The organism is Bacteroides sp. ET336, assembly GCF_024733815.1.
Lineage (GTDB): Bacteria > Bacteroidota > Bacteroidia > Bacteroidales > Bacteroidaceae > Phocaeicola > Phocaeicola cellulolyticus.
This window is the reverse complement of sequence record NZ_JANRHK010000003.1, coordinates 173,014-230,684: the sequence shown is the minus strand read 5'-3', so window position 1 is coordinate 230,684 and position 57,671 is coordinate 173,014. Positions and strand designations below refer to the sequence as shown.

Here is a 57,671-nt window from a genome sequence, read left to right as displayed (position 1 = left end):
CGCGCATATTCAGTGGCAGTAAATCCTCCCCTCTTGGCACGGAGAGCCTCACGATAGACAGCCTTCAGTCCTTCGTTGAAGCTGTTACCCTTAGGAACCATAGCCATTTGGAAAGCCTGTTTAGTCTTTGCCATAATAAACTCACCGTAAAATGCAGAAGCTACGGCAAACGGAGCATCCGCCTTCTGTCCCAGTTCGTTCAGTCGTATCTGAAGCATCATCTGGGCCATATCGAGCAGATAAGAAGTTGTAACATCAGCCATCGTACCCTTCAATGAATCAGGCAGGGCATCATACTTGAACATAATCTGAGCCACATATTTATCCTGCTCCTTATCCGAGCCGAAAGCGACAATAGGCTTTTCATTGTCTGCCACAGGGTAGTAAACCCTTTCTGCCGGATTTACAGGTTTCTCAATCTTTGAGAACAGTTCCTTAATCTTGCCTTCTATACGGTCCACATCAATGTCCCCCACCACTACTATACCCTGCAGGTCAGGACGATACCACTTTTCATAATAGTCGCGCAAAGCCTGATGAGGGAAATTGTCCACCACTTCCATGGTTCCTATAGGAAGACGGTGTCCGTATCTGCTGTCAGGATATATCACCGGAAGCAGTTTCTCCAGAATTCTCATATTTGGAGGCAGCTGACTTCTCCATTCCTCATGTATAACGGAACGTTCCTCGTCTATCTCCTTGCCTTCGAGCAGAAGGCCGTCAGCCCAGTCTGACAGAATCATCAGGCATGAATCCTGTACCCCGATACGCTCTGTAGGTACACTGGAGATACGATACACAGTTTCATCAATACTGGTATAGGCATTCAGATTATAACCGAACTTCACACCTACAGACTCCAGCCATTTTATCATCGAGTTTTCCGGGAAGTTCTTTGTTCCGTTGAAACACATATGTTCAAGGAAATGCGCCAATCCGCGCTGGTTGTCCTCTTCCAGGATACTACCCACCTTCTGGGCGATATAGAAGTCCACCTGGTTCTTAGGATATTCATTATGACGGATATAGTATGTAAGTCCGTTATCCAGTTTACCTATTCTCACTTCCTTATCCACAGGTACCGGAGGCATCTGCTGTGCCCTGACAGCTACCGGCAAGCAGGCAAATCCTGCAATGGCTACAAAAGCCAGTTTAATAATTCTTCTCATAACTTTTATATTGATTAGTTGTTCTTATGCCGCAAAGGTATGCGCAAAGAAAATTAGTTTATGTTATCGCTATGTTATCTTTATGTTAAGACATCATTCATCCCTGTATTCCAGAATATCTCCCGGCTGGCAGTCCAGTTCCTTACAGATAGCCTCCAAAGTAGAGAAACGTATAGCTTTAGCCTTTCCAGTTTTAAGTATAGAAAGGTTTGCCGGAGTAAGGTCTATACGTTCGGCCAGTTCACCTAGCGAAATCTTCCGTTTCGCCATCATTACGTCCAAGTTTACTATTATAGGCATATATGTCAGTTTTTTTAATCTATCAAATGGTCAAATCCTGTTCTTCTTTCATTCGTATTCCTATCTCGAAAATACAGGCAGTCAATACAAACATCATCCCCAAGATTATAAATAACACACAAACCTCAGTCGGCATTTCAAGAGGACTTAAACGAATTATCATATTTATAAGTATTCCGGACAAAGTAGTTGAAACACCTATGGCATTCAGGATACGCTTGTTCACACGGCTGAAGATATTTCCCCGCTTCACATTACGAACCATCACATACGACAGAACTCCTACAAACATTATGGCGTAACTCTCTATGCCCACAACTAGGGCGTACCATATAAATGTGTCGCTATCATCCTTTCCCATTTCATAACAAAGATCCAGTATATTAGGAAATCCGTACATAGCTGCGGCTATTATTGTTATCACAGAAATAACCTCGCAATATCTTACAAGTTTTTTATCAGGCTTAATCTCGCTCATAGTTCTATTCCTATTAAATGGTCAAATCATTTTCTTCCTTAATTTTTACCGCACGGCGCACTATCTTTCCTATAAATGCCATCATAATTCCAAATAACATAATAGTGAACCAATCCAATGAATATAAAAATTCATCCCCCAAATCACCTGCTCTCTTTGCAAAAGAGTTACGAATCAACATAAAAAGAACCGTAAAAGAGCCAATACTCTCCAGAATACCAGCAGTCTTATTACTAATCAGTTTTCGGCAGTCAATCCTGATTATACAAAAGCAAAACACAAGAATGACCAATAAATTACAGGTATACACTCCGCCCAGCATCCGTTCAGAAGTGCCAGCCAGCAAAAGTCTTACAATAGTAGGACCAAAATACATCATTACACTTATCATTCCAACCAGAACAGCAAACAGAAGATTACCCATATCTTTATAGCGCTGCTTGAATATTTTCCATATCGTCTTCATTGTTATTCCCTTTCATAGTTTTATGATTCAAATAGTAAGTTCCTGTTCTTCTTTCATTTTCACTCCCAGATTGAACACTTCTGAGAGTATGTTTATAAAGATTCCTATTAATAGGAAAAACATATATGTCTGACTATCGGAGTCATTGATTGAGTTTATCACTGTCAGGATTATCCCTGTCAAGGTAACAGTCCACGCAAAGAATCGCAAAGGATATATATTCTTTTTATCGAAAACAAATCCTTTATCTACGTTTTTAAGAAAACGTACTATGGATATTGCCGACAGGATTATACATGTATATATTACCAATCTTATACAGGTATTATAATTGAATACTGCATCCATAAATATTACATCAGCAATTTCAAGACCTAAACGCAGTATTCCGACAAGCAAACTTGTATATGCAACCGTAAGGCTACAGAACATTGTCAATTGTTTTTTCTGTGAAACTTTGTTTTTCATAATCTTTATCTATTTTTAAATTGTCAAATCATTTTCTTCCTTAATTTTCTCCGCTTTTGCAAATATTTCGACAAACAATACCAGCAACATAAACAATATCCAAGGATATTTCAGTCCGAAAGCGTCAATCGTATAACCTGCCGGTAAAGTTATTTCGTTCACAACCTGAGAATACTCTATATATTCCCCTAATTCTTTTATTGCTGAAAACAATACAAAAGAATAAACAAACATACGCATACGGCGTACATTCTTTTTGGTAAGCACTTTATTACGGCAAATATCCAGCAGAAGACCTACAAGAGATACAAAGCCATATAAGAAAAATAACAGAAAAGGGACTGTCAGTATTATAAAATAATCAGTATAAAAACTATCAAAAGTAACATACGTAGATATAGTATCCAGCTTATATGGCACTTTCCTGCTCTCTGCATAATTGTACAGACTATCCGGAATCAAAGTTTTATCTTGTACTACAGAAACCAATACCGGATTCATCCCAACATATGTACGAGGAATAGAATCATCTGTTTCACCAAACTTTCTGAGCACGTCAGTTGAAGCGAAAAATACGATTATCGCTATTACCACAAATCCTAAAATACGTACTGTTTTCATAATCTCAATGTTTATCTGTTACTATTATCCTTATATTCTCTTACTTGTTTTCAATAATTATTTATCGTTTTTCGATATGCAAATGTATATACTATTTTTGAAACACAAAAGAAAAACAAGAAAAATTTATCGAAAAACGATATATTTTTCATCCAATGCGATAAATATCGAATAATTTCAATTATAAAAACAGACGTAATAGAAAAAAGTCCTTTGAAGTTACCCGCCGGTAATCAACAAAGGACTTAAATATTAATATCTTTATTATCAGGAATCTGAACTGAAAAGCCACATTATACCAACAAGTCTTTTATATCCTTTTCGGTCAAACCGGTAGCCTCCTGAATTTGCTCAATAGACAGTCCGAAAGCATTCAATTTAGAAACGACAGATTTTTTACCTTCCAGAAGTCCTTCCGCATGACCTTCCGCATGACCTTCCGCATGACCTTCCGCACGACCTTCCGCACGACCTTCGATAAGTCCCTCTGCGCGCCCCGCAATAAGTCCCTCTGCTCGTCCCTCTTCAAGCCCTTTCTTCCACCCTGCCTCACGGGCATCTTCCTCCACTATCCTGCTTACTCTATAACGGTCTAAAGCTTTATCATAAGCAATACGGTCTTCCAAAGAGAGATTAGCCACAGAAGCTAATTCTTCCAAACGATTAAAGACCTGCTCTTTAAGAGCATCCGGCATTCTGTTCCAATGTTGCATATTTTTGAGTGTATAAATCAATTTATCATAAAGAGTTTCACAATCTCGGAGTTCTTTCTTGAAATATGGAAATTGCAAAAAAATCTGACGGAACTTGCCGTTTATCACTTTTCCATTTTCCATATCAGCTATAACCGCGTCTGTTCGGAATTTTTCCTCCAAATCAGGTTCACAGAAATTCATCAGGAATATACCATAAACTTTGGAAAGTTTATATCTGGCTCCATATTTATCCGGTTTTGGTTCACTTAAGACAAAGCCATCCTCACCATCGCAGACTGAGTTCTCCGAACGAAGTTCCTGTTCTTTTTTTCTTTTCTCACGTATATTCTCAACTTGTCTGCCAATGGCACGACACATATAGAATAGCGTACGGTCAAGGAAATTACTGTGCAGGCGGTTTTGCATTTCAACAATAATATACTCACCAGTAGTAGTAAGACAATAAAGATCGTATATAATCCCTGCATCGTCCATATTGTCTGAATGATTTTCCTTATCAAGGAAAGTAAGGTTCTCTATGCAGTGTTCGCCTTTCAGAAGTTCATTAAGCAGCGTGATTAGCAATTCCTTACTGGCAGGCTGTCCGAAAATAATTTTAAAGCCAATATCCGTAAAAGGATTGACAAAATGGCCACAAGTAAAATCACTGTTGTTCATATTAACTCCTTTATTACTGATTGATGCAAATATACGAATTAATACGTTGATATTTATATTTTTATATTCTAAACTTTAAATTTAATGACCGCTGCTTGCTAAATACGTCCGATACAAAAATCCCTGACATTCTGCAAACAGCCGTACAGAATATCAGGGATTACATCATTAAACTTTTAAGAGAAAAATCTGAAGGATTCTATTTGGTAAACTTTACTGACCGTTATTGTACGGATTTTTCCTTCCTCGTGTTCCGAAAAAAACGTGCGCACATTTCAGGTAAAACGTGCGCACGTTTAAGATCGAATGGGCGCACATTTAAACTCGAACGTGCGCACGCCTAAACGGCACTATAAATTCCAATAGAAATACAGTTATATAATGTATGATCAGATTCATATATTATAATTCATGGTCTATTTCATAGCCTCTACCCTATATCCCTGGTTCTGAAGCAACTTCAGCAAACCTTTTGGACCAGGCAAATGTCCGGCACCTACCACGAACAAGGTTGAGGACCGCTTCATAATGTCCGGTAACTGACGGGCCCAGTTGGCGTTACGTCCGTATATCAGTGCTTCCTGCTCTTCAGGAGTACTGTCGCAGGAATTGTTCATCTTTTCTTCAATGATAGAAAGCAGTCCATCCAAATCCTGTTTCATGTAAGCGCTGGTCATACGTAATGTCTGGTCAATACCCTGCTCAATATGCGTAGCGGCGCAGTGCAGCAGAAGTGCCTGACGTGCCAGAGTTTGCGAATTGTAAAGAACATTTACTTGTTCATCAATGGTTTCCAGACTTCCTACCTTCTTTCCTGCCTGTCGTGCCTGAGTCTGGAACCAAGTGTCAAGCTGTTCCTGCGGATTAAATCCTTTCAGCGATTTCATAGCCAAAGCCAATGCCAGTTGGGTAGTTACAGCCGCAGGTTTCAGCTTGTCGAACAAGGCAAGATCTACTCCTAAATAAGTCTTTACCACTGATGCTATGGTATCATATTGTGCCTTTGTGTAAAGACTTTTCAGTGTAGTATCAGCCGGCAGTACCATAGCCTGTTGCATCTTCATAACAGATTCAGGATTTGTAGCATCCTCCATCACAAGTTCACCATACACCTGTTCTGTCTGGTCAATAACCTGTTGCAGACTGGCTATACTGTCCTTGATACTGAGCGGTGCAAGGTGATGCGTTCCTATAACGTATGATGGTCTGTCAAGTCCGTTACCTGATATTTTCCATAACAGTTGCGCCTTAGCACCAAGCGTGATGCAGAACAGCAACGCGAATAATAGTGTCTTTTTCATTGTGTTCATTTTTTTAAGTTATACTTCATTTGTTATTTCTTATGTTGCAAATGTATGTGTAAAGAACAAAAGTTTATGTTATCAATACGTTATCTTTAGGTTAAAATGTTTTATGCAAAAGCTTAGTTATATATCTGCATAATGTTATTAACTTTGCAAATAAAAAAATGTCTAAACAGAAATACATTCATATAATAACAATTTTAGGGTTAATCTCCATCTTCTCACTGCAAAGCTTATGGCTTTGCAATACATATCTTTTTGTAAAAGAAGAAATTAAAAAAGAATGTACAGATTTATTTGACCAAGCATTATATAAAGAAGCTAATATAATATCCAAGAGTGTTCCTGAAGGAACCGTCATAGGTGGAGGAGCACCAAATGATTCTATTTCAATAACCACTTATATATATGACGGAATAAGCAAATTAGGCTATAAATATTCTTTATCAGAAATAGATTCACTTACTGATCTGCAACTAAGTAAAAAAAATATCAACTCTGAATTCATAGTCTGCGTCATTGATTCCAGCAAAACTATACAAACAAGTAAAAAGATAACAATTCCCAAGCTAGGAATCATCAAGACTGAGGTTATTCCCATAAAATTAGATAAATCCATTGGCATGCAGCTAGTTCTGATAAATCCATATTGGAATATATTCAATAAGATGTGGATTATATTCATAACAACAATCATAATGACTATTCTAACAATAGTCTGCACTGTCTATCAGATTAAATACATCTTCAAACTAAACAAAATCTCCCAAATCCGTGAGGACTTCTCATACGCCATGGTGCATGACATGAAAACACCCCTCAGCACTATTATGATGGTACAGGATATGCTGAAAAGCGGAAGACTGGAAGGCAAACCGGAGATAAAGAACAAATACATGAACATAGCGGAAAGCGAAACAGACCACTTGTTTGCACTCACCAACAAGATACTGACCATCTCAAAGCTGGAAAACCATAAACTGGAGATGAATAAAACAGAAGTCGAGCTTACACCGATAATAGAGAAACTGACTGAAAAATTCAAGGCAAAAGCACAGAAACCTGTAAACTTTACCATCAGCATGCAGGCCAAAACAGCTTATGCAGACAACGATTACCTTGGGGAAGTAATAAGCAATCTGATTGACAATGCCATCAAATACTCAAAGGAGAGTGTGGAAATAAACATCACCACTGAAGAAAGCGAGCGCTACACCATACTGAAAGTACGTGACAATGGTCTGGGCATATCAGAAGCCGACCAGAAAATCATTTTCCAGAAGTATGAACGCGCAGCGGCGGCAAAGCGCAGCCGCAAGAACGGAGCTTCAGGTTTCGGACTGGGCCTTAACTTTGTTGACCAGGTGATAAAGGCGCATGAGGGAAGAATATTCGTAAACAGCACAGAAGGAGAATTTACGGAATTTACCATCTATCTGCCGCTTGAAACTACAAGCGACAAGCATAATCTGTAAAGCACAAGACTGTTTATCATAGCGATTATATCATATACATCTAATGTATCATGTAAATACATAAAAAATCTCTGATATCCGGTATAATCCATACAGAATATCAGAGATTATAGAGTTAAACTTTTAAGAGAGAATTTGAAGGATTTTATTTGGTAAACTTCTCAGTCTCCTTCAATATATAACCGGAATTTCTTTCATCCCACTGATAAGTATTCTTATCGGTAACTTCACCATCTGCGTTATAGATAAAGTTTATCTTATACATACGTTTAAGATATTTACCTTCACTTACAGAATATGCCTCAATATTTGTAACTTTCTTATCTTCAGAGGCTACATTATAAACTACTTTAGGAGTTGACAAAGACACTGACGCTACTGCTGAAATGATTAATTCTGCTATCATAATAATTTAATTTTTAAGTTAGACTTCTTTTGTTATTTCTTATGCTGCAAAGGTATGCGCTAAGAACAAGAGTTTATGTTATCAATACGTTATCTTTAGGTTAAGAAGTTTTCTGCGAGAACTTTAGTTATATATCTGCATAATGTTATTAACTTTGCAATAAAACTGCTAAATGAAAACATATTATATCAGATTAATTACAATATTAGGTTTATCAATAATATTACTGGTTCAGTTTGTATGGTTAGCAAATTCATACAACTTTGTCAAGGATGAACTGAAAATTAAATCTACCAATATGCTGGAGCAGGCTATTATGGAAGAAACGTTCTCCAGATTACAAAATTTACCGATTGGAACTAAGGTTCAAAGTAGAACAGAGAAAGATAAAAATAGGAATGTTCCAGAGTTTGTTTATATGCAAGAATCTTTAGAACAACTAAAAAGCCCAATAATCCTTGACTCTATTAATCATATATACAAACAGTTATTATTGAAGAATAACTATCCAAGCGAATGTATGATATCTATTTCAAAAAATGATACCATCATACAACATATCGGGAATAAACCTTCCTCATTATTTTCTTTACAAACAGATAAAGTACCACTAAGAAAAGATTATTCCATAGTTATACAGGCTCAATTCGTAAACCCCAATAACCTTTTTTTCGGAAAGATGGGACTACTCCTTGTATCTACAACTATACTTCTCATTTTTGTAGTATTCTGCATAATCTACCAAGTAAGAATAATATCAAAAATCAATAAGATATCCCAAATCCGTGAGGACTTCTCATACGCCATGGTGCATGACATGAAAACACCTCTCAGCACTATTATGATGGTACAGGATATGCTGGAAAGCGGAAGGCTTGATACCAGACAGGAGATTAAGAACAAATATATGAGTATAGCAAAAAGCGAGACAGATCATCTGTTTGCTCTCACCAACAAGATACTTACCATCTCAAAGCTGGAGAACCATAAACTGGAGATGAATAAAACAGAAGTTGAGCTTACTCCAATAATAGAGAAACTGACAGAAAAATTCAAGGCCAAAGCACAGAAACCTGTAAACTTTATAATCAGCTTGCAGGCCAAAACAGCTTATGCCGACAACGATTATCTGGGTGAAGTATTAAGCAATCTGATTGACAATGCCATCAAATACTCAAAGGAGAGTGTGGAAATAAACATCACCACTGAAGAAAGCGAACGCTACACCATACTGAAAGTACGCGACAATGGTCTGGGCATATCCGAAGCCGATCAGAAAGTCATTTTCCAGAAGTATGAACGCGCAGCGGCAGCAAAGCGCAGCCGCAAGAACGGAGCTTCAGGCTTCGGTCTGGGCCTGAACTTTGTTGACCAGGTGATAAAGGCGCATGAGGGACGAATATTCGTCAACAGCACAGAAGGAGAATTTACGGAATTTACTATCTATCTCCCGCTTGAAACTCCAAAAAACATACACAATCGGTAAAACACAAGGCTGCTTATTATTATTGCAATAACATCATACACATCGAAAGCACCATGTATATCCATAAAAATCTCTGATATCCAGTACAAACCATGCAGAATATCAGAGATTATAGAGTTAAACTTTTAAGAGAGAATTGAAGGCTCTTGATATCCTCCTTCGATTATTTAACCTGAGAGAGATCTTCATTTAATATTCGCTCCAATTGTGGTGCTAATGGTGTTATTATTGTATTATCCATATTCCACTCAACCAGAGGTTTGTTTGATTTTGACTTCAATGCTTTTTTGTACTGTTTCATTTCGTCTTTTGTAATATAATTGTGTTCCAGAACATACAGTTCATCAAAGATTTCAATCATCTGTTCTTTGGAATCTTTCTTGTGGCTAAAGAATAACTTTCTATAGCTCTTTCTGTTTATTAAATCCATATAGGACTGATATTCTGAATTATAGATGTAATTCTCCGTCTGATAAAAGTTTTCGAGGCGTGTTGTGTAACCAAAAAGTGTTTTAGGCTTTTTCCCTTTTGTTGCAAGAACATCATATTCCACTCGTAATACTTTCTGTATAGTATCTATCCTTATTGCACCTCCAACTGTTTCATTTAACAGAAGTCGACTGTCTATACTATCAGTATTATATTTCCAGCCTTCTTTTTTCAGTGTTTCCATTAAAGTGAGTCCGTCCAGATTTGGAGTATAAATGTATTTATCCACAAGAGTGTTTGCCCTTTCCTTATCCTTATCAATCAATGAATCGTTCTGGAAGTTACGAATCTCTATAACAAGTTTTTCTGCATCTTTATGTTTTGTATCAATAAAGAAATCCAGGTATCCATCCCTGAAATATTTCATACAGGAATCATTCAATTGATAGCTTCTGAAGTAAGTCCTAAGATGAATATATTCTCTATTCTTCGCTGTAACTGTTACAGCATCCAGCTGATATTCGATAGGAGTTAGATAAATAGGAGTATCTTTCTTAAAAAGAGAGGATTTGACACTCTTAGGGTTGTACGCGATATGCTGAATAGTAACATTTTCATCGTTCAAGTCCTGAGGCAAGTTGCCCTCAATATCAGTCGTACCCACAACTGCTCCCTTATTGTTTAAAATCTGTGCATAAGATATACATTGACCGGTAGTTTTGTCAAGCAAGACAGCCTGCCCTGAAACATTAAGACTCACAAAGAGTAATAAAATGGTAAAGATCTTGAATTTCATACTTTCAATAGACTAAATTTATATTTTAAACGTAAATTACACTAATAAGCAAAAAATGAACCAAGAGTTGCTATAGTTCTTATGCCGCAAAGGTATGCGCAAAGAAAATTAGTTTATGTTATCGCTATGTTATCTTTAGGTTAAGAGACTAAGACTAAAAGATTTATCAAACTATGTATAAGGATGGCATAAACAATATTTCTGCTGCTTTATCGAGTATCTGCTATCAATGCCATAGGCGCATAGTACTGCAGCAGGTACGCAAACGACACTGCCTACAACATCTGCCATATGAAAATCATTGATATGGTTCTCATATACATACGGGCGATATGTGTGCGACAGTACCAGCCCGATAACGGCAATCAGAATACCTGAAATTATAAACTTCAGTTTCAAATCATTCATTTTCCTTAAGATTCTTAGATACAAGTTTTATTAATACAAAAACAGAAGGAAGTAATAATATCGTACATATAATAGAACCTTCAAATCCAAACAATCCACCATTTATTAAATTGTAAGAAGGGTATTCTAATGTTATAAGTGATTGATAAAATTCTCCACCACTGACATTGAAACCAAAAATGGAACCTTGTAGCCAATTCCATGCACAATGTGAAATTACAGCCGTCCAAAGACTTCCGGTCAATAAAAAAATACAGCCATCAAAAAAACCACCTAAAAAAAGATTAACAGCTGAACAGATACTCATATCGGGATTTGCTAAATGTAAAGCAGAAAAAATGAGAGAGGTTATACTTAAACTTATCCAGATATTCAAACCAGAGCGACATAAACGTGTCAACAAATAACCCCTTATAAGAATTTCCTCATAAAAAGCACCAAAAATGAACATTATCAGACTTAAAGATAAATCTTTCCAATGTAATTGAACTGCTGATATATTTGCTGAACCACTCAATATACAAATTATCAGTCCGAGAGTGAATACTATAACAGTCCACAATATAATAATCTTAGAAAATTTTCTTAACTTATTATAAGAACACAGGCCAAGTTCGCTTAAAGGACGTCTGTCTATGATACAATGCAAAAACAAGACAACCAAAGACACCATTGAACAGGACAGTATAGCAGACAACAAATAATATTGGTCGTTTTCATAACCAGTTGAGCCCAATAAAGACAAAGTGCATTCCTCTGCTATCAAGGCTCCAAAAAAGAAACCCAAAATTAAAAGCAGCAAATCACCCCAAAGAGGTATTCTATTTTTCTTTTCAATATAACACATAAACATAACCTTTTTATCCTCCATTATTTATTCAACCAAAGACAAGTTAGATACTTATCCTTTTCCGCATGATAACAAATATCTTCCTTTCCCATTACGCTCTATCTCCAAAGTAAGGCTCTTTGCTTGTCGGATATATGATTCTAATCTGCCGCTTGAAACGGACATTATGTCGAATTCGTTTGCTCCTTTATCAATAGCTATAACCTTATCACCTAACATTAATCCTGCTTTTTCTGCCGGCCCATTTATTTCCAATGCCGTAACACAAATAGTATTGTTGAGGACATTAAGGCGTAAACCGAGTGAAGGCAGCCCGTCTTTAATGGGCTGAAGTGCCCCATCAGTACGTTTTTTGATATATAGATCTCCATTAGCAAGTATGAAATTGATCTTTCCGGCAAAGATGTTGCCAGCAACATTTCTGTCAATTGATGGTATGTAACTTAACGTACAGTCTGGTATGGCTATCCCATTACAAAACACGGTAATATCATGAAACTCCGCAATGGTATCGGTTAGCCCCTCTCTACGATAGTTGATATACATTCTCGGTGTTTGGCGTTTTCGTAGCGTCTCATAAACGTTCTTGTCTATTATGATGTCATAATTCGAACCCAAATCAAACATCACGTTCAAAGTATCAGTCTGTTCACTATACAGCTGTAAATCATTTACGCCTTCTTTTGCAAGAGTAAACTCTTTACTCTCATGTTGCAACAACTGTTCATTGTCTGGTGCAAACATGACTATTTCATTGCTATCCAAGTCAAATTTCCAACCTATGTTTTCCATGATGGCCCGTCCTAATACCGGTCTGTAAAGCGCATTATACATACCGTTATCTTTCGGGACTGACGTGAAAATAACTCCTTCCAATTTCCCATTTCCAAGAGTGATATCATTCACTTTATATAGTTTTGAGAAATAGACTTGTTTGTAGAAGTTAAACGTTGGCATAGGCTTTCGCTTCCAGTATTCCGCTTCATATCGGTCAAGAACTTCTTGCTTGGCAAGCGAAGTAGATGCTTGTGTATCAAATAAGAGTGTATCAGTATATTGATCGTTTACTGTAGCAACGACTCCAAAACAACCGTTTGGGTCACGAATTATCGGGAAGGTCTGATAGAAATCTACACTTATATTTTCAACAGCTTTGCTTTGTTCTACATTGAAGTTTCTAATCCAAAAGATTATGTAAACAAGATATATAAGCACACAAATAAATAGGATTGACAGTATGCGGAATATATAACGAAAGTATTTTTTTATCATATAATTAGAATTTGTTTTTTGCTCAATTATTCTCTCACTTTCAGATAGAGATCTTTATTCGGCTTGCCATGTTCATTAAGGGAATGATGTAATACAAAATTGCAATGGTGCATAAATTCGGCTCCGATATAGTTGGTATTCACAATGCGGCTGTTCACAATCTCACAAGAATCAATCCGTGTTCCGGCAATCGTAACAGGGATCTTGAAAATAGAAAGTGTATCAGTTAATTCTTCTCCGTGCTTCGTGATTTCTTCTTTATAGTGGAAATGCGTTTTAAGCCGATCTGCAAGAGCGTTATTTATTTCTAATACTCCAGCATAACCCATATCGAGTGTAAAGCATACTTTATCATTTATTCCTTCAATATAAATCGGAATGGAATCTTCACGAAGACCTTGAGGATAATAAATCATACCTATAGTTTCCTTTGCCAACAGGTCTTTATTATTGGAATGAAAAAGTGTCATCATTCCAGTTTCTGTATCAAATTTCCATGTGCCGATAGCCAACATTTCAGTTCCGAAAATGCCTTCATCTATTACGTTGTATATTATATTATCCTTACTGATGCTGTTAAACATTGGTTCTTGTATGCATGCATCACCAAAAGAAATAGAAGTAAATGTATACAACTCAGGCGAATCTTTTTTCTGATAAGCATTGGTACTTTTAATAGGCAGATTTCCCCAGTATTCGCCACTATACGCATGGATGGAATCTTCTCGCATGAGACTCGTTGCTTGCGTGTCGATGCGGAGAGGTACTTTATATTTGCCGTTAATGACACAATCAATCAAAAACCACCCCTCTTCACTGTATTGAATTGGATATTGATAGCAAGCATTTTCCGGTAGAGTTGAACGGTAAGCAAGTGTATGTGAACTATAACGGACGAACGGATAAGCAAGCCAAGCAATTATTGCACTGATTAATACTATTAATATCGCCGTGATAATCAAATTACGTTTTGTCTTTTTCTTCATTGCTTTATTTTTTTATATAAATTCATTGAAAAGAATTATCTTTAAGTTGAGTAAACAGGGTAATTTGTCAATATATATTTTACAACAAATTCGCTATATTCACTATAATATGTTGCTACATAAAATCTATATTACATATAAGTTTTGCAAGATTAATGACTTATACTGCAAAGGTATGCGCTAGGAACAAGAGTCTATGTTATCTTTAGGTTAAGAGATTCATTTTTCTCTATACTCCAATATATCTCCAGGCTGGCAGTCAAGTTCCTTACAGATAGCCTCCAAAGTAGAGAAGCGAATAGTTTTGGACTTTCCAGTTTTAAGTATGGAAAGGTTTGCCGGAATAAGGTCTATACGTTCTGCCAGTTCACCAAGCGAAATCTTACATTTCGCCATCATTACATCCAAGTTTACTATTATAGGCATATATGTCAGTTTTTAATCTATCAAATGTCAATTCCTGTTCTTCTTTCATACGTATCCCTATCTCAAAAATATAGGCTATAAGCACAAACATCATACCTAATATTATAAACAGTACACATACTTCAGTAGGCATTTCAAGAGGACTTAAATGAGATATAACACTTATCAGTACTCCAGATAATGTAGTTGAAATTCCTATAGCATTCAGGATACGTTTATTTACCCTGCTGAAAATGTTTCCTTTTCTTACATTATATACCATAACGTATGAAAGAACACCAATAAACATTATGGCATATCTTTCTATACCAACTACGAGGGCGTGCCATATAAATGTGCCGCTATCATCTTTTCCCATCTCATAACAAAGTTCCAGTATATTAGGAAATCCGTACATAGCTGCGGCTATTATTGTTATCATAGAAATAACCTCGCAATATCTTACAAGTTTTTTATCAGGCTTAATCTTATTCATAATTCTATTTATATTAAATAGTCAAATTTGATTACTTCTTTTTTGTATAAACAACCAGGAAAATGGACAATGTACTAATAAGAACTCCGACGAGTATTCCAAAGGCTATTCCTATTTTAATGTTTCCAACATTTGCTCCGATTGCTGCACCGAGCATAAGGCCTAAGGCTAAAATCGGTCCACTGATCAAATAGTATTTATATTTATTGTTCATACTTTTTAGTTTTTCCAGTTATCATTATGCAACAAAGGTATGCGCATAGAACAAGAGTTTATGTTATCGCTACGTTATCTTTAGGTTAATGCTTCACTCATCAGACAAATTCATTTCAATCCATTCCCAGCATTTATCAATACCCTTCAACCTTTCAACCATAGACATAGGTATATGAAAATCAGGATATAAACAATCCAGCTCATTGCGACTCACATCCGGTCTTTCAAAGTAAGAATGACTTATATAGCCCTTTGTGCCTGTAAATGGCAGTTCAACAGGCAATACATCACCAAAACAAGTAGGCTTCTGTGAAGTCGGAGTTCCTATAATGGGGAAAAGATGATTATCCTTTATAGTTGTAAGCAAATAATTTGCACTACTGAAGGTGTTCTGGCCTTGTATGAATATTACCTTCCCTTCAAAACGGTTCTTTATTTTTGGAAGAGAATGCAAGTTCTCAAAATCTCCCATTGTAATAAGTTCTTCTGATTTACATTTGCTGCAATCATAGAAATCAGGCATACACTTGAAAAGAAAATCAGATTTTCTGACAAATGTCTTATATCTTGATATACTGTCCGTATCAACCCCAAGATATTGTAGAAGCTGGTCGCCAAGCATACTATTTCCTCCGCCATTATAACGCATATCTACTACCAGTTTCCGTATATGATGCTGCTTTATATCGGCATCGATCTTGTCTATAAATTCAAGAAATGACGGCAGGAAGTTCAGATAATTATCCTCAACTTTGGTACCCGTAATCTGACATAATTGCAAATACGACTGTAAATCATACATCGCATTAAATTGCAGATAGCATTTATCTTCAATTATCTGATAGGAAAACAAATCATCACGCTTCACGGTAACAGGATATGGAGGGAACTTCACTTGATGCCATCCGGAACGATTCTCTGTTTCCGACTCAAAAAGCAGACTATTTCCATCGTGAAAGTCAAGACAAACTCCATTTGCAGTATCTACTCCTATCTGATGCAGAAATGCTTTGCGATTCAGATAAAAACTCCATAGCCCTGCCTTTACTTCATTCTCCGAGGGCATTGCTTTACGCATAGCCGACCTGACATCTTTAACGGATATTCTATTTATGGAAACAATCTCTTTTCCCGTGAAATCAGGATATTCTGGATCTATAGCATACAGATAAAAACAGCCTTCATAATATCTTATCTCGTATGGATAAATTAATCCATCTTCAGGCATGAAATAAGTATGTGCGTCTTCAAGTATGGCTAACAGAGAATTCAAGGCAAACTGGAAGTGCTGCAAGTCTATCACACCTTTCATTTCATGGCAGATTTTCTCTGCCTGTCTTTCAAATCTGTTGAATCTTTCAGGATTAACTATACTGACAGGATGAAATAACCTGATAAAATGCAACAGATTCATTACCTCATTCTGATATTTATTGTAACTTTCATCAGAGAAGGTTACCGGTATTTTATGAAAAGTATTATTGTCCATCATGATATCATGATTTTAAGAATCTTCTTTATTTTCATCACTTGAGTTTTTATCTGAATTGGCAAAAAATAAGTAATACATCGTACCAAACATATTTCCTAATGCAATACCTACAGCTAACTTATCCATCGCAACACCCAAAACTATTCCTAATAACACACCCCACAACAAACAAGTTGCAAAACTTAGCTTTTTATTTCCTTTTTTATTCATACAATCAAATAGAATAATATTACTAAATTAGCCATATACTATCTCATATTTTCGTCTGCCTTATATCTGCACAAAGCCTGTCCACTGTAATGGCGCAGTCTCCATACAATACAGGTTTCATCAAAGAAGAACATTATTGATAAAAGGCCAAAGTAACATATAGAAATATCACCTATTATAAAGCCCAACAACAAAGGGATATATCCGCATACACAGTGTGCAAGAATATTAGCTGTACGGAAATGAATTATCCTCATATCTCCTTTATAAAAGAGACGTACGGTATAGTTATGTTTGTTATATATTACCGCAAATTTACTATATGACCGAGGATTGATTATAATATAAACGACAGCCTGAATTAACCAGTTCAATAAAATACCACAAAGCAAACTGGAAAGTATTAAATATTCGCCTTTACTGAAAAATTTCCCTGAAGTTACATCCATACTTTCAATCCCATGTACGGCATAAAACAAGAACAGAATAACAGGAAAGATAATAATAAAGATTACAATTACTTTTAAATTTATATGCTTAGGTTCTGTGATGTCTATCATCACTTCCTCTCCTTCAGGGCCTCTTCCATATGAAATCAATGTTCCTTTTCCGGATGACTGTCCGCTAAAATATTTCTTAAACGCTTTCATATCTATTGCATTTTTTCATCTTATTCTTTATCACACTGCAAATATAATGTGATACAATCAAATCATTTGTTATCCTTATGTTATCTTTAGGTTAATACTTCAATTTATGGTTTATATTAGTAATCATAATATTATATTTGCATTGAAAAACCATTAAAAAGTCATATAATATCATATATGGAGACTTCAAAACGTAAGAAAAACATATTATTCATCACCATACTGTCTGTCGTAGGACTTGTCGGGGCTATGGCTCTGCAGATGATATGGATATACAATTCGTATGAACTGATAAGAAACGATTTACTCAAAGTAAGTTCTGAAGTATTTGAGAAAGCTCTAAGAGAAGAAACGAACTTAGCCTGTAAGGAAATTCCTGAAGGTACAGAAATACTAGCCGGTCCTGAAAGTGACTCCATACCTTCAATAACATATCTGTATGAAGGCATACAAAATCTTGGCATTGAAATGTCAATCAACAGAATGGATTCTTTAGTAGAAATATTTCTGAAAGACAAGGATATAAGCAATAATCATTATATAAATATTATTGACATTAAGAATGATACTATCATAAAAAGTACCTCTGAAAATCAAGCTGATTTAGACGACAGATTGAATTCTAAAATCATTCCTATAAAAACAGATTTGTCACAAGGAGTACAGTTGGTATTATTAAATCCTTATATTTATATTTTCAAGCGTATGGGCCTGATGCTTGCCGGTACATTCATCATAATGCTGCTCGTAATCGTCTGCATCAGCTATCAGGTAAGATTCATTTCACGCTTCGAGAAGATTTTCCAGATTCGCGAGGACTTCTCATACGCCATGATACACGACATGAAAACACCGCTCACGTCCATCATCATGGCGCTGAATTTCCTCAGAAGCGGAAAGCTTGACAACAGGCAGGAAATGAAGGACAAATATTTCGACATTGCCGAAAACGAGGCAGACCACCTGCTTACCCTTACAAATAAAGTGCTGACAATCTCCAAACTGGAAAACCATAAACTGGAGATGAACAGAACAGAAGTTGAGCTTACTCCTATAATAGACAAACTGACCGAGAAGTTCAAGGCAAAATCGCAAAAGACGGTGAATTTCATAACAGAAATAAAAGCCGAAACAGCTTATGCCGACGCTGAATATCTGGAAGAGGTACTCAGCAACCTGATAGACAATTCCATAAAATATTCGGATGAAAGCGTGGAGATAAAAATAAGCACTGCTCAGGACGACAGATACACTATGATGAAGATACGCGACAACGGATTCGGTATCTCAGAAAAAGACATTCATCTGATATTCCAGAAGTTTGAACGCGCGTCCGCAATAAAGCGTAGCCGCAAAAACGGCGCATCGGGTTTCGGACTCGGACTGAGCTTTGTCGATCAGGTGGTAAAGGCACATCACGGGAAGATATTTGTTACCAGCATTGAAGGTGAGTTTACTGAATTTATAATATATTTGCCTCTGACAGACAGTGAGGAATAAACCAAAATCAATAATAATATGACAAACAGACAATTGAACTTTGATAACATAGACAAGGTGGAGAACCTCATTTATACTCCGCTGGAAAAGAAATACCTGAAAGTACAGATAGTAAAAACAGTATTGGTTTATATCATCTTTATGGGACTCACACTTCTGCTCCTTCTGGCAGAGGAGTTCACCTGTCGTGTGGCAACGACAATCGGCATAGAATGTGTTTTCCTGACAGCTATGATTGTAAATCTTTTTCTACTTCCCAAGGCCTATGCCTACAAAGGATTCGCCATCCGCGAGCATGACATCACATTCCGTTCGGGGATCATATTCCCTTCTGTAATTACGATTCCTTTCTGTAAGATACAGCAGGTCAGCGTACGCCAGAACCCGATAACACGCATTTTCGGGCTTTATGCCATCGACATCGTAAACGGTGCGCAGATGCTTGAAGCTACCAGTATTCCGGGACTGACTGAAGATAAAGCAAACGATATTAAGGCACTTATAACAGAAAGCATAAGAAATGAAAATAAATGATTTCTCAATACCGCGCAGGATGAGCAAAAGCGCTTTCGTGATTTTCTTCGTGAAGGCTCTGAGAAGCTATGCAAGTCTTATCCTGATACTTTTCACTGTCAGGATATTCGATTCGTCCGATGAAACTTCTGTCATGGAATATATAATAATGCTTCTGTCCTATCTGGCAGGATTCATTGCCTTATCGCTGATAACCGCATTCCTAAGCTTCTACTTCAAAAAATATTATGTTGAGGACGGTAATCTGATTTTTATCCATGGTGTAATACAGCATGAAAGGACAAGCATCCCTCTGAATAAGATTCAGTCTTTACGTACCAAGAGCGGTCTCATCTATCGTATGCTTGATATGAAAGGCATCTCGTTCGACACGCTTGCATCGCGGACTGAAGAGATAGAACTCATCCTTGACGATGACGACTGGGATGCTCTGTTAAGCCGTGTGGAGACTCAGGAAAATACACAGGAGGAAGTACAAGAGACTGAAGCTACGGAACAGGAGGCTACAGCAAACACCAAGACCGTGAAACTGGAGGTAAGCAACCTGAATCTGATTAAAGGTGCTCTCTGCCAGAATCACCTGAAAGGCATGGCTGTGCTGTTCGGTGTGCTTGCCACGCTGTACAATCAGATAACTTCCGTCAACGACAAAGCCGCAAATTATTTCATTGACTATGTAGAGACACATGCCGATTCTTCAGCATTCTCTGTTACAGCTGTTTTAACGGTCATCGTGATATTGTACTTAGTAATACTGATCTTGTGGATGGGAAAGGTTTTCCTGCAATACTTCAATATGGATATACGTATGGGCGAAAAACAGCTTTTCTTCGAAAGCGGACTGATTACGCGCAACAGCAGCCGGTTCTCGTTCGACAAGGTATGTACGCTTTACGTAAAAAGGAATATCATTGAAAACTGGTTGGGCTGCTGCACTATAATGGTAAGGCAGGCACTGAATGCCACAGACGAAAAGAAAGGTGCCGACGTAAAGATTTACGGTTCATCGCATGACGGAAACTTCCTGAGCTGGTGGCTGGGGAAAGACTATACCTCCTCGCCCACTGTCATTTCTGCCCGTTCAGGTTATGGTCTGCTTGGCTACACCATAAGATTCGACATTCTGATTTCGCTGGCAGTAGCCATAGTCTTGTGCCATTACGGACAATACATCTGGCTTTTTGCTCCCATAGCTTATATGCTGGTTTCGCTTGCCAAGGGACTTCTTGCGGTACGCAGAAGCCATATTACCCTCAAAGAGGACTATATGGAAATAAGCAACGGAAAGTTTGCCGAGATTTATAATTATGTGAAGTATGACAATATAGAGGTAGTACGTATGGTTTCCACTCCTTTCACACCATATTATCACAGGGTGAAACTGGTGATTTCCACAAATGGAACATCATTCGCCATAAGAAGTCTGAAAGAGCACGAGGCAAAGGAGATATACGAACTGTTGTTACTTAACTGCCACAATAATTAAATCATATTTTCAGCTCTATTCAATTTTTATTTTACAAAGACACAGAGAATACGATATTTTGAATACCTTTGTGTAGAAAAATCAGAAGAACAATGATAAAACTGTTATTAGTAGAAGACGACAAGAATCTTTCATACATAGTCCAAAGCGGACTACAGGATATAATTGGCGGATATGAGGTAATCACCGCATTCAATGGCAAGGAGGGTTTGCAGGCATGGGAGGAACATCATCCTGACATCATCATATCGGATATAGACATGCCGGTGATGGACGGTTTCGAGATGGTACGCCATATCAGGGAAACGGACGGTGACACCCCTATCCTTTTCGCCTCTGCACTTACATCGCCAAAGGACGTCAGAAAAGGTTATGACATAGGTGTGAACAACTACGTTAAGAAGCCATTCATCCCTGATGAACTGGATGCCCATCTGCACGCCATTCTGAAAATGAAGGAAGGCTCGAAGACACGCGATGAAAGCGGAATGTGCAAGTTCGGGAAATATACTCTTGATGCAGGACACGCTACGCTGCACAACAATGAATCGGGCAATAACACTACACTGACTGCAAGAGAGGCACAGGTTCTGCAACTGCTTGCCGAAAACAAAGACGAAGTGGTAAGAAGAGAGGTTATCCTGAACCGTTGCTGGGACAAGAATGATGATTATTTCGCTTCGAGAAGTCTTGATGTGTTCATCACAAAATTGCGAAAGCTGTTCGAAAACGACCCTCAGATAGAGATCAAGACAGTAAGAGGTGTTGGACTTATGCTTACTGTAGGGCAGTAAGTATTATTTACAGAAAGCTATGAAAAAAATTATTCTAATAACCGGAGGACAACGCTCCGGCAAGAGTACATACGCTGAAAAGCTTGCACATCAGCTAACGGACAGGCCTGTCTATCTTGCCACAGCAAAGATATGGGACGAGGAGTTCCGCCAGCGCGTATTGCGCCATCAGCAAAACCGCGGTCCGGAGTGGACTAATATAGAGGAAGAAATGGAATTAAGCAAGCACAATCTGGAAGGAAGGGTTATCGTGATAGACTGTATCACACTTTGGTGCACTAATTTCTTCTTCAAGCATCATGATGTCCAGAAAACACTGGACTCAATAAAAGCAGAGTTCGACAAATTTACCGTTCAGGACGCGACATTCATTTTCGTGACAAACGAGATAGGTCTTGGAGGAGTATCAGAGAATGAGATACAGCGCAAATTCACAGATGTCCAAGGATTTGCAAACCAGTATGTAGCTTCGAAAGCCGATGAAGTGATTTTCATGGTTTGTGGTATTCCAATGAAGATAAAATAAAAAATAATCAGAAAATGAAAGAGTTTAATATCAAACCAATACACGATCCGCAGTTTGAACTGGAAGTAATCGACAAAATAGACAATCTTACAAAACCAAAAGGTTCTTTGGGCCGACTAGAAGAGCTTGCCAAACAGATTTGCATGATCCAGCATACACTTTCTCCACGTTTAAGCAATCCATACAACATTCTGTTTGCCAGCGACCACGGTATAGTGGAAGAAGGAGTTAGCGTCTCTCCAAAAGAAATAACATGGCAGCAACTATATAATTTCCTGGATGGTGGTGCTGGAATAAACTTCCTGTGCCGACAGCATGGATTTGAACTGATGCTGGTAGATGCCGGAGTAGATTATGACCTGCCTTATGACCGTGGAATAATCAACATGAAGGTAAGAAAGAGTACCCGCAATTATCTTCGTGAGGCGGCAATGACCAAAGAAGAAATGGAACTGTGCATAGAGAGAGGAGCTGAATGCGTGGAAATGGCCCATAATAAAGGATGCAACATAGTAAGCTTCGGCGAGATGGGTATAGCAAACACATCAGCCTCATCACTTTGGATGTCATCTTTCGCGAATATACCATTGAGGCAATGTATCGGTGCCGGAGCAGGACTGCATGCCAAAGGCATTGAGCACAAATATCAGGTCCTGAAACAGGCACAGGACAATTTCAAGGGAGAGCACACTGCCGAAGAAATCATTTGCCGTTTTGGAGGATACGAAATGGTAATGGCTATAGGAGGAATGCTTAAAGCCGCCGAACTCAGGATGATTATCCTTGTTGACGGATTCATTATGAGCAACTGCATACTTGCTGCTTCGCAACTTTATCCTGAAGTTTTGCAATACGCAATTTTCGGTCATCAGGGTGACGAAGCCGGTCACCGTATTCTGCTGGAACATCTCAAAGCATCGCCGCTGCTTCATCTCAATCTTCGTTTGGGCGAAGGAAGCGGAGCTGTCTGTGCCTACCCTATAGTAGATTCTGCAGTCAGAATGCTAAATGAGATGGACTCATTCAAAAAAGCGTCTATAACAAAATACTTTTAAACTCTAAAGACTAAAAAAGACTATCGGAATGAATCAGATTCTTGCAGCTTTTATATTCTTTACCCGTCTGCCGTTCTGGAAAATCAAAAGCGTACCGGACGAATGTTTCAAACATGTAGTCAGCTATTGGAGTTTCAGCGGATGGCTCACGGGCGGTATCATGGCGATATGTTTCTGGGGTATAAGCCAGATACTTCCGGTCCCAATAGCGGTAATAGCGGCGCTTACTGTCCGTCTTCTCATAACCGGAGCATTGCATGAAGACGGACTTGCCGATTTTTTCGACGGCTTTGGAGGCGGAAGAGACAGGGAGAGCACTCTCAGAATTATGAAAGACTCCCATATCGGTACATACGGTGTACTGGGATTAATCATATACTATCTTCTGGGGTACCAGCTCCTGAGTTCCATAAATCCGTCATACACTCCGTTTATACTGCTATGCTGCGATTCTTTCTGTAAATTCGTATGCAGTCACATATTATGGCTACTGCCTTACGCCCGTAAAGAAGAAGAAAGCAAAGCCAAGGTTATATACTCAAGACAAAACTATAAGGAAGAAACAGCATCAGCCATCGGAGGACTGCTTCCGCTTGTATTCATGTCTCACAGTTTCTTCATAACACTGCCGGTTCCGATACTGGTATTTATCTATATACAACACCTGTTGCGAAAACGATTGGGTGGATATACAGGCGACTGTTGCGGAGCGTCATTTCTGATATGTGAACTGTCAATGTGGTTCTCCATTGCAATAGTTTCAGGATTGATCCGATAAAAACCTAAATACGATGAGTACAGGAAAAAAGAAGAAAATAGTATGGGTGAGACATACCACCCCAGATGTAATCCCGGGAACATGTTACGGCCAGACTGATGTACCGTTAAAAGCTTCATTTGAAGAAGAGGCATTAAGATGCGCCGGACAGCTAAAGAAATACTCATTCCAGAAAGCATATACCAGTCCACTCTCACGCTGCACACGGCTTGCCGGGTTCTGCGGCTTCAAGGAAGCTGTCCATGACCCGCGGCTTATGGAGATGAATTTCGGCAACTGGGAGATGAAGCGTTATGACGAGATAGACGATCCATATCTGTCCCGGTGGTTAGACGACTACCTCCATCTTCCCGCACCTAACGGCGAATCTCTGGAGATGCAATATTCCAGGATATCATCCTTTATTGATGACATTCTTAAAAAGGAAGAAAACGAAATCGTGGTTTTCTCCCACGGCGGAAGCATAGTATGTGCTATGATTTATGCCGGTATGGCAACATTCGAGAACGGATTCAGCAAACAGCCCTCTTATGGTGAAATTGTAGAGATGGAGTTCTGATACCCGACTACGAGACAGGAAGAACACCTGACGACATATAAACCACGGCAGCCACAATGACGATCATAAAGACTTCGGAAACTCTGTTTATACGGATGGCCACATCGACATCCTCGCGTACAAACTTACGATTGTTACTGCCGATAAATGGTTTATACACCAGTTCCCCGAAATAATTGTGAGGTCCTCCGAAACGGCAATTCAAGATACCGGCAAGCGCAGCCTCCGGATAACCGGAATTAGGACTTGCGTGTTCATGCCCGTAACGAAGCACAAATCTCAACAGCGACGGACGTCCGGAAGCCATTACCATCAGAAAAGCAGTGATACGTGCCGGTATAAAATTGGCGGCATCGTCAATCTTTGCCGCACAATATCCAAACAGTCTATAGCGTTCATTCTTGTACCCTATCATCGAATCAAGGGTATTTATCATCTTGTAAGTCAGCATGCCCGGTACACCCAGCAGCATGAACCAGAATAACGGAGCAATCACCCCATCACTCAGATTTTCAGCAAGAGTTTCCAATGCAGCGGCACGTACTTCCTGACCGTCAAGCTCGTTTGTATCCCTGCCTACAATACGTGCAACCTGCTTCCTGCCTTTTTCAAGCGACACTTCCATAGCGTCGAATACCATCCTGACCTCGTCTATCAATGTTTTTCCTGCCAGACAATAGAACACCGCGACTGACGAAAGAAGCACACCAGCCCAGTTACTACATGAAGAAACATATTTCAAGAGGAAATAGGAGGCTATAAAAACAACCGCTATAAGCAGCAAGGCCGTGAACGCTCCCTTTATGCGACGGAAACGTCCACTATTCAGTCTATGTTCGAAAAAGCGAATCATATTTCCGAAACCTATCACAGGATGAGGCAGCCAAAGAGGGTCGCCCAACAACTTGTCCAACACTACTCCCGCCAGTAACGGTAACAATACATTCAACGTATGCAAATCCATTCTTTAATACAATTAATCAGTTCATCATTTTCTTCAGGCATCTGTACGGCAATCCTGAAGAAACGTTCATCAAGTCCATCGAAATTCGAAGCGTCACGAATCAATATTCCTTTTTCCACTGCCAGGAAAGTTTTCAGTTCCGAAGCCTTACCTTTTTTCAGGCGCACAAGCATATAGTGAGTATCCGATTTCATGACATCCATCTCCCCTGTCATTTCCAGAGCAGAAGCCACACGGTCTTTCTCACGGAGCAACGCAGGCAAATCGATTTCAAACTCATCATGATGAGTCAGCAGATAATGGCCTGCCGATATGGCAAGAGCATTGACAGACCACGGCATCTTGCACTTCTTCAAGCGGTTTATCAGTTCCGGATTTCCGGTAACTCCACCCAACCTTAGCCCCGGAATGGCAAAATGCTTTGTCATGGAATGGAGCAACAGCACATTCGGCAACATAACAGTTTCCTTGGCCGACAATAATGGGACTGCAGTAAAAGCCTCGTACGACTGGTCTATTACAAACAGACATCCCGGATTATTGACTATCATCTTACGGAGCTCATCCACATCCACGGCTTTCCCCGTAGGATTGTTAGGATTACATATCCAGCATATGTCGCAACCGAAAATATCCATCCGCTCAAAAGAATATGACTTTATGATTTCATGCGAATGTAACCTGCACGCATCGGCATATTCGCTGAATGTAGGCATCAGAATTACCGAACGGCTTTCCCTGAAAGCCTGGGCTATAAGATAAATAGCTTCGGTAGCTCCGTTTGTGACACAAATCGAAGCATCCACAATATCCAGTTGCTCCGCCCACAATCTTTCCAGGGAATATGGCTCCGGTTCAGGATAAGAACGTATGCATGATATCACACTGCACAAATAGGCATTAAGCCCGTCATGAGAAACATTTCCATAAACATTCGAGCTGAAATTCATACGGATTCCATTCCTGTACTGAAAAATATCATCACCGTGTCCTTTAATCATTATCTGAAAGTATTTTATACAACAATGGCATATTTATGTGCGAACGAACATGAGCAGCCAGTCTGTCATACTGTTCTTCCTTAAATGATAGATAATCGGATATATTCCCTTTTTCAATGTCTGTATAAGGCGCCAACAGATAATTGACAACAGCTTCATTATCCAATATTCCATGCATATACGTACCAAAACATTTCTCTCCCACTCTCCATCCTTCGGCTGTTCCATCCTGCAGATAATTCAAAGGAACTGCATCACTGTCAGCCGATAAAATGCTTTGTCCCATATGAATCTCATATCCTTTGCAGGTATCTCCGTCCTTATCCAGAAATCTGAATTCAGTCTGGCGTGTAACCTTTTCCGACAGCATGACAGTAGAAACAGGCAACAGTCCAAGTCCCGGCAAACGGCTTATTCCTCCTTCCACACCGTCCGGATCTTCTACAGACAGTCCCATCATCTGATAACCTCCACAGATACCGAAAACGGTTGCCCCGTTTCGTGCCGCCCTGACTACAGCCTCGACCACTCCGTTCCGGCGCAGTTCCAGCAAATCATCCAGAGTACTTTTTGTTCCAGGCAATATCACTATGTCAGCCTTGCTTATCTCCTCGGTATTATTGGTATAATACAGATTTACACGCTCGTCCCGCTCCAAACGGTTGAAATCAGTAAAGTTTGACAAATGACGCAACAGGACGACCGCAATGTTAACCTTTCCGCTTACTGCCGCACGCTGTTTCTGCTGCAATTCCAGAGAATCCTCCTCTTCTATATAGATTTCCTTATAATAAGGAATCACGCCAAGCACCGGCACACCGCAAGTCTCCTCCATCATTTTCATGCCCGATTCAAACAGGCGCAAATCGCCACGGAACTTATTTACTATTATTCCCTTTATGCGCTTGCGGTCTTCCGGCAACTGCAATGCAATAGAGCCGTAAGCACTGGCAAACACACCGCCACGGTCGATATCAGCCACCAGAATTACATCCGCACCGGCATACCTTGCCATCGGCATATTGACAAGATCTGTATCCCTAAGATTAATTTCGGAGATACTTCCCGCACCTTCCATCACTATAGGATTATAACGCTCCGCCAGTCTGTCGAAAGCAGCACATACCTCACGGCGCAACTCGTCCCTTCCCTCTTTGCGGAAATATTCGTATGCACTGCGGTTACCTATAGGCTTTCCGTTCAATACCACTTGCGATGTATGATCCGAGCTCGGTTTCAGCAGCAGAGGATTCATATCCGTATGACACGGCACACCTGCAGCCTCCGCCTGTACAGCCTGCGCCCTGCCTATCTCCAGACCTTCAGGAGTGGCATACGAATTGAGAGCCATATTCTGTGCCTTGAAAGGAGCCGGACGATAACCGTCCTGCAGGAAAATCCTGCACAATGCCGTTGCCAGAACACTCTTACCAACATCACTGCCTGTGCCCGCCAGCATCAAAGGGTGTAATCGTTTGATATGTATAGTCATTGATTTCTAAATTTGATTATTATTGATCAGAATCTTTTTTCTTTCTTTTGTAAGAAAATTTCAACCATTTTTCTTCCTGCCATTGTTGCCTTTGCATCTCGAACCTGGCCATGACAATAAAATTGAAAGCGGCATCCTTCGCCAAAGCTATTTTCGGCCGGTCATAACCGTCGAACAGGCCCATCACACCTTCAACCACACACCGACGCGTCTTTAGCGTAATGATAATAAACCTCACCCACGTGACATTCAGAAGCCATCCAAGTATCCAGATTTACAGTTTCCCTACCGGCGGCTATTGTATGAAATTTTCCGTCAATGTAATCTGGACCGCATTTAAACGGTTGTACACACATTCCCTTTCTTTTGAGAACGCGCAACAGTCCCATCGTAAACGTAGTTTTTCCGCTTCCTGACGCAGCAGCACCAATCAAAACTGAGGTTTAACTGACAACATATAGTCTCCTATCCTTTTATAAAACGGACACAAAAGTACGAATAAAACAACAGATAACCAACTAAATTGTCAGGACGCCAATAAAACCATTCTTAATAATACGCTTATCTTATCTCACTTTTCAATAACTGCCGATACAACCTCTCTCAGCGGCAAATTGTCCGATTTTGGTATAAGTTATATATTTACAAGCCTAACCATTTTCCCCAAAAAAGCACGAAGCCCCATACTTACGGTATAAAAGTCATAAAGAAGTTATCAGTTCACCTGAAGGTGGACTTCAGAAGGATTATTTCCTTTCCATTCCATCAGCAATTCATCGGCAAGATATTCATCGCTAAGGCAATGCATATCAGCAACTCCATTGCTTATAAGTTTATAAGTTTCAGAATCATAAAAGAAGGCAAGCGCATCTTCGTATTTTATCTGTAACTTATCTGCAAATAAGCGGACAATACGCGCATATTTCATCTGCAATACTATTTTATCAGCCAACATATTCACCTCCTTCTGCTTTTATTTCTTCCGCCCCAATAAAATGTAAATGGTGTAAAAGTACATCTTGATTTAATATACACAGCTGATGATTGGGATGTTCATATGCCAATCTGCCAAGCGCATCTTCTTTACTCATAGCTCCTGAGAAAAACAAATCTATTGTATTAAATACTTTATCATTGGCTATACCTCCTTCCACAATATCGTACATCATTTCATTAAGTCCCTTACGGCATTTACCAACGTAATCCAACCACTCTTCATCATAACTTTCAAATACTTTCACAACATAGCCTGACAACTCCTCATCCAACAGATATTCATTGACAAAAGCACGCTTGCCACGCAATAAAAAACGCTGTGCATACTTTTCTGCCTGAATGCGTATAGATGTCAAATAAATGCCCTTGCCAAAATCCAGATGTTCACGTGAATGATATACATCGGGAGTTTCTATCACCCTGTCCGAAGCATGATACAGTCTCATTCCAAAACTCCTTTCTCCTTCATATATGAAATCAAGTCGTCCACAATATATTCTTTACTGAATGTATGTAGCACCTCATATCCCGGTAATAGATATTCAGTAAGAATACCAGATGAGCGCAACATACCATATACTTTACCTGCACTCATTTTCAAAGCATCAGCCAGACTGCCGACACAAAACGTTGTAAAACACAGCTGTTCAAAATTCATAAAATTACAAATTGAAATGTGAGGTATATGCAAATATAAAACTTATTAATTAGATATAACCCTGCCAGCATATATTTTTTCGTTTTCTTAGGCCTTTATGATTTTCACTCTTTTCCTTCCTTACATTCCTAAAGCACGAAGCCCCCGGCAAAGTAAATCTGCCGAAGGCTCCTGTTTTTTATTCTCTTATCTCGCTTTTCAATAACCTCCAACACAACCTTTCTCACAATCGGCATGTGCCTGACGGAAGCCGGAAGACAAATGGCTGGGCATTGCAGACGGCTTTAAGGCTATATGGATAGAAGAAGACCGCGAACAACTGAAAGGAAAGGGAAAGGATAAGGATATACTGCGAAACCTGCAATTCACCCGGCGGTATATTAAAGGCAAGAATGTTGTCCTGCTGGATGATGTACTCACTACCGGAGAAAGTTTCAGGCAGCTGAAACGAAAAATGGAACAACTGGGAGCATTGTCCGTTGTCGGGGTGTTCCTGGGAAAGACAGTGTAATATTTTGATTCTTTTGTTTATTTCTTATCTTTTTAGTCTAGTGATTGCCTTTTCTTATTCTTCCACTTCACCAGCAACTAACAGAAATCTCATACTTACAGCATATTGGCTTTTTTCAATATGGCACGGGCTATTATCAATCCAAAAGACCTGTTCCACCTTCTCCTTTTATCAGGAGAAGCGGGACAAGAAACTTTCTATGTAACGTGAGCTACAGCATGGCGGCATACTTGCGTACCTGCTTCAGACGCTCCATAAAAGAGGGGTCTGCAGCCGCCTGCTGCATATTGCAATCAAGCTGCATCCGCATCAGTAGCGAAGCACTGATACCCAAAGCTGCCTCGAAAAGCATCGCTGTCTGCGTAGTAATCGGCCCGCGGCAGTTGAGAATGTCATTCAATACCTTGTAGGAGATGCCCATCTGCTCGGCCAATCTGCGCTGCGAGAGCTTGCGTTCTTCGGTCTCTTCCTTCAGCAGTTCGCCCGGATGTATAGGGCGTTGACAGATGTATTTTCCCATAATTATTCTATTTATAATGGTTTGATAATTCAAGTACATACGTTCCGCCTCCGGCACCGTTTTTCGAGAGGATGCCAACCGCTCCGGTCAGTTCCACCCACCTTGAAGGACTCATGGTGAATGCATTGCTGCCCGCTTCTGCCAGAAGGGGGTCGAATTCGACCCCTTTAAACGCGGGGTTGTTTAGTTGCTCCCACAGTCCGAGGTATTCCAGCGTGTTCTTCAGTCGCATCCAGTTCTTCACCACGTCTTTAGGCTCGGCAGGATTTTTCTGGCGAGCGATGTCCGTGATGCAGATATAGTCAATGCCATTATGCTGCAAGGTCCTGATGGTGGTACCTTTCACCTGGAGGGTCGATTTCTTTGCCATAGTATTCTTTTTCTTTTGATTACGCTAACAAAAATAACCCTTTTCCGGCAATAATCATTCTATTTCCTATACAATCTTTTAAAGAACGCTTGTTTTGTGCTGCCGCCTGCGAAAGCGGCCGTCGCACCATTCTGTCTATGGGCAGCTCCGGCTTGACGCTTGCGCCGGGGCAGCTGTATGTGGAATGAAGGTCTTCGTTTCGGTGTCGTCAAAATAAATGGTCGTACCGTCAGTTACGAACTTACCGTTCTCTCTCTTGTAGGGCACGTTGGTAAAGCCGGCGAATGTCCAGTCCTACCGTACCGCTTTCCGTAAACTTGATGGCATTGCACAGCAGATTGTTGCCGATCTGTACCAGCCGGTTGCGGTCACCCATCAGAATGATGTCGCTGCATCCGGTAATGCGCAGGGTCAGGTCTTTGGCTTCAGCCCGTGGTTCAAATTCTGTCTGAATTAGATTTCATTGCTTATTTAATTCTAAATATTCCACTTCAAAACATATCAGTCGGCAAAATTAGTCAAATATTTGACTAATTGAATAAAAAGAATTACTTTTGTAGCGCGAATACAAAAACTTAATTCGATGAATCAAAACGAAAAAGTTATTTCAAGGGCATGTATCCTGCAACTTATCCGTACACGTATGGCATCACGACAGGCGATGCAGAAACTGCTGAAAGAGTCAAATGCAGGAATAACATTCGAAATGCTGCAGATTATGAGCTGCCTGTGGAGCGAACAAGGCATAAGCCAGCAGATACTGGCGGAAAGAACGGCTAAAGACAAGGCATGCCTGACAAATCTGATGACCAATCTGGAAAAAAAAGGTTATGTATGCCGACAGGAAAATCCTAACGACAGGCGTAACAAACTAGTCTTTCTTACGGAAGAAGGTGAAAAATTCCATCAATGGATAGCACCGAAACTGGACGATTACTACAAAAGGCTTGAAGATATAATTGGAAAAGAAAAAATACGTCAGACAGAAATACTGCTAAAAGAACTCCAACATGCCATTGAAACTTACTAGACATATCTTACCGTTATTGATGACCACAGCGTATGCAATAACAGGACATGCACAAACCGACTCTATGCATATATCGCTGCAACAACTATTCGATTTGGGAACGGAAAACAGCCTGCAACTCTCTGCCGACAGGCTGAAAGAACAAATGGCATACGAACGTACACAGACTGCACATATGGCAAAACTACCCGACATCGGGATAGGATTAAAGGGAGGTTTCCTGGGACAACCCATTGTGTGGCAAAACGGACTGAGCAATCCAAGCCGTCCGCAGACACCGGACTGGCAACAGAATTATGCCATCGACTTCACACAACCTTTATATCAGGGAGGACGAATAAAATACAATGTCCGCAAGGCAAACATTGAACATGAAGTGGCAATACTGCAAACAGCCACAAACTGTGCCGACATTAAATTATCACTTCTGGAACAATATCTCAGCCTGTTCAGTCTGTACAAACAATGCATGGTGCTGAACAGAAACATAGACGAATCAAAAAGAAGACTGAAAGACATCCGACGCATGGAGGAAGAAGGTCTGATAACGAATAACGATGTGCTGAGAAGCGAAATGCAACTGACAGAAAACAGGCTGTCGCTTACGGAAACAGAAAACAACATACGTCTGGTTTCACAGCAGCTGGACATCCTGCTAGGTCTGGACGAGACATTGCTGCTGATACCTGATACAGCTTTACTGGGACAGGATTTCGTGACAGAATCATATACGGACTACGTAAACAAGGCTTTCTTTTCCGACCCGTACATACAAGTGCTGCAAAAGCAGACTGAACTGGCACAGAACAACGTCAGAATAGTACAGGCTGAAAAAATGCCTCAACTTTCACTCACGGCTTCAAACACTCTGGCAAGACCGGTTTCAAGAACCTTGGCAGATATGTATAACAACAACTGGAACATAGGATTGTCGGTCAGTTATTCATTGTCGTCGCTGTACAAATACAAACATCGCATGAACGAAGCGCGCCGTGGAGTAATGCTGAGCCGGAATGCCGAGGAACAGCAAAAACAGCATATCCGCACTAACATAAATGCCGCATTGCTGAAACACCACGAGGCGATAAACCAAGTGGAAGTATTGAGGCTGTCAGTGAAACAGGCTGAAGAGAATTACAGGATTATGAACAACAGGTATCTTAACCAGCTTGCAATCCTCACAGACCTGCTGGATGCCGACAATCTACGTCTTAATGCCGAACTGGAACTCACTACGGCACGCACAAGAGTGATTTATACTTATTATGAACTACAACGAGCAATAGGAAATATATAAAGCCATGTCTGTCTATAACAAATACAAACGTTTGAGAAAACAAAAACTGCGTAACATCGTACTCAATACGGTATGTCTGATAATAGCTGTCTCCGGACTTATATGGACAGTAAACTATTTCAGGAGATATTTCAGTTATGAAATAACAAATGACGCATTTGTAGATCAATACATCGCACCGGTAAATATACGCGTGTCGGGATACATAAGCGAGATACGTTTCAAAGAACACCAATACGTAAACGAAGGTGACACACTGGTAGTGCTCGACAACAACGAATATCTGATACGCCAGAAAGAGGCACGTGCGGCACTTCTTGACGCCCAAGGCTCGAAGGATGTACTTACATCGGGCATACAGACATCGCACACCCGCATAGCGGAACAGGAAGCCAACATAGCGGAAGCAAAAGCTAAGTTATGGCAGTCCGAACAGGATTTCAGAAGATACGAACGGCTTTTGAAGGAAGAGTCCGTGCCACGACAGCAATACGACGTGGCTAAAGCCAATTACGAAGCTGCGCAGGCCAGATACACAGCACTGTTAAGCCAAAAAAAAGCGGCAAGATCACAATATGACGAGGCAAACAAAAAACAGGTAAATGCTGAGGCAAGTATCCTTCGTGCGGAAGCTGCCCTTGATCTGGCAAACCTGAACCTTTCATATACTGTAGTCACTGCTCCATACTCCGGTTACATGGGACGGCGCACACTTGAGCCCGGACAATACGTAAGTGCAGGACAAGTTCTGTCATACATTGTCAGACAGTCAGGCAAATGGATTACTGCCAATTATCGTGAGACTCAGATAGAAAACATATACATAGGGCAGCCGGTAAGAATAAAGGTTGACGGACTGCCGGGGAAAATACTTCACGGACATGTTACGGCAATATCCGAAGCCACAGGTTCAAAATATTCACTTGTACCTACCGACAATTCCGCCGGAAATTTCGTTAAGGTACAGCAGAGAATACCTGTCAGGATTGATCTTGACGACGTAAGCGACGAATGCATGAGTCAGTTACGCGCCGGTATGATGGTTGAAACCGAAGCATTGAAGAAACGATGAAGACTGCACGCGAATTAGACATTCCGATACGCCGCTGGGTGCCCGACTATATAGGAGTAATAACAGTATTCCTGATTATACTGCCTGTAGCAATGCTTAACGGGACTTACACGGGAAGCATAGTAGAAGTATCGAACACCCTGGGCGTATATACCGAGGATATAACCATAGGATATTATGCCGCTTCGGCAGGAATGGCCATATCCTACCCCATCGTACCAAAAATTCTGAACGCCTTCTCATCGAAATCCCTGCTTCTGGCAGACCTGACTTTACAATTCTTTTTGAGCTGGTTTTGCGCGCGACAGAACAACATCGAACTGCTTATAGCCTCAAGTTTCGTCATAGGCTTCCTGAAAGGGTTCATCATGCTGTGGGTCATACGCAGAATAAAATTCATATTCAGCCCCAATGATGTGCGCAGCGAATTCTATGCGTACTTCTATCCTCTGGTTTTCGGAGCTGGACAATTGTCAATGGTAGTAACAGCACTCCTGGCATATCATTACGACTGGAAATACATGTATTATTTCATGATGATACTGTTGCTGGTGGCCATTGTTGCCATCATAGTATTTCTACGCCACGACCGTCCTTCGAAACCTGTAGCGCTGAGCGAACTGCATCTTCGCGAAATGCTTATAATATCCACCAGCATACTGATGCTGATATATGTAATAACATACGGCAAGACACTCGACTGGATGGCATCGTCGAGGATTTGCCTGTATATAGCCATCGGGCCGTTCCTGCTTGCCCTGTTCATATGGGAACAGTTCCATTCGCCCAAGCCATACGTAAGCCTGAAACCGTTATTGCAGTGGAAAGCCATACTGGGATATTTCTATATGATACTGATAATGTTTTTCAGTACTTCGACTAATCTGATGACAAGCTATCTCACCACCATACTGAAAGTTGACAATACGCACAGCTATACACTCTATATATGGCTGTTGCCCGGATATATAGTAGGTGCCATAATATGTTTCTGGTGGTTCCGCTGGCAAAGATGGCGCTTCAGGTTTCTAATAGCCGGAGGCATGGCATGCTTTGCGTTTTTCTTCGGGTCACTGTATTTCACCATCTCACCCGACAGTACATACGAGATGCTGTTTTTCCCTCTCTTCATGCGTGGTCTGGGAATGCTCACTCTTATAATAGCATTTGCGCTTTTTGCGGTAGAGGATCTTCCACCCAAATACCTGCTGTCGAACGCGTTTTTCCTCATCACTTTCCGGTCGGTACTTACACCTGTCATGGCATCGGCTTTCTACAGCAATACATTATACCGGCTACAGCAAAAATACATGGTGCAGCTGGCCGAGAATATCACACTGACCGACCCTCTTGCCGCATCACGCTATTCATCGGCACTGACAGGCAATCTGCAACAAGGATATGGAATAAACGAGGCCACACAACTGGCGACAAATACGATGAACAATATTCTGCAGCAACAATCTACACTATTGGCTCTGAAACACATTCTGGAATGGTTGTTTGCGGTTACTCTTGTTATCGCCGTCATATCCCGTTTCATTCCTTTTCATAAGACTGTACGCGTGCCTGTAATACATACGGGTGAAGATATGGTGTGATGTGAAAAAAATTATTATTTCATCAAACTTTTTTCCGGGATATATGGTTATTATATTTGCAGGATATAATTAAACACCAAATAAAGATGATAACCAACAACGACATGCTGTTGGCCTTCGGGCTTACACTGATAGCCGGACTGTCAACCGGCATAGGCAGCCTTATAGCATTGCTGTCGAAAAAGACAGACACACGGTTTCTGTCGGCGTCATTGGGACTGTCGGCAGGAGTAATGATTTATGTATCATTCATGGAGCTTATGCCGGAATCCGTGCATCTGCTCAGCGGAATATACAGTGAACGCGAAGCTTCGGTATATATGCTTCTGGCCTTTTTCATAGGTATAGGGCTTATAGCACTTATAGACTTTCTGGTTCCTGAAGATGAGAATCCGCATGAGATACATTCGTCGCAAGGCAATGACAAGAAACTGAAGCGGACGGGAGTAATGATGGCACTTGCCATAGGAATACATAATTTCCCGGAAGGACTTGCAACATTTACATCGGCACTTACCGACCTTGAAATAGCCATACCTATTGTGTTTGCAATAGCCATACATAATATACCTGAAGGCGTGGCTGTGTCTGTTCCTATCTATCACTCCACAGGAAGCCGCAGGAAGGCATTCTGGTATTCATTCTTGTCGGGAATGGCCGAACCTATCGGTGCACTGATAGGAATACTTTTCCTCATCCCCTTCTGGACTCCTTCAATCAACGCGCTGCTCCTTGCCCTGGTTTCAGGAATCATGGTATATATATCATTCGATGAGCTGCTGCCAAGCACAGAAAAGTACGGACATCACCATTGGGGAATTACCGGTGTAATCTCCGGTATGGCAATAATGGCGGTAAGTCTGTTGCTGATATAATATAAAGAAAGCAAATACCTGATTTTGTGTTAAAACAGGCTTTTAATTTCTATTTTCAAAGAAAAATATGTACATTTATAGACATAAACCTATAAAACCTTATGTTTATGAGAAAGTACATTGCAGAACTATTAGGCACTATGGTCCTTGTATTGCTTGGATGCGGTAGTGCAGTATTTGCCGGCGGTACAGCCGACATCGTAGGTGCAGGAACAGGAACTATCGGAGTTGCGTTAGCTTTCGGCTTATCAGTAGTAGCTATGGCATATTGTATTGGAAACATTTCCGGATGCCACATAAACCCTGCCATCACTTTCGGAGCATGGATAAGTGGCAGGATTGATACCAAAGACGCCTTTATGTACATAGTGTTCCAGATTATCGGAGCCATCATAGGAGCAATGATACTGTCGATACTGGTTGGAACCGGCGGACACGCAGGACCTACAATGACAGGAGCCAACACTTTCGACAACGGAGAAACAGCACAGGCATTCATCGCCGAAGCGGTATTCACTTTTATATTCGTCCTAGTGGTATTGGGCACCACTGACGAGAAAAAAGGCGCCGGAAACATGGCAGGCCTGGCAATCGGACTCACCCTGGCATTGATACACATTGTATGTATTCCTATTACGGGAACATCTGTCAATCCGGCAAGAAGTATAGGTCCGGCTATCATGGAAGGCGGACAGGCACTTAGCCAGCTCTGGCTGTTCATCGTAGCACCGTTGGTTGGTGCGGCATTCAGCTCACTGGTATGGAAATTCATAGGCGGAGGCAAACGTTAAAAAGTCCCGTCATTTAATATCAAATCCACCCCTGTATTGCAACAAAAATATTGTTACAATACAGGGGTTTTTGCTTTATCAAATACATTTACAATAAAATAAAAGGGCAGAAATAAAGAAAAACGGGTCTTTTTTTGGGATTTATTATATAATAAAGTAATTTTGCTCTATATAGAAACGAGCATAAAATATGACACATTTAGAAAAACTAGATTATATACCTCAAAACATAGACCTGATGGCAGGAATGGATATTACGGGAAATATCAAACATCTGTTCAAGACTCCATCAAAGGTTCCGGGATATATGTTTCTGTTATGTTTCCAGGGAACATGTTCAATAACAGTACATCTCACACAATACACAATGAAAAAAGGGACATTGCTTATTTTGCTGCCGGACCTTTATTTTCAGATATTGGAGCAAAGCGATGACTGTAAATTCATTTTTACCGGATTTGCTACCGAACTTGTAAGGAGTTCGTCATTATTCTCAAAATCGATAGAATACACTCCTTTTATATTCGAAAAGCCTGTTTTGCAACTTGACAAAAAGGCGTTTGACCTTATGTATAGCTACTTAAGGATAATTATCAAGGCAAAAAACATTTCGAACAACATTGTCACACAGGAGCAGGCAGCACTGACTTTCACACAGCTGATTTTGGGACTTGGAAATCTTATAAAGAACGGAAAGAGTGTAAACCAGCAATATAACAGAAACCAGGAAATAGTGAAAGAACTTGTCAGAACTGTGGTAATGAACTATCATACGGAAAGAAACGTAAGTTTTTATGCTGACAAGATGCATCTGTCGCCTCAGCACCTCAGTACTACAATAAAGAAGATTACGGGAAAGACCCTGACAGACATCATATCTTCATTCATTATAAATGATGCGAAAGCAAAACTGAAATCAACGGAAATGACGATTCAGGAAATAGCCTACTCACTGAACTTCCCTGACATCTCTTTCTTCGGAAAATATTTCAAAAGATATACAGGCATGTCGCCTAAGCAATACAGAAACACTGAATTATAAAAAAAAGGAAATGCTATGTCTCATCAACATTGCATTTCCTTTTTTTCATTTATCCTTAATCTCTTCTATCGGAGTTATATCGACTATGTTTTCCTCTTCTTTCATTACTTTTTTCTTGAAGCGGATCAGCCTTATCAGGTCAGTCAATGAATAGACTATGGCGGAAACACCAAGTATCGTAAAAGGAAGTGTCGCTGCCTGGAACGGATTTGCCAAGACCACTATACCTGCCAATAACACCAACACAGGAATAACATACATCAGGAACGGCACTCTGGTGATACTGCGCACCGAGATGAAATTAAACAACTGCGAAAGTCCTGCCAACACCAACAACACTCCAAGTACATACATCAGTGTGGTAATGAAAAAGTCAGGCATAATCATAAGCCAGAATCCCAGCAAAGCACTACCCACTGCAGCAACAGGAAATACAGATTTTATTCCTGCCTCTTCCCTACGCTTTGCAGTTGCAAAATATCCAAACACACCTATAAGTCCTGGTAGCAGGAACAGAACTCCAATTGTTATCACAAGATAGCGTACAGCTTCGCCTGGCCATACCACCAACAGAATGCCTATTATAAGAGCACATATACTGCTCAATGCATAGTAATTAAAGTTTCTCATAACAAAATTTTTGTTTTTATTATCAATACGAATTTAAGTATTTATTGCATAAATAACAAAAATATCTCCAATTTGATTGCCTCATATACCTACTTATAGGTATTTTTAAGTATAATTTTACCAATTTATAGGTATTGACGCCACTTTAAAAAGCGGATACCTTTGCCATGACTTAAAAACTATAAAACAGACATAAAATCATGGCAACTGGAAAAATCTTATTTACGGCCGTGTTCTCGGCCCTTACACTCAATGCCGCATTTGCCGACAACAGTGCTGAAAACAAGAAAGAAGAAAAGAAAGAAAGCAGACTTACCTTCGGAGGATATGGCGAGGCTGCCTACAGCAGAAACTTCTTCAGTGACAACTATCTCAGATACACCGATGCGAAAAACTATACCGGAGAAAGTCACGGCAGATTTGACCTTCCACATGTTGTTTTCTATGTGGGATATGACTTTGGCAAAGGATGGTCGTTGGGTAGTGAAATCGAGTTCGAGCACGGAGGAACTGAAAGCGCCGTAGAAATAGAAGAGGAAGAAGCCGGCGAATACGAGAGCGAAATAGAACGCGGAGGCGAGGTGGCACTCGAACAGTTCTGGATTCAGAAATCTTTCTGCAAGGAGTTCAATATCAAGATGGGACATATCATAGTACCTGTGGGAGGGACAAACCAGCATCATATGCCAACAGAATTCTTCGGGGTCTATCGTCCGAAGGGTGAAAACACCATCATGCCTTGTACATGGCACGAAACAGGAATCAGTCTTTGGGGACAGGCAGGAAAATGGAGATACGAGGCCATGTTACTGCCCGGACTTGATTCCGACCGTTTCAACCGTATGAACTGGATTCAGGGTGGAGCCGGAAGTCCATACGAATTCAAGATTGCAAATGCAATGGCAGGAGCTTTCAGAGTGGATAATTACTCGATAAAAGGACTGCGACTTTCAGTGAGCGGATATATAGGCAACTCGTTCAGCAACACTCTGAGCAGAAGCAAAAAGGAGAAGTTCAAGAACGTGAAAGGTACAGTGGCTATAGGGGCATTCGATTTCGGATATAATGACCACAACTGGATAGTCAGAGGCAACTTCGACTATGGTCATCTGTCCGACGCTCAGCTGATAAGCGAATACAATATGGGAATGAGCAGCAACTCCCCTTCTCCCAAACAGGCAGTAGCATCTGATGCCATTGCTGCAGGTATAGAAGCCGGATACGACCTGTTCTCTCAGTTCGAAAAGACAAGGGCAAAGGACCAGAAATTCTACATCTTCGGAAGATACGATTACTATGACTCAATGCACAAAACCAGCGGACTGAAATACGAATACTGCGGAAGAAACCGCATAGCAGCAGGTATCAACTATTTCCCTATGAAACAGATTGTCATCAAGGGGGAATATTCCATAGGACTTCTGAAAGATATTTACAATAACGAACCTGCCATATCGCTCGGTATAGCCTACGCAGGATTCTTCACAAGATAATCAATAACAAATATGTATAACTTTAATTCAACAACTAAAATGAAAAGTATTCTAAAAACTTCTGCCTTTATAGCAATGAGTGCTATCATGGCAACATCAATGACATCGTGCGATGAAAACAATGGTGAAAACCCAGGCGAATTGTCTGCAAAGGAGCAGACACTGAAAGATGCTGTTACTCCCTACGTGAACAACACCGTAATCACCACCTACAAGAGTATGGCTGATGCGGCCATCAAACTGATGAATGCCTGCAATGAAGCGAAAGACAAATTCGACGGCGACAAGAGCGGTGCCCAGGAAAAGATTACAGAAGCCGGTAACTACTGGAAGGAATCAAGAAAATACTGGGAGCTGAGCGAAGCATTCCTTTTCGGTGCAGCAGCCGATTATAACATCGACCCGCATATCGACTCATGGCCTCTTGACAAGGTGGCACTAGAACAGCTGCTTAACAACCAGGGCATGATGAATGCCATCGGTGAAGGCGGTGGAGCATACGTGAGTGCAAACCTGGGATACGGTCTGCTTGGTTTCCATGCCATTGAGTATATGCTCTTCCAGCTCAACGCATCAGGCGACAAGTCATCGGCAAGAGACGTAAATTCACTAAACAAAAACCAGATGATTTACATGGCAGCTGTGGCTGAAGACCTGTGCTTCCAGTGTGTACGCCTCGAAGCTTCATGGGCAGGCATGGACAATGTATCATCCGAAAAACAGACAATACTTACCGACAACGAACTTGAACCGACATTCAATTACGGAGAAAGCATGCTAAATGCAGGTCAAGGCGGTAGCAAATACGTCAATTACACTGATGCCGCTCAGGAAATCCTTCAAGGCTGCATCGACATTGCCGACGAAGTGGCTGAACAGAAAATGGGACGTCCTGCCAACGGAAGTAGCGAAGAGGATAAGAACTATATCGAATCGCCATACAGTCTCAACTCTATTGTTGACTTTGCGGATAATATCCGAAGCATCAAAAATGCATACGAAGGCAGCAACGACGGAGACAAGTCCGTGAGCGACTTCATCGCATCGGTAAATGCCGAAAAAGATAAAGCTGTAAAAGACGCTATAGCAGCCGCAATAACATCTATAGAGAAAATTCCTGAACCATTCGCAAAGAATGCTACAAGCCAGACTACCAAAGATGCCATAGCAGCAGTGGCTAAAGTATCAAATACACTTAGTGAAGCAGCAAACGTATTGAATGAAAATTAATAATAAATATTTACAGTTACAGTGTAAAGTGTGTAACCATAGTGTTATACACCTTTCACTGTTTAACAAAACATAGACATGTATTAAACATCCTTTAAATGTAAAATAACTAACTTATGAAGAAATTTTATTTACTTGCAAGTACAGCGTTATTTGCCGGACTGACTGCATGCCAGGACAATACCGGCGACACACCGGATAACGGCAACCAGCCAGGTGAGCTTCCTGAATGGTACTACACAGGCGGTGAATTAGGCACAGCTTTTCTAGCCACCTCGAATGCCCTAGAACAGCCTACTCCTGCCGTAGAACTGAATGGCATGGACAGCCAGTTCAAGAACGGAGAGGCACTGTTTGAAAAACCTTTCATGAGTAATCACAACGGAGTGAGAAGCGGACTAGGCCCTGTGTATATACGTACATCGTGCATACACTGTCATCCCGGTTACGGACACGGAAAGAGACTTTCTGCCGGAACATTCGAAACAAACAGCATAGGAAACGGATGTCTGCTTGTAGTTTATAATCCTCAGACAGACGCTTACGTAAGCTGGCTTGCCGGTATGCCGCAGACACATGCCGTGGAACCGTTCAAGGCTCCACTGGACGAAAGCAAGATAAAAGTGGAATGGAAAAACCACACGGACGAATGGAACAATACATTTCCGGACGGCGAGAAATACGAACTGCAATATCCTGAAGTTACTATCCCTAAAGAAGCTATATATGTCTACAATCAGGGATATACTTTGCCGGAAGACTATGCCGTAAGATTGGAATCAACTATCGGTATCTACGGTACAGGACTTCTTGATGCCATTTCGGACGAAGATCTGAAAGCCGAATATGCCAAACAGGAAGCCGATGGAATATTGCCCAACGGTATAAATCCGGCATTCTTCAAAAACGGCGAATGGGTGAAACAGTACAGCAACTCAAAGCCAACAGATGTTATACCCGGAACAGTAAAAGAAGAGCATCCGTTCAAGTTCACATATGCACTTAGCCGCGGACCTCTGCAGGACGCAGCAGGAACAAACGCCCTGTGGAATATCACAAACGTGACAAGAACAAACAGAAGATACCACTACCTTGACGCAGCAGGAACATACGCCAAATATTCTGCAAAAGACCCTGAAGTACAGGCCGGATACAAGGATTATATCGAGCAGGCTGACCCTGAAAAGAATCACCCTACATGGCATCCGGCAAGCGAAAATCCGGAAGATATAGAAGCAGCCATACTTGCTTATCTCACCTCGAAAGAACTTGACGTGGAAATGAGCGATGATGACTATGTGGACTTCATGGTATGGCACAGAGGTCTTGCAGTGCCGGCAGCAAGAAATGTTGACGACCCGGATGTACTGAAGGGTAAAGAACTCTTCGAACAGATAGGCTGCACATACTGCCACAAACCGTCATGGACTACTGGCGACGACAATTTCTACGACCCTAACGGCGTTTTCAGCAAAGGCGACAACCGCCTTCCTAAATATCCTAACCAGAAGATATGGCCTTACTCGGACATGATTCAGCACAAGCTATACATGGTGAACGACATACGCACAGGATGGTGCAGGACAACTCCGCTTTGGGGAAGAGGATTGCACCAGAGATGTACAGGCTCGCCTACGGCCGACAGACTTCATGACAACCGTGCACGAAACGTAATAGAAGCCATCATGTGGCATGGAAACGAGAAGAGTGACGCATACTATACCGTACAGAAATTCAGGGAATTGTCAAAAGAAGACAGAGATGCAATAGTAAAGTTTATCGATTCGATATAAGATATAAATATACAAGACTGTCCTCCCATCTGCACATCGGAGGACAGTCTTTCAAACAGACATTCGCTATATATGACCAACAAGTTGCTGAAAATATCCAAACAGACTACTATCATAACTATTTCGCTGCTGATAATAATCATGGTGTCAGCCACAATAGCAGAAAAAACATACGGCACACCATTTGTCAGCCAACATTTCTATTCTAACCCTATTTTCATTGCATTATGGTTTGTAGCCGCCATTTCCGGCATAGTCTATATTATAAAACGGAAACTGTATAAACGGATAATCACTTTCTGTATGCATGCCTCCTTCATCGTTATACTGGCAGGTGCATTCATAACCCATACCTCAGGACTGCAAGGTAGCATACATCTCAGAATGGACGAAAATCCCAAGCAGAGTTTCAAGACGACAGACGAAACGGAACACAAACTTCCCTTCAGCATTTCGCTAAAGGAATTCCGGACAGAATATTACTCCGGCACAAACACACCCATGGATTATGTAAGCACAATATCAATACACGACGGTTCGGATACGGAAGGAACAGTCTCGATGAACCGTATATTCAAACACAGAGGTTACCGTTTCTACCAGTCGGGATATGATGCCGACGGAAAGGGAAGCACACTATACGTAAGCCACGACCCGATTGGCATTGCCGTCACTTACACTGGATATATACTACTCTTTCTTTCAATGATACTGTTCTTCTTTGAAAAGAAATCCGCTTTTAAGAAGAGGATATCTGCAGCATGCATATTACTGTCAATACCATTTGCGTCATCGTTTGCCGAAAACAAACTGCCACCTACTCTCCCTGCAGGTACAGCTGAAGTCTTCGGAAACATACGCGTAAACCATAACGGACGAATTGCTCCACTGCAAACCCTTGCCATTGATTTCACAAAAAAGATATACGGAGGAAAAAGTTATAAAGGACTGTCGGCTGAACAGGTACTGACAGGATGTTTCTCCTATTACGACTACTGGAAAGAAGAGCCGTTTATCCGCATAAAAAGCAAATATGTTCAGAAAGTACTGGGCATAGAAGGAAGGTATGCCAGACTGACCGACTTTATAGGAAGAAACGGATTTAAGATAGACAATCAGCTGAAAACAGAAAAAGACATAAAGCGCATCCGCGAACTGGAAGAGGCAGCGGAGAAATTCAGTCTGATAAGCTCTTTATGTACGGGAAATCTTCTGAAGATATACCCGGTATTCGACAATGAGAAAGGTACATATACATGGTACTCCATTCCTGACAATCTGCCATCGGACATTGAACGCGACAAATGGCTGTTCATAAGATACAGCATGAACTATATTGCAGAGAAAGTGGCAATGAAAGATTTTGGCGGAGCAGAAAAACTGACAGACAAAATCATAGGATTTCAGAAAAAGGAAGCCGGGAACTCACTGCCATCGGATACTGAATTCAAGGCAGAGAGGATATACAATTCATTTGCCAATCTGAAACTGCTCGCCATGTTCTGCCTTACAATAGGCATATTCGGCTACATATTCCAGATTTATAATGTAGTAAAGGGAAAGAGAAAGAACGGAACGAACCTCTGTCTGTTTATACTGCTGTTCCCTACCCTGGGCTACGTGTCTGGGATTATTGCGCTGAGATGGATTATAAGCGGCCACATACCTGTTTCGAACGGTTTTGAGACTATGCTGATTATGTCTGTCGTATCAATACTGTTCAGCATTATTTTCTACAGGCATATGAATAATTCCGTATCGGTAGGATATATAATTTCCGGACTCGCTCTGCTGGTGGCAATGATGGGCGACAGCAATCCTGCCATAACACCGCTTATGCCGGTTCTGTCATCTCCGCTTCTGAGCATACATGTTATGTCCATCATGATTTCTTACTCCCTGTTTGCCATCATGATGCTGAACGGAATATCTGCCGAAATTCTTCACAGGAGCGGGAAAAGAGACAATGAGATTTGCAGTCTGGAAAATAGCAGCCGTATAATCCTTTATCCAGCCGTATTCCTGCTGGTGTTCGGAATATTTATCGGAGCGATATGGGCAAACGTGTCGTGGGGAAGATATTGGGGATGGGACCCGAAAGAGGTATGGGCACTCATCACCATGCTGATTTACTCGGCAGCACTGCATACCGAGTCTATCCGTTCTTTCAGAAGTCCGATGTTCTTCCACCGTTTCTGCATACTGGCTTTTATCTCGGTGCTGATCACTTATTTCGGGGTAAACTTTATACTTGGAGGTATGCACAGTTATGCGTGAGTGAACGGGTGATGAACGATAACTGAAAATTACTTTTTGTCAAAATGATATTTCAACCTCTCTTAAATCAGGAAATTCAGTGGAATGTCTATTCTGTTTCCTAAAATCGAATTTTCAGGGGTACAAGCAAATACATAATGATAGATATATTCATATTAATAAAGAATTTATAATCTAATTTATAGGATAAAAACATCAAATTATCAGCATATTCGCATCCAAAATATCATAATCACAAAAAATTTTTGTTTAAATAAAGATAGAATATAGAACGAAAAAACAGTGAATTTCAGCTTAAATTCCGCCCAAATTCCACTTCAAAAAAAAATGTACTGATGTCTTGGATAGGATGTGCCACCATTTTAGTGAAAACACACGCCCATTTTTGATGAAATAACAGTCCGTTTTATGGCATTTGACTCATAACGTATCGCCATATTTAACTATCATACAGTTTTTACTTATTATATTTTCAAGTAAACACCATAATTAATTTAACATTTCATTTTATTTAAGCCAAACAGGGAAATACACAAGACAGGAAAAGTACAAATTAATTATCATTTTGATAAATAATATAGGAATATAATATCTTTATGTACATAGAAATTATCCAACCAAGAACCAGACAAATTATATACCTATTAAATATGATTATACTAACCAATCATATTGACCATACCTTAGGACTTATATCAAGACTTTAATAAAAAACAGAAACGCCCGCCGTACACCGAGTTCATCCAGTGTTCAGCGGGCGTTTATCTAACATTCATTCTGCGTTAAGCGCGCATTAATTTCCGATTATTTTCAGTTTAGACGTATCAATATACTTCTACCTTTGCTGCAAGCGACTTACATTTGTCACGCAGTGCATCAAGGTCACCTCCTACCTTGTCATAGCAAACTACTACGCCCATACGACGGTTAAGTTTTGTATATGGCTTGCCGAATATACGCAAGTATGTGTCAGGCTGGGAACATACATTCTCTATACCCTTATAGCGAGGAGCGTCCTTGCTTGCTATCGGTGAAAGAATTACCGCACTTGCACCTATGTGTTCCTGAGTAATTCCCGGTATAGGCAATCCAAGAATAGCATACAGATGAAGTTCGAATTCGTTGAGGTTCTGTGTATTTGCCAATGTCACCATACCTGTGTCATGAGGACGTGGTGAAAGTTCTGAGAAATAAACACCATTGTCATGGCTCAAGAAGAATTCCACTCCCCAAAGTCCGTAACCGGTAAGGGCTTCAGTTACTTTTGCAGCCATATGCTGTGCCTCAGCCAAATGTTCTGGAGCGATACGTGCAGGCTGGAAGCTTTCGCGATAGTCGCCTCCCTTCTGTACATGGCCTATAGGAGGGCAGAACAATGTAGGACCGTTCTTCTGAGTAACTGTAAGAAGTGTAATCTCGCTGTCGAACTTGATGAACTCTTCTACAATGAGTTCCTTGATGTCGCCACGGCTTCCGCTGCATCCATAATCCCATGAATACTGAAGATCCTCAGGACCTTTGGCTACAGACTGTCCTTTTCCTGAAGAAGACATCAATGGTTTGATAACACAAGGATAACCTATCTTCTCGGCAGCCTCTTTAAGTTCTTCGTATGATTTGGCATAGAAATATTTGGCAGTCTTAAGTCCAAGTTCTTTTGCAGCAAGGTCACGTATCTCCTTACGATTCATAGTAAAGTTCACGGCTCTTGCACTTGGAACAACCTGAATACCTTCTTTCTCCAGATGGAAAAGACGTTCTGTACGAATAGCCTCAATTTCAGGTACAATAATGTCAGGGCGATATTTTGCTACAACCTTGTCAAGCGCATCGCCATCAAGCATACTGAACACCTCACACGCGTCGGCAACCTGCATTGCGGGTGCACCGGCATAAGAATCACATGCAATCACATACTGTCCCAATCTCTTGGCGGCAATTACAAACTCCTTTCCCAATTCTCCGGAGCCAAGCAAAAGTATTTTTTTAGTCATAATTATAAGAGTTTTTGTCTATATATCTACAAAGATAACATTATGTCTGCAAAGATAACATTTTTCCGAAAATATTATACTTATGAATTACAATATTCTGTGGAACAGAAAATGAGTCGGGTGAATTATGAACGGCGCCTGTGAAACCAACACTATACTTACAGAAGCTGCAACTATCCACAACAAGATCATAACGACTTTCATGGAAGTGGACATAGGCTCTTTCTTACCTGTAATGTGAAGTATAAGATGGATAAGACCAACTACCGGTATTCCTATCAGCAACAATCCGCAAACAACCATAGTGACAGCCACACCGGCAGATGTTCCAACCATATCCCAGTTGATGTAAGGTAATGCCTCATAGAAAAATGCCGGAACACTGACCAACACTCCGGTAGCAGCCATAAGCAATGCAAAAAGCACTATTAAGACTACTATCACTACAGGAGCACAGCATATAGCCAATATGACAAATACCAACTTTACGATGAAGCCTAATACCGAGAAAAATATATTTCCCAATTTTTCAATAAATGTACGTGGCTTCTCGGAATGGACATAATCATTCATCTTTTCAAAACCGTCTGTCACTGTTTTCCCTATATTCTCCATATTCACCGGCTCGCCTTTCATCTGTAGTTTCTCTGTAGCGGTATGTGCCACTGGTATTATAATCCATGCTATGATATATGCCAATATAAACCCATGCAGGAATATGCCGCAAACCAGTACAGCGATACGTGTCCATGCCACATCCCATCCGAAATATGCGGCAAGCCCAGATACCACACCGCCAAGAATCTTGTCGTCAGGATTTCTGAACAGACGACGTTTAGGCGACTCGCCGTTATCCGATGCTCTGTACGAATCATCGACATTAGTGCTTGAGTCGCTTTCAGAATTGATTTCCTCAGGCTTACCCATGCGCGCTATTACTTCTTCCACATTTTCTATAGTGATGACCTGCTGGCCATGAGAGATATATTCCGAAAACAGTTCCGCTATACGGTTCTCCATATCCCTGACTATTTCATCGGCATCGGGCTCAGTGCGGAAATGATATTTCAGATTGTTCAGATAGTTATCCAACAATACGTATGCATCTTCATCTATGTGATAAACAGTGCCGCCTAAATTAACAGTCAATGTCTTTTTCATTTTGATTCAATTGTTAAAAGTTCGTTCCTTAAATGATTTACCGTATTGGAGAGCTCGTCCCACGCTGTTTCCAGTTCGGACAATACCCCTTCTCCATCAGAGGTCAGTTTGTAGTATTTACGTGGTGGTCCTTGAGTTGACTCAACCCACTCATACGAAAGGAGACCATCATTCTTCAGTCTGGTAAGTAAGGGATAAAGCGTACCCTCAACTACTATAAGCTTTGCATCTTTCAGTTTTTGGATTATATCCGATGCATAAGACGGTTCTCTGTGCAACAACAGGAGAATGCAGTACTCAAGCATACCCTTTCGCATCTGGGATTTTACATTATCTACATTCATGATTTTATTATTACTTTGTTTGTATGGCACAAATATATGTATAATTAGATTACCTTGCATTACAAAGTACTTGATATTTTACTATTTTTAATACAATTAACTAAAGTCCGGTTACAATCAGCCCGATAAAAACGTATTTTTGCGAGAGTACAACTAAAAACAAGAATATATGACTGACATTAGAAAAGCTACTACAGAGGATATCAAGCTGATAAACGAGTTGGCATGGATAGCATTTCCCGCAACTTACAAGGATATCCTGACAAAAGAACAGATTGACTACATGATGGACTGGATGTATTCGCCTGAAAATCTTTTAAAACAGATGACGGAAGAAGGACATATCTACTATCTGGCATACTCGGACAACAGGCCTGCCGGATATGTGTCAATACAGAAGGAAGGCGAAGACCTGTTTCATCTGCAGAAAATCTATGTCTTGCCTGAATTTCAAAAAGAGCATATAGGAAAACAACTGTTCTGCAAAGCCAAGGAAGCAGTAAAAGAAATAAACAGAAAACCATGCAGAATGGAACTGAACGTGAACCGCCACAATCCGGCTCTGGGATTTTATCTTCATATGGGAATGAAAAAAGTTTCGGAGGGTGATTTCGACATTGGAGGAGGTTACTATATGAATGATTATATAATGGCGATTGATGTGGAATAAAAAATATGCATGCAGACAGTGGGAAAAGCCACTCTGCATGCATATTTTATTTATTATAATTCCTCAAAATTACTGGTGCTGTTCTCTCAGCAAGTCATTTACAGTCTTAACCGGATTGAATGTGCTCAAAGGAACTTCAACGAAGATAGTGTTCCAGTCACTCATTGAGCCATTCCACAATCCCGGAAGTTCAAGTGCCTTAAGTTCCTTGCCGCCTTTTGATTTATATGAAATAAATCCTGTAGCCTTGTCAACATAATTCACAAGATTGAACTTGTTGCCCTTATAGTCGCGAACGGCACAAACTAGGTCAACCGGATTGAAGTGTGTACCCTTTTCGAACATTGCTTTCTTTTCAGGATCGTTCATGTCAATCTGTGAACTTTCCAAAATCTGCAATGAAACTGTTCCGTCAGGATTATAAGCAAGGAACGGACCACCACCAGGTTCGCCCACATTCTTAACCATACCGCAAACACGCATAGGACGGTTAAGTTTCTTACGCAGGTAAATTACCAGGTCGGCATCTTCCATATCCTTTATATCATCCTTGCGGCAATGGAGCTGCTGCTGAACGAAACGGATGATATTTTCCAATTCATCATGACGATAATGACCGCTGTCAAGTAGCTGAAGATATTCGAAAGCCTGTTTCTGAAGTGTTACAAGAACTCCGGCAAGCAACTTCTTATAAGTTACTGTATCACCCTTCAGTCTGTCAGGAACAACATTATCTATATTCTTGATAAATACTATATCTGCATCAAGGTCATTCAGGTTTTCTATCAATGCGCCGTGACCGCCCGGACGGAACAAAAGTTTGCCGTTGTCGCGGAATGGCTTGTTCTCCATATCTACAGCAACTGTATCTGTGCTTGGTTTCTGTTCAGAGAAACTGATGTTGTATTTTACACCATATTTAGCAGCGTACTGAGCGACCTTTTCATCTACAAGTTTTGCAAACAGTTCGCGATGTTCTGTAGATACAGTGAAATGTACATTCACTTCACCACTCTTTCCGGCAGCATACAAAGCTCCTTCTACAAGATGCTCTTCAAGCGGAGTACGAACGCCGTCTTCATATTTATGGAATTTAAGCAGACCTTTTGGCAATGCTCCGTAGTTCAAGCCGGCAGATTCCAGAAGATTTGCAACAACAGCTTTATAGTTGCCTTCTGAAATCAAAGCCTCAATACCTTTACCGTTGTTCTTTACGCAAGCAGCATCAAGGTCGGCATAAAAAGCAAAATTCTTGATATTGTTAAAGAATTTCTTTTCGAAATCGGTTGTAGGAACATCATAGTCTGCGCCAAGGAATTCGAACATATTCTTGAACATACGGCTGGCAGCACCAGACGCAGGTACAAACTTGACTATTTTCTTATCGCCTTCCTTATATGCATCCCAGGCTGCAAGATATGTTTTCTGTGCTTCTTCACCCGCAAGCATTATACCGCGGTTCTCTACTGATGCAGCTGCAAATAATTTTAGAAAAGGGAAACCTTTTTCGAAACAAGCTAACTGTTCGGCAATCTGTTGTTCGGAAATGCCTTTCTTAGCCAATAAATCTTTGTCTTCTTGTGTTAACATATTGTATAAATTAAGTAATGAATTCGTTCAATAGTATAGAAATCTGCTCAAAATTATAAAAAAGGACGAAATATAACTAATATAATGAAGAAAAAAACTACCTTTACACACAAGAAAAAGGATAAAGTCATGGAAGAAACAGCTTTTTTTAACAGTAATGAAAAGGAATTACTCTTTACATTATATAAAAAACTACTAAGGCTATCAAAAGATACTCTACAAAAGGATGATTGCAGAAAGATAAAATCGCATCTTATCAAGGTGATGAAGAACGGAGGTATTCCAAGAAATGCATTTGGAATGAATCCGATAATAAAAGACATGCAGACAGCCGTCATCGTAGCTGAAGAGATAGGTATGCGCCGTGCCTCCATACTGGGTATAATGCTTCACGAATCTGTGAAATACAATCTTTGCACTCTTGATGAAATAAAAAACGAATATGGGGAAGATGTAGCCGGAATAATCAAAGGTCTTGTAAAAATCAATGAACTTTATGCAAAAAGTCCGACTATAGAATCGGAAAACTTCAGAAATCTTCTGCTCTCATTCGCAGAAGACATGAGGGTTATTCTTATAATCATTGCAGACAGGGTAAACCTGATGCGACAGATTAAGGACTCAGAAAACGATGAAGCCAGAATCATGGTTTCGAATGAAGCGGCATATCTGTATGCTCCTTTAGCACACAAGCTAGGATTGTACAAGTTAAAATCCGAGTTGGAGGACTTGTCACTGAAATATACGCAGCATGACATTTATTATCATATAAAAGAAAAGCTGAACGCCACAAAACAAGCGCGCGACAGATATATTGACGCCTTTATCGAGCCTATCAAGAAGAAGCTGGAGGATGCAGGACTGAAATTCCACATGAAAGGAAGAACAAAGTCAATACACTCGATATATCAGAAGATGAAAAAACAGGGTTGCCCTTTCGAAGGTGTTTACGACCTGTTTGCAATAAGAATAATCCTGGACTCTGAACTGGAAAAAGAAAAACAGGAATGCTGGCAGGCATATTCGATTGTTACCGACATGTATCTGCCTAACCCGAAACGTCTGCGCGACTGGCTGTCGGTGCCTAAAAGCAACGGATACGAATCGCTTCACATCACAGTGATGGGCCCTGAAGGCAAATGGGTGGAAGTACAGATACGTACTGAAAGGATGGATGAAATAGCCGAGAAAGGTCTGGCTGCACACTGGAGATACAAAGGCATCAAAGGTGAGACAGGGCTTGACGAATGGCTTAACTCCATACGCGAGACACTGGAAAATGCCGACAGCGATATCGAGGCCATGGATCAGTTCAAGCTCGACCTTTATAAGGATGAAGTGTTTGTTTTTACACCAAAAGGTGACCTCTACAAACTTCCTCAAGGAGCAACGGTCCTGGACTTTGCCTTTACCATTCACACGAACCTGGGAAGCAAGTGTATAGGTGCAAGGGTGAACGGAAAGAATGTCCAGCTGAAACAGATTCTGAATAGTGGAGATCAGGTGGAAATCATGACCTCCAACACTCAGGTGCCGAAGCAAGACTGGCTGAACTTTGTAACTACATCGAAAGCCAGGACAAAAATACGACAGGCACTAAAAGAAATAGCGGCACGACAAACACAGTTTGCCAAGGAAACGCTTGAACGCAAATTCAAAAACAAGAAAATTGAATACGACGAGTCCATACTGATGCGACTTATCAAAAAAATGGGCTTCAAGAGCGTAACCGATTTCTACAAGAGCATATCCGACGAGAGCAGCGATATAAATACGATTATCGACAAATACGTGGAGATGCAAAAGCGTGAGACGGAACAACGCGAAGAAGTGATATACAGAAGTGCCGAGGCATATAATCTGCAACAGAACGCAGAAGCCAAAGACTACTTCAAAGACGACGTGCTGGTGATAGACCAGAACCTGAAAGGTATTGATTTTAATCTGGCTAAATGCTGTAATCCTATCTATGGAGACGATGTGTTCGGATTTGTCACTATCTCAGGAGGTATAAAGATACACCGCTGCGACTGTCCTAATGCTCCAGAGATGAAGGCCAGATTTCCGTACCGTATAGTACGCGCCAGATGGGCAGGCAAGAGTCAGGGCAAACAATATCCTATTACGCTGCGTATAGTAGGACATGACGACATAGGTATTGTTACAAACATCACGTCTATCATCAATAAGGAGAATGATATACTTTTAAGATCAATCAGTGTAGATTCGCACGACGGATTGTTCTCGGGAATGCTTACGGTAATGGTGGACGATACATCAAAACTGGAAGCACTGATAAAAAAACTAAGGACAGTAAAAGGTGTAAAACAGGTGAACCGAGGTTAAAATCAACCTGTTACAGCAATATTCTGTTAATTTTGGTGATTAAAAGCATTTATAAATTAGATTATAAACTAAATTCGCAACAAGAATTATAAAAGTAGAACAAGTATGAAGAAGTTTATTCTTACCACAGTTATGTTCTTCATGGGCATAATCATGGTAATGGCTGCCGGTACAGCAGAAATAAAGTTTGAGACAACGACACACGATTTTGGCAGTTTCTCGGAAAACAGTCCTAAAGTGACATGTACTTTCAAATTCACTAATGTAGGCGACGGTCCTCTGGTCATTCATCAGGCTATAGCGACATGCGGATGCACGGTGCCACAGTATCCAAAGGAACCTATCAAACCGGGTGAAAGCGGTGAAATCACAGTGACTTACAACGGTGCGGGAAAATTTCCCGGCAGATTTCAGAAAACCATTACACTACGCACAAACGGAAAATCTGAAATCACACGTCTGATTATAAAAGGTGATATGATGCCTGCAGCAGCTGACACAAAATAGCATAAAAAAACGAAGAGACTGACAACAGCCTCTTCGTTTTTTTATATAAGAATGAATTATTTCAAAAGTTCACCGAGTTTTGCAGCAATGTCTTCGCCACGTAAATCTCTTGCTATGATGTTTCCTTCCTGATCAACAAGAACTGTTGCCGGGATAGCACGTACACCATATAATGCAGCACCTTCACACTGCCAAGCCTTAAGGTCTGACATCTGTGGCCATGTGATATTCAGATCCTTGATAGCCTGTTTCCATTTGTCGGCATCCTTATCAAGAGATACACCTACGATACCGAAACCTTTAGACTTGAACTCTTTATAAGCAGCAACAACGTTAGGCATTTCCTGACGGCAAGGTCCGCACCAGCTAGCCCAGAAGTCTATAAGTGTATATTTGTTCTTGCTCACAAAGTCAGAAAGTTTTACAGTCTCTCCTTCAGGAGTATTCATAGAGAAATCAATGTATTTCTTTCCGACAACAGTATTCATTGCTACATCAATATATTCTTTTAAACGAGACATAGAAGAAGATGACATGAATTTCTGAGGCAGTTTATCCAACAAAGCTTTTGTCTTTTCCACTTCGAAAGAGAAACCGTTAGACTGCAACATATAAGCACCTACAACATTATTGATATTTGCTTCTGTCTGTGCATAAACACAATCCATATATTCTTCGGATATTTTATCGTATGCCTTAATCAACGAATCAATCTGTGCTTCTGCTAGAGTAGTATCTTTACGAAGAGTAGTAGCGATTGCATTCATCTGATTTTCATAACCAGAATACTTTTCTATCAAGCTAGCAAAAACATCATTTGATGAAGTTCCTGAAACTTTTGAATTACCTTTAGCCATATCAACCTTGATATTACCCTCCTCAATAAATACTGTTGCATTGATGTCCTGAGTTTCATCACCATATATTATAAACTTAGGTGCAAATACTGAATCAGGCATTCCCTTGAATTCAAACTTACCGTTCTTGACTATGGCAGAATCCAAAGTGAAGGCTTCTCTTCCATCATAATAACGCATGTAAACATAGTCACCATCCTTTGCACCGTCTATGGTACCATTGATAGTATAACCACCTTTCTCCTGGCAAGCAGCCAATGCCATTACACCAACTGCAGCAAATAGTAATCCTTTTTTCATTTTTATTTTTAATATAAAATTATTGCCTGCAAATTTATATCATTATAATTTAATATAGAGAATTATCGTGACGTTTTAATTATATTTAATTCAACTTTTATAATAAAACTCCCAAAACAAGGGTATAAGACAACATATCCAATATGTAATATCAACCCAACATTCTGTCATACCAAAACATACAGGAAAGCCGCTGTATTCGAAAGCCACCATAAACTGTATGACAAAAAACAGTGAGACCAAATATGACGGGAAACGCGAAAACATATACGACATACCTTTCACTACATCTGTATCGCTACGGTAATGATCGGCAGAATAGCCATATACCATAGATGTTACTCCTATACCTATAGCCAATATACACAGAGCGCCATCGTGTAACGGCGAATCAACATACCTTCCGGTGACGCCACGTACAATATTCCATGGTCCCCATGCCAACAAGGCATAAACCATGAAATAGGCAACCGCTATCATAACAGCAGCAACCAGAGACTTTTTCTCTTTACCGGACATTTTACGTTCACGACGTACCATACGCCATATCAAGCCGCCCAATCCCGAATGCAGGAACAATCCCACAGACATGAAAAAAAGGAATACTATATATAGCGCAGGCGATGACATCAGTTTTTCTTCTGTGTATCTGAGGAACCATCTCAACGCTTCAGTACTTATGATATTCCTTATGCCATCCCAGGCATAGACACTGCCTATCCATGAAAGTACGGCAACAAACCACCAAAGCAGAAAAAATACTGTAGCCGGATGTATTATGTTTTTATTCTTCATCTGGTTCAAGATTGTCAATATCAAGAATTCTCAGTTCGAATGCACGGGTTACCAGCCTGCATGCATTCACACCTACACGTTCGTCCGAACGGAATAGCCTGTTTATCAGGTCATTCTGTCGTTTTTCTATAGACTTGACTCCAAATGGCATAGCTTTCAGGTTTGTTATCATTTCTTTTGTATAGCCAAGGGCAAGGTGACGGAGCAGTCTTTCATCGTATTCATCAATATCATAATCGATTATTGCTTCCTGACGTTTCTGCTCAACAGCAACACTTTGTTTGAACCGTGAAACTATTTTCTCAAGAATAGGATAGTTGAACACAAGCTTCTTGCCTTCCATAACCGCCTGCACATCTACAGCTGTCAACAATTCTCCTGTCTTTAATATTATGCCATCGGCTCCTGCATTAAGCGCATCCACCCAAAGCTTTTCATTCAGTACCTCACCTGTAAATATCAACACTTTTATTTTA

The 57,671-nt window shown here is 40.5% G+C and carries 60 protein-coding genes and 1 pseudogene (2 of these 61 only partly in view); 24 read left to right on the top strand and 37 right to left on the bottom strand.

Going from position 1 to position 57,671, the window contains the following annotated elements:
- From NW213_RS05265 to NW213_RS05230, 8 genes are all read right to left on the bottom strand, one after another.
- On the bottom strand, positions 1 to 1,169 hold the beginning of the coding sequence (locus NW213_RS05265; protein WP_258322060.1) for a pitrilysin family protein. The gene continues 1,651 nt to the left of window position 1, outside the view; the window shows 1,169 of its 2,820 coding nt (coding positions 1-1,169); the start codon lies at positions 1,167 to 1,169; its stop codon lies off the left edge, out of view.
- 93 nt (positions 1,170 to 1,262) lie between these two features.
- Positions 1,263 to 1,469: a helix-turn-helix transcriptional regulator gene (locus NW213_RS05260; protein ID WP_204390448.1), complete on the bottom strand. Its 207-nt coding sequence runs from the start codon at positions 1,467 to 1,469 to the stop codon at positions 1,263 to 1,265.
- Between the two features lie 22 nt (positions 1,470 to 1,491).
- A complete protein-coding gene (locus tag NW213_RS05255) occupies positions 1,492 to 1,947 on the bottom strand; it encodes a DUF2975 domain-containing protein (RefSeq protein WP_258322059.1) in 456 nt (151 codons plus the stop codon).
- Between the two features lie 13 nt (positions 1,948 to 1,960).
- Positions 1,961 to 2,413, bottom strand: coding sequence for a DUF2975 domain-containing protein (locus tag NW213_RS05250; RefSeq protein WP_258322058.1), 453 nt, complete (start codon positions 2,411 to 2,413; stop codon positions 1,961 to 1,963).
- 27 nt (positions 2,414 to 2,440) lie between these two features.
- Complete coding sequence (locus tag NW213_RS05245; RefSeq protein ID WP_204402773.1) at positions 2,441 to 2,881, bottom strand: DUF2975 domain-containing protein; 441 nt, start codon at positions 2,879 to 2,881, stop codon at positions 2,441 to 2,443.
- Positions 2,882 to 2,896: 15 nt separating this feature from the next.
- On the bottom strand, positions 2,897 to 3,502 hold the full coding sequence (locus NW213_RS05240; RefSeq protein ID WP_258322057.1) for a DUF2975 domain-containing protein: 606 nt from the start codon (positions 3,500 to 3,502) through the stop codon (positions 2,897 to 2,899).
- Positions 3,503 to 3,795: 293 nt separating this feature from the next.
- On the bottom strand, positions 3,796 to 4,875 hold the full coding sequence (locus NW213_RS05235; protein WP_258322056.1) for a PD-(D/E)XK nuclease family transposase: 1,080 nt from the start codon (positions 4,873 to 4,875) through the stop codon (positions 3,796 to 3,798).
- A gap of 416 nt (positions 4,876 to 5,291) precedes the next feature.
- Positions 5,292 to 6,176, bottom strand: a complete 885-nt coding sequence (locus NW213_RS05230) for a TraB/GumN family protein (RefSeq protein ID WP_258322055.1) — start codon at positions 6,174 to 6,176, stop codon at positions 5,292 to 5,294.
- Positions 6,177 to 6,343: 167 nt separating this feature from the next.
- Between NW213_RS05230 and NW213_RS05225 the strand changes: the two genes are divergently transcribed.
- Positions 6,344 to 7,654 carry a sensor histidine kinase KdpD gene (locus NW213_RS05225; protein ID WP_258322054.1) on the top strand — a complete coding sequence of 437 codons (1,311 nt, stop codon included), beginning with the start codon at positions 6,344 to 6,346 and terminating at the stop codon, positions 7,652 to 7,654.
- Positions 7,655 to 7,799: 145 nt separating this feature from the next.
- Here NW213_RS05225 and NW213_RS05220 read toward each other — a convergent pair whose 3' ends face one another.
- Entirely contained in the window at positions 7,800 to 8,060 is a 261-nt protein-coding gene (locus NW213_RS05220; protein WP_258322053.1) for a DUF3836 domain-containing protein, read from the bottom strand.
- 172 nt (positions 8,061 to 8,232) lie between these two features.
- On the opposite strand from NW213_RS05220, the gene NW213_RS05215 reads away from it, so the two are divergent.
- On the top strand, positions 8,233 to 9,546 hold the full coding sequence (locus tag NW213_RS05215; protein WP_258322052.1) for a sensor histidine kinase KdpD: 1,314 nt from the start codon (positions 8,233 to 8,235) through the stop codon (positions 9,544 to 9,546).
- Positions 9,547 to 9,709: 163 nt separating this feature from the next.
- Here NW213_RS05215 and NW213_RS05210 read toward each other — a convergent pair whose 3' ends face one another.
- The 11 genes from NW213_RS05210 to NW213_RS05160 form a co-directional block, all read right to left on the bottom strand.
- On the bottom strand, positions 9,710 to 10,771 hold the full coding sequence (locus NW213_RS05210) for a hypothetical protein (RefSeq protein WP_258322051.1): 1,062 nt from the start codon (positions 10,769 to 10,771) through the stop codon (positions 9,710 to 9,712).
- A gap of 171 nt (positions 10,772 to 10,942) precedes the next feature.
- On the bottom strand, positions 10,943 to 11,179 hold the full coding sequence (locus NW213_RS05205) for a hypothetical protein (protein WP_258322050.1): 237 nt from the start codon (positions 11,177 to 11,179) through the stop codon (positions 10,943 to 10,945).
- Positions 11,172 to 12,050 carry a CPBP family intramembrane glutamic endopeptidase gene (locus NW213_RS05200; protein WP_258322049.1) on the bottom strand — a complete coding sequence of 293 codons (879 nt, stop codon included), beginning with the start codon at positions 12,048 to 12,050 and terminating at the stop codon, positions 11,172 to 11,174. The genes NW213_RS05205 and NW213_RS05200 overlap by 8 nt, the downstream gene beginning before the upstream one ends.
- Positions 12,051 to 12,080: 30 nt before the next feature.
- Complete coding sequence (locus tag NW213_RS05195) at positions 12,081 to 13,301, bottom strand: hypothetical protein (RefSeq protein ID WP_258322048.1); 1,221 nt, start codon at positions 13,299 to 13,301, stop codon at positions 12,081 to 12,083.
- A gap of 26 nt (positions 13,302 to 13,327) precedes the next feature.
- On the bottom strand, positions 13,328 to 14,287 hold the full coding sequence (locus NW213_RS05190) for a hypothetical protein (RefSeq protein WP_258322047.1): 960 nt from the start codon (positions 14,285 to 14,287) through the stop codon (positions 13,328 to 13,330).
- A gap of 219 nt (positions 14,288 to 14,506) precedes the next feature.
- Positions 14,507 to 14,713 (bottom strand): helix-turn-helix transcriptional regulator, encoded by a 207-nt coding sequence (locus NW213_RS05185; RefSeq protein ID WP_235303562.1) that lies wholly within the window; start codon positions 14,711 to 14,713, stop codon positions 14,507 to 14,509.
- A complete protein-coding gene (locus NW213_RS05180; RefSeq protein ID WP_258322046.1) occupies positions 14,670 to 15,188 on the bottom strand; it encodes a DUF2975 domain-containing protein in 519 nt (172 codons plus the stop codon). Before NW213_RS05180 ends, NW213_RS05185 begins: the two co-directional genes overlap by 44 nt.
- Before the next feature lie 31 nt (positions 15,189 to 15,219).
- Positions 15,220 to 15,402 (bottom strand): hypothetical protein, encoded by a 183-nt coding sequence (locus tag NW213_RS05175; protein WP_204392061.1) that lies wholly within the window; start codon positions 15,400 to 15,402, stop codon positions 15,220 to 15,222.
- 93 nt (positions 15,403 to 15,495) lie between these two features.
- Positions 15,496 to 16,896, bottom strand: coding sequence for a S41 family peptidase (locus NW213_RS05170; RefSeq protein WP_258322045.1), 1,401 nt, complete (start codon positions 16,894 to 16,896; stop codon positions 15,496 to 15,498).
- A 12-nt stretch (positions 16,897 to 16,908) separates the two neighbouring features.
- A complete protein-coding gene (locus NW213_RS05165) occupies positions 16,909 to 17,106 on the bottom strand; it encodes a hypothetical protein (protein ID WP_204392057.1) in 198 nt (65 codons plus the stop codon).
- Between the two features lie 38 nt (positions 17,107 to 17,144).
- Positions 17,145 to 17,756, bottom strand: a complete 612-nt coding sequence (locus tag NW213_RS05160) for a hypothetical protein (RefSeq protein ID WP_258322044.1) — start codon at positions 17,754 to 17,756, stop codon at positions 17,145 to 17,147.
- Positions 17,757 to 17,933: 177 nt separating this feature from the next.
- Between NW213_RS05160 and NW213_RS05155 the strand changes: the two genes are divergently transcribed.
- The 8 genes from NW213_RS05155 (at position 17,934) to cobC (ending at position 24,988) form a co-directional block, all read left to right on the top strand.
- On the top strand, positions 17,934 to 19,256 hold the full coding sequence (locus NW213_RS05155) for a sensor histidine kinase KdpD (RefSeq protein ID WP_258322043.1): 1,323 nt from the start codon (positions 17,934 to 17,936) through the stop codon (positions 19,254 to 19,256).
- 18 nt (positions 19,257 to 19,274) lie between these two features.
- Positions 19,275 to 19,790 carry a PH domain-containing protein gene (locus tag NW213_RS05150; protein ID WP_258322042.1) on the top strand — a complete coding sequence of 172 codons (516 nt, stop codon included), beginning with the start codon at positions 19,275 to 19,277 and terminating at the stop codon, positions 19,788 to 19,790.
- Positions 19,777 to 21,276 (top strand): PH domain-containing protein, encoded by a 1,500-nt coding sequence (locus NW213_RS05145; RefSeq protein ID WP_258322041.1) that lies wholly within the window; start codon positions 19,777 to 19,779, stop codon positions 21,274 to 21,276. The genes NW213_RS05150 and NW213_RS05145 overlap by 14 nt, the downstream gene beginning before the upstream one ends.
- A gap of 92 nt (positions 21,277 to 21,368) precedes the next feature.
- Positions 21,369 to 22,070, top strand: a complete 702-nt coding sequence (locus NW213_RS05140; protein WP_154042902.1) for a response regulator transcription factor — start codon at positions 21,369 to 21,371, stop codon at positions 22,068 to 22,070.
- Between the two features lie 19 nt (positions 22,071 to 22,089).
- Complete coding sequence (gene cobU / locus NW213_RS05135) at positions 22,090 to 22,596, top strand: bifunctional adenosylcobinamide kinase/adenosylcobinamide-phosphate guanylyltransferase (protein ID WP_204392033.1); 507 nt, start codon at positions 22,090 to 22,092, stop codon at positions 22,594 to 22,596.
- A 14-nt stretch (positions 22,597 to 22,610) separates the two neighbouring features.
- Positions 22,611 to 23,651, top strand: coding sequence for a nicotinate-nucleotide--dimethylbenzimidazole phosphoribosyltransferase (gene cobT, locus NW213_RS05130; protein WP_258322040.1), 1,041 nt, complete (start codon positions 22,611 to 22,613; stop codon positions 23,649 to 23,651).
- Positions 23,652 to 23,679: 28 nt separating this feature from the next.
- Positions 23,680 to 24,429, top strand: a complete 750-nt coding sequence (locus NW213_RS05125; RefSeq protein WP_258322039.1) for an adenosylcobinamide-GDP ribazoletransferase — start codon at positions 23,680 to 23,682, stop codon at positions 24,427 to 24,429.
- Between the two features lie 13 nt (positions 24,430 to 24,442).
- Positions 24,443 to 24,988: an alpha-ribazole phosphatase gene (cobC, locus tag NW213_RS05120; RefSeq protein WP_258322038.1), complete on the top strand. Its 546-nt coding sequence runs from the start codon at positions 24,443 to 24,445 to the stop codon at positions 24,986 to 24,988.
- A gap of 7 nt (positions 24,989 to 24,995) precedes the next feature.
- Here the strand turns inward: cobC and cbiB are convergent, their stop codons facing one another.
- From cbiB to NW213_RS05070, 9 genes and pseudogenes are all read right to left on the bottom strand, one after another.
- Positions 24,996 to 25,952 (bottom strand): adenosylcobinamide-phosphate synthase CbiB, encoded by a 957-nt coding sequence (gene cbiB / locus NW213_RS05115; protein ID WP_258322037.1) that lies wholly within the window; start codon positions 25,950 to 25,952, stop codon positions 24,996 to 24,998.
- A complete protein-coding gene (locus tag NW213_RS05110) occupies positions 25,934 to 26,953 on the bottom strand; it encodes a threonine-phosphate decarboxylase (protein ID WP_258322036.1) in 1,020 nt (339 codons plus the stop codon). Before NW213_RS05110 ends, cbiB begins: the two co-directional genes overlap by 19 nt.
- A complete protein-coding gene (locus NW213_RS05105) occupies positions 26,946 to 28,445 on the bottom strand; it encodes a cobyric acid synthase (RefSeq protein WP_258322035.1) in 1,500 nt (499 codons plus the stop codon). The genes NW213_RS05110 and NW213_RS05105 overlap by 8 nt, the downstream gene beginning before the upstream one ends.
- A gap of 157 nt (positions 28,446 to 28,602) precedes the next feature.
- Positions 28,603 to 28,834: pseudogene (locus NW213_RS05095) on the bottom strand (cobyrinate a,c-diamide synthase); the annotation flags it as partial.
- A gap of 326 nt (positions 28,835 to 29,160) precedes the next feature.
- Positions 29,161 to 29,400 carry a DUF3791 domain-containing protein gene (locus NW213_RS05090; RefSeq protein WP_154043076.1) on the bottom strand — a complete coding sequence of 80 codons (240 nt, stop codon included), beginning with the start codon at positions 29,398 to 29,400 and terminating at the stop codon, positions 29,161 to 29,163.
- Entirely contained in the window at positions 29,390 to 29,887 is a 498-nt protein-coding gene (locus tag NW213_RS05085) for a DUF3990 domain-containing protein (RefSeq protein WP_258322034.1), read from the bottom strand. The genes NW213_RS05090 and NW213_RS05085 overlap by 11 nt, the downstream gene beginning before the upstream one ends.
- A complete protein-coding gene (locus NW213_RS05080) occupies positions 29,884 to 30,099 on the bottom strand; it encodes a DUF3791 domain-containing protein (RefSeq protein ID WP_118525515.1) in 216 nt (71 codons plus the stop codon). Before NW213_RS05080 ends, NW213_RS05085 begins: the two co-directional genes overlap by 4 nt.
- Positions 30,100 to 30,821: 722 nt before the next feature.
- Positions 30,822 to 31,130, bottom strand: a complete 309-nt coding sequence (locus NW213_RS05075; protein ID WP_258322033.1) for a HigA family addiction module antitoxin — start codon at positions 31,128 to 31,130, stop codon at positions 30,822 to 30,824.
- A gap of 7 nt (positions 31,131 to 31,137) precedes the next feature.
- Complete coding sequence (locus NW213_RS05070) at positions 31,138 to 31,500, bottom strand: KilA-N domain-containing protein (protein WP_154042910.1); 363 nt, start codon at positions 31,498 to 31,500, stop codon at positions 31,138 to 31,140.
- A 583-nt stretch (positions 31,501 to 32,083) separates the two neighbouring features.
- Here NW213_RS05070 and NW213_RS05065 point away from each other — a divergent pair.
- The 7 genes from NW213_RS05065 to NW213_RS05035 all read left to right on the top strand — a co-directional run bounded on the left by NW213_RS05065 (position 32,084) and on the right by NW213_RS05035 (position 39,208).
- Positions 32,084 to 32,530 carry a MarR family winged helix-turn-helix transcriptional regulator gene (locus NW213_RS05065; RefSeq protein WP_154042911.1) on the top strand — a complete coding sequence of 149 codons (447 nt, stop codon included), beginning with the start codon at positions 32,084 to 32,086 and terminating at the stop codon, positions 32,528 to 32,530.
- Between the two features lie 19 nt (positions 32,531 to 32,549).
- Positions 32,550 to 33,827: a TolC family protein gene (locus tag NW213_RS05060; RefSeq protein ID WP_375338113.1), complete on the top strand. Its 1,278-nt coding sequence runs from the start codon at positions 32,550 to 32,552 to the stop codon at positions 33,825 to 33,827.
- A gap of 4 nt (positions 33,828 to 33,831) precedes the next feature.
- Positions 33,832 to 34,899, top strand: a complete 1,068-nt coding sequence (locus NW213_RS05055) for an HlyD family secretion protein (protein WP_258322032.1) — start codon at positions 33,832 to 33,834, stop codon at positions 34,897 to 34,899.
- Complete coding sequence (locus NW213_RS05050) at positions 34,896 to 36,500, top strand: MFS transporter (protein WP_258322031.1); 1,605 nt, start codon at positions 34,896 to 34,898, stop codon at positions 36,498 to 36,500. Before NW213_RS05055 ends, NW213_RS05050 begins: the two co-directional genes overlap by 4 nt.
- An 86-nt stretch (positions 36,501 to 36,586) precedes the next feature.
- Positions 36,587 to 37,375 carry a zinc transporter ZupT gene (gene zupT, locus NW213_RS05045; RefSeq protein WP_154042915.1) on the top strand — a complete coding sequence of 263 codons (789 nt, stop codon included), beginning with the start codon at positions 36,587 to 36,589 and terminating at the stop codon, positions 37,373 to 37,375.
- Positions 37,376 to 37,482: 107 nt separating this feature from the next.
- Entirely contained in the window at positions 37,483 to 38,166 is a 684-nt protein-coding gene (locus tag NW213_RS05040; RefSeq protein ID WP_204391998.1) for an MIP family channel protein, read from the top strand.
- Between the two features lie 190 nt (positions 38,167 to 38,356).
- Positions 38,357 to 39,208, top strand: a complete 852-nt coding sequence (locus tag NW213_RS05035; protein ID WP_235340057.1) for an AraC family transcriptional regulator — start codon at positions 38,357 to 38,359, stop codon at positions 39,206 to 39,208.
- A 45-nt stretch (positions 39,209 to 39,253) separates the two neighbouring features.
- Here the strand turns inward: NW213_RS05035 and NW213_RS05030 are convergent, their stop codons facing one another.
- Positions 39,254 to 39,838, bottom strand: coding sequence for an HdeD family acid-resistance protein (locus NW213_RS05030; RefSeq protein WP_204391996.1), 585 nt, complete (start codon positions 39,836 to 39,838; stop codon positions 39,254 to 39,256).
- A gap of 200 nt (positions 39,839 to 40,038) precedes the next feature.
- Here NW213_RS05030 and NW213_RS05025 point away from each other — a divergent pair, with 200 nt between their 5' ends.
- The 4 genes from NW213_RS05025 to ccsA all read left to right on the top strand — a co-directional run bounded on the left by NW213_RS05025 (position 40,039) and on the right by ccsA (position 46,631).
- On the top strand, positions 40,039 to 41,331 hold the full coding sequence (locus NW213_RS05025) for a hypothetical protein (protein ID WP_258322030.1): 1,293 nt from the start codon (positions 40,039 to 40,041) through the stop codon (positions 41,329 to 41,331).
- Positions 41,332 to 41,370: 39 nt separating this feature from the next.
- Positions 41,371 to 42,561: an imelysin family protein gene (locus NW213_RS05020; protein ID WP_204507866.1), complete on the top strand. Its 1,191-nt coding sequence runs from the start codon at positions 41,371 to 41,373 to the stop codon at positions 42,559 to 42,561.
- A gap of 116 nt (positions 42,562 to 42,677) precedes the next feature.
- On the top strand, positions 42,678 to 44,354 hold the full coding sequence (locus NW213_RS05015; protein WP_258322029.1) for a di-heme oxidoredictase family protein: 1,677 nt from the start codon (positions 42,678 to 42,680) through the stop codon (positions 44,352 to 44,354).
- Positions 44,355 to 44,426: 72 nt separating this feature from the next.
- Positions 44,427 to 46,631, top strand: a complete 2,205-nt coding sequence (gene ccsA, locus NW213_RS05010) for a cytochrome c biogenesis protein CcsA (RefSeq protein ID WP_258322028.1) — start codon at positions 44,427 to 44,429, stop codon at positions 46,629 to 46,631.
- Positions 46,632 to 47,455: 824 nt separating this feature from the next.
- Here ccsA and purT read toward each other — a convergent pair.
- The 3 genes from purT to NW213_RS04995 form a co-directional block, all read right to left on the bottom strand.
- Complete coding sequence (gene purT, locus NW213_RS05005) at positions 47,456 to 48,625, bottom strand: formate-dependent phosphoribosylglycinamide formyltransferase (protein WP_258322027.1); 1,170 nt, start codon at positions 48,623 to 48,625, stop codon at positions 47,456 to 47,458.
- An 87-nt stretch (positions 48,626 to 48,712) separates the two neighbouring features.
- The gene (locus NW213_RS05000; RefSeq protein WP_258322026.1) at positions 48,713 to 49,786 is read right to left on the bottom strand and encodes a PspC domain-containing protein; all 1,074 of its coding nucleotides are present in this window, start codon (positions 49,784 to 49,786) and stop codon (positions 48,713 to 48,715) included.
- Positions 49,783 to 50,130, bottom strand: a complete 348-nt coding sequence (locus tag NW213_RS04995; RefSeq protein ID WP_204392081.1) for a PadR family transcriptional regulator — start codon at positions 50,128 to 50,130, stop codon at positions 49,783 to 49,785. Before NW213_RS04995 ends, NW213_RS05000 begins: the two co-directional genes overlap by 4 nt.
- A 169-nt stretch (positions 50,131 to 50,299) precedes the next feature.
- Here NW213_RS04995 and NW213_RS04990 point away from each other — a divergent pair, with 169 nt between their 5' ends.
- Entirely contained in the window at positions 50,300 to 50,800 is a 501-nt protein-coding gene (locus NW213_RS04990) for a GNAT family N-acetyltransferase (RefSeq protein WP_154042925.1), read from the top strand.
- Positions 50,801 to 50,869: 69 nt separating this feature from the next.
- Here NW213_RS04990 and NW213_RS04985 read toward each other — a convergent pair whose 3' ends face one another.
- Complete coding sequence (locus NW213_RS04985; protein ID WP_204391976.1) at positions 50,870 to 52,390, bottom strand: DUF4301 family protein; 1,521 nt, start codon at positions 52,388 to 52,390, stop codon at positions 50,870 to 50,872.
- A 129-nt stretch (positions 52,391 to 52,519) separates the two neighbouring features.
- On the opposite strand from NW213_RS04985, the gene NW213_RS04980 reads away from it, so the two are divergent.
- A complete protein-coding gene (locus NW213_RS04980) occupies positions 52,520 to 54,736 on the top strand; it encodes a bifunctional (p)ppGpp synthetase/guanosine-3',5'-bis(diphosphate) 3'-pyrophosphohydrolase (protein ID WP_258322118.1) in 2,217 nt (738 codons plus the stop codon).
- A gap of 105 nt (positions 54,737 to 54,841) precedes the next feature.
- Positions 54,842 to 55,243, top strand: coding sequence for a DUF1573 domain-containing protein (locus NW213_RS04975; RefSeq protein ID WP_154042927.1), 402 nt, complete (start codon positions 54,842 to 54,844; stop codon positions 55,241 to 55,243).
- Positions 55,244 to 55,299: 56 nt separating this feature from the next.
- Here NW213_RS04975 and NW213_RS04970 read toward each other — a convergent pair whose 3' ends face one another.
- The 3 genes from NW213_RS04970 to NW213_RS04960 form a co-directional block, all read right to left on the bottom strand.
- Entirely contained in the window at positions 55,300 to 56,400 is a 1,101-nt protein-coding gene (locus NW213_RS04970; protein ID WP_235339986.1) for a TlpA disulfide reductase family protein, read from the bottom strand.
- Positions 56,401 to 56,490: 90 nt separating this feature from the next.
- On the bottom strand, positions 56,491 to 57,195 hold the full coding sequence (locus NW213_RS04965; RefSeq protein WP_258322025.1) for an AbgT family transporter: 705 nt from the start codon (positions 57,193 to 57,195) through the stop codon (positions 56,491 to 56,493).
- Positions 57,185 to 57,671, bottom strand: partial view of a DUF5932 domain-containing protein gene (locus tag NW213_RS04960; protein ID WP_235340002.1) — the 3' portion only. Its footprint extends 242 nt past the window's final position; only the last 487 of its 729 coding nucleotides appear in the window; its start codon lies off the right edge, out of view; its stop codon occupies positions 57,185 to 57,187. The genes NW213_RS04965 and NW213_RS04960 overlap by 11 nt, the downstream gene beginning before the upstream one ends.

Excerpts from the sequence above, each read along its gene's own strand:
- NW213_RS05260 (WP_204390448.1), bottom strand. The coding sequence starts at position 1,469 with ATGCCTATAATAGTAAACTTGGACGTAATGATGGCGAAACGGAAGATT.
- NW213_RS05255 (WP_258322059.1), bottom strand. The coding sequence starts at position 1,947 with ATGAGCGAGATTAAGCCTGATAAAAAACTTGTAAGATATTGCGAGGTT.
- NW213_RS05250 (WP_258322058.1), bottom strand. The coding sequence starts at position 2,413 with ATGAAGACGATATGGAAAATATTCAAGCAGCGCTATAAAGATATGGGT.
- NW213_RS05245 (WP_204402773.1), bottom strand. The coding sequence starts at position 2,881 with ATGAAAAACAAAGTTTCACAGAAAAAACAATTGACAATGTTCTGTAGC.
- NW213_RS05240 (WP_258322057.1), bottom strand. The coding sequence starts at position 3,502 with ATGAAAACAGTACGTATTTTAGGATTTGTGGTAATAGCGATAATCGTA.
- NW213_RS05235 (WP_258322056.1), bottom strand. The coding sequence starts at position 4,875 with ATGAACAACAGTGATTTTACTTGTGGCCATTTTGTCAATCCTTTTACG.
- NW213_RS05230 (WP_258322055.1), bottom strand. The coding sequence starts at position 6,176 with ATGAAAAAGACACTATTATTCGCGTTGCTGTTCTGCATCACGCTTGGT.
- NW213_RS05225 (WP_258322054.1), top strand. The coding sequence starts at position 6,344 with ATGTCTAAACAGAAATACATTCATATAATAACAATTTTAGGGTTAATC.
- NW213_RS05220 (WP_258322053.1), bottom strand. The coding sequence starts at position 8,060 with ATGATAGCAGAATTAATCATTTCAGCAGTAGCGTCAGTGTCTTTGTCA.
- NW213_RS05215 (WP_258322052.1), top strand. The coding sequence starts at position 8,233 with ATGAAAACATATTATATCAGATTAATTACAATATTAGGTTTATCAATA.
- NW213_RS05210 (WP_258322051.1), bottom strand. The coding sequence starts at position 10,771 with ATGAAATTCAAGATCTTTACCATTTTATTACTCTTTGTGAGTCTTAAT.
- NW213_RS05205 (WP_258322050.1), bottom strand. The coding sequence starts at position 11,179 with ATGAATGATTTGAAACTGAAGTTTATAATTTCAGGTATTCTGATTGCC.
- NW213_RS05200 (WP_258322049.1), bottom strand. The coding sequence starts at position 12,050 with ATGGAGGATAAAAAGGTTATGTTTATGTGTTATATTGAAAAGAAAAAT.
- NW213_RS05195 (WP_258322048.1), bottom strand. The coding sequence starts at position 13,301 with ATGATAAAAAAATACTTTCGTTATATATTCCGCATACTGTCAATCCTA.
- NW213_RS05190 (WP_258322047.1), bottom strand. The coding sequence starts at position 14,287 with ATGAAGAAAAAGACAAAACGTAATTTGATTATCACGGCGATATTAATA.
- NW213_RS05185 (WP_235303562.1), bottom strand. The coding sequence starts at position 14,713 with ATGCCTATAATAGTAAACTTGGATGTAATGATGGCGAAATGTAAGATT.
- NW213_RS05180 (WP_258322046.1), bottom strand. The coding sequence starts at position 15,188 with ATGAATAAGATTAAGCCTGATAAAAAACTTGTAAGATATTGCGAGGTT.
- NW213_RS05175 (WP_204392061.1), bottom strand. The coding sequence starts at position 15,402 with ATGAACAATAAATATAAATACTATTTGATCAGTGGACCGATTTTAGCC.
- NW213_RS05170 (WP_258322045.1), bottom strand. The coding sequence starts at position 16,896 with ATGATGGACAATAATACTTTTCATAAAATACCGGTAACCTTCTCTGAT.
- NW213_RS05165 (WP_204392057.1), bottom strand. The coding sequence starts at position 17,106 with ATGAATAAAAAAGGAAATAAAAAGCTAAGTTTTGCAACTTGTTTGTTG.
- NW213_RS05160 (WP_258322044.1), bottom strand. The coding sequence starts at position 17,756 with ATGAAAGCGTTTAAGAAATATTTTAGCGGACAGTCATCCGGAAAAGGA.
- NW213_RS05155 (WP_258322043.1), top strand. The coding sequence starts at position 17,934 with ATGGAGACTTCAAAACGTAAGAAAAACATATTATTCATCACCATACTG.
- NW213_RS05150 (WP_258322042.1), top strand. The coding sequence starts at position 19,275 with ATGACAAACAGACAATTGAACTTTGATAACATAGACAAGGTGGAGAAC.
- NW213_RS05145 (WP_258322041.1), top strand. The coding sequence starts at position 19,777 with ATGAAAATAAATGATTTCTCAATACCGCGCAGGATGAGCAAAAGCGCT.
- NW213_RS05140 (WP_154042902.1), top strand. The coding sequence starts at position 21,369 with ATGATAAAACTGTTATTAGTAGAAGACGACAAGAATCTTTCATACATA.
- cobU (WP_204392033.1), top strand. The coding sequence starts at position 22,090 with ATGAAAAAAATTATTCTAATAACCGGAGGACAACGCTCCGGCAAGAGT.
- cobT (WP_258322040.1), top strand. The coding sequence starts at position 22,611 with ATGAAAGAGTTTAATATCAAACCAATACACGATCCGCAGTTTGAACTG.
- NW213_RS05125 (WP_258322039.1), top strand. The coding sequence starts at position 23,680 with ATGAATCAGATTCTTGCAGCTTTTATATTCTTTACCCGTCTGCCGTTC.
- cobC (WP_258322038.1), top strand. The coding sequence starts at position 24,443 with ATGAGTACAGGAAAAAAGAAGAAAATAGTATGGGTGAGACATACCACC.
- cbiB (WP_258322037.1), bottom strand. The coding sequence starts at position 25,952 with ATGGATTTGCATACGTTGAATGTATTGTTACCGTTACTGGCGGGAGTA.
- NW213_RS05110 (WP_258322036.1), bottom strand. The coding sequence starts at position 26,953 with ATGATTAAAGGACACGGTGATGATATTTTTCAGTACAGGAATGGAATC.
- NW213_RS05105 (WP_258322035.1), bottom strand. The coding sequence starts at position 28,445 with ATGACTATACATATCAAACGATTACACCCTTTGATGCTGGCGGGCACA.
- NW213_RS05090 (WP_154043076.1), bottom strand. The coding sequence starts at position 29,400 with ATGTTGGCTGATAAAATAGTATTGCAGATGAAATATGCGCGTATTGTC.
- NW213_RS05085 (WP_258322034.1), bottom strand. The coding sequence starts at position 29,887 with ATGAGACTGTATCATGCTTCGGACAGGGTGATAGAAACTCCCGATGTA.
- NW213_RS05080 (WP_118525515.1), bottom strand. The coding sequence starts at position 30,099 with ATGAATTTTGAACAGCTGTGTTTTACAACGTTTTGTGTCGGCAGTCTG.
- NW213_RS05075 (WP_258322033.1), bottom strand. The coding sequence starts at position 31,130 with ATGGGAAAATACATCTGTCAACGCCCTATACATCCGGGCGAACTGCTG.
- NW213_RS05070 (WP_154042910.1), bottom strand. The coding sequence starts at position 31,500 with ATGGCAAAGAAATCGACCCTCCAGGTGAAAGGTACCACCATCAGGACC.
- NW213_RS05065 (WP_154042911.1), top strand. The coding sequence starts at position 32,084 with ATGAATCAAAACGAAAAAGTTATTTCAAGGGCATGTATCCTGCAACTT.
- NW213_RS05060 (WP_375338113.1), top strand. The coding sequence starts at position 32,550 with ATGACCACAGCGTATGCAATAACAGGACATGCACAAACCGACTCTATG.
- NW213_RS05055 (WP_258322032.1), top strand. The coding sequence starts at position 33,832 with ATGTCTGTCTATAACAAATACAAACGTTTGAGAAAACAAAAACTGCGT.
- NW213_RS05050 (WP_258322031.1), top strand. The coding sequence starts at position 34,896 with ATGAAGACTGCACGCGAATTAGACATTCCGATACGCCGCTGGGTGCCC.
- zupT (WP_154042915.1), top strand. The coding sequence starts at position 36,587 with ATGATAACCAACAACGACATGCTGTTGGCCTTCGGGCTTACACTGATA.
- NW213_RS05040 (WP_204391998.1), top strand. The coding sequence starts at position 37,483 with ATGAGAAAGTACATTGCAGAACTATTAGGCACTATGGTCCTTGTATTG.
- NW213_RS05035 (WP_235340057.1), top strand. The coding sequence starts at position 38,357 with ATGACACATTTAGAAAAACTAGATTATATACCTCAAAACATAGACCTG.
- NW213_RS05030 (WP_204391996.1), bottom strand. The coding sequence starts at position 39,838 with ATGAGAAACTTTAATTACTATGCATTGAGCAGTATATGTGCTCTTATA.
- NW213_RS05025 (WP_258322030.1), top strand. The coding sequence starts at position 40,039 with ATGGCAACTGGAAAAATCTTATTTACGGCCGTGTTCTCGGCCCTTACA.
- NW213_RS05020 (WP_204507866.1), top strand. The coding sequence starts at position 41,371 with ATGAAAAGTATTCTAAAAACTTCTGCCTTTATAGCAATGAGTGCTATC.
- NW213_RS05015 (WP_258322029.1), top strand. The coding sequence starts at position 42,678 with ATGAAGAAATTTTATTTACTTGCAAGTACAGCGTTATTTGCCGGACTG.
- ccsA (WP_258322028.1), top strand. The coding sequence starts at position 44,427 with ATGACCAACAAGTTGCTGAAAATATCCAAACAGACTACTATCATAACT.
- purT (WP_258322027.1), bottom strand. The coding sequence starts at position 48,625 with ATGACTAAAAAAATACTTTTGCTTGGCTCCGGAGAATTGGGAAAGGAG.
- NW213_RS05000 (WP_258322026.1), bottom strand. The coding sequence starts at position 49,786 with ATGAAAAAGACATTGACTGTTAATTTAGGCGGCACTGTTTATCACATA.
- NW213_RS04995 (WP_204392081.1), bottom strand. The coding sequence starts at position 50,130 with ATGAATGTAGATAATGTAAAATCCCAGATGCGAAAGGGTATGCTTGAG.
- NW213_RS04990 (WP_154042925.1), top strand. The coding sequence starts at position 50,300 with ATGACTGACATTAGAAAAGCTACTACAGAGGATATCAAGCTGATAAAC.
- NW213_RS04985 (WP_204391976.1), bottom strand. The coding sequence starts at position 52,390 with ATGTTAACACAAGAAGACAAAGATTTATTGGCTAAGAAAGGCATTTCC.
- NW213_RS04980 (WP_258322118.1), top strand. The coding sequence starts at position 52,520 with ATGGAAGAAACAGCTTTTTTTAACAGTAATGAAAAGGAATTACTCTTT.
- NW213_RS04975 (WP_154042927.1), top strand. The coding sequence starts at position 54,842 with ATGAAGAAGTTTATTCTTACCACAGTTATGTTCTTCATGGGCATAATC.
- NW213_RS04970 (WP_235339986.1), bottom strand. The coding sequence starts at position 56,400 with ATGAAAAAAGGATTACTATTTGCTGCAGTTGGTGTAATGGCATTGGCT.
- NW213_RS04965 (WP_258322025.1), bottom strand. The coding sequence starts at position 57,195 with ATGAAGAATAAAAACATAATACATCCGGCTACAGTATTTTTTCTGCTT.